Source organism: Streptomyces sp. NPDC003284, from assembly GCF_053589675.1.
Genome location: NZ_JBSFSI010000023.1, coordinates 1 through 54,549, shown reverse-complemented (window position 1 = coordinate 54,549; position 54,549 = coordinate 1). Strand labels below are relative to the sequence as shown.

Below are 54,549 nucleotides of genomic sequence, written 5' to 3'. Positions count from 1 at the left end.
GGCCGCCGAGGGACTGTGGCGGCACCCGGCCGGGGCCCGGCAGGGCGGGCCGGTGGAGGCGGCGGCCGCGAGCTGACCCCGCCGCGGCCGCGCGGCACGCTCCGGCCCGAAGGCACTTCCATGGGCACCTCCGTACGCGCCTCCGTACGCGCCTCCGTACGCGCCTCCGTACGCGCCTCCGTACGCGCCTCCGGGCGCGGCCCGCGGGCGCGGCCGCCACTCGCTTGACTACTCTTGTGTAGACGGTTCACTGGAGTGCAGGCGAGAACGGGGTGAGGGACCTTCCCATGACGGACGCGAAGGACGAGCGCAGACCGGCCGGTGAGCTGGAGGCCGGTGTGCTGGCCGTCCTGTGGGCCGCCGACTCGCCCCGGACACCGGGCGAGGTCCAGCAGAGCCTGGCCGCCGACCTGGCCCGCACCACGGTGACGACGATCCTGACCCGGCTGCACGAGAAGGGCGTGGTCGGGCGGCGCCGCCAGGGACGCGGCTACGCCTACTACCCGGTGCAGGACGCGCACGGGCTGACCGCCCGCCGTATGCACACCGAACTCGACCGGGACACCGACCGCGAGACCGTGCTCGCTCGCTTCGTCGCCCAGCTCAGCCCCGACGACGAGCGGATCCTGCGCGATCTGCTGGAACCGGACGAGCGATGACCGCGCCGCTGCTCCTGCTCCTGCCGCTGCTGCTGCCGTGCGCGGCACCGGCCCTGGCCCGGCGCGCGGGCGACCGGCTCGCGCCCGGGGCGGCGCTGTGGGTGCTCACCACCGCCGCCGTGGTCCTCGCGGGCTGCTCGTCGGCCGCGCTCGGCGGCTTCGTCCTGACGGGACTGCTCAAGCTGCCCCTCTTCGCCGCCCTGGGCGAACTGGTGCACCCGCTGCGCATCGCTCCCGACGCCGTGGTCGCGCCCGCCGCCGTCGCCGCCGCCGGGGCGCTCGCCGTGTGCGCGGGCGCGCTGGTCCGTACGGTCCGCGCCGAGGTGCGGGCGCTGCGCGCGGCCCGCGCGGCGGCCGGAGGCGTCCCGGCCGCCGGTGACCTGTGCGTCCTCGACTCGCCGTACCCGGACGCGTACGCCCTGCCCGGCCGCCCGCACCGCATCGTCGTCACCACCGCGATGCTGCGCAGCCTCGACGCCGCCGAGCGCGAGGTGCTGTTCGCGCACGAGCGGGCGCACAACCGCGGCGGTCACCACTGGTTCCTGGCCGCCGCCGAACTCGCCGCGCACTGCCATCCGGCGCTGCGCCCGGTGCGCGAGGCCGTGCGGCTCGCCGCCGAGCGGGCCGCCGACGAGGCCGCCGCCGCGGCCGTGGGGGACCGGCGGCTCGCCGCGCGTGCCGTCGCCCGCGCCGCGCTCGCCGGGCAGCGGTCCCGCTCGGCCCGCCCGCGCTCCGCGCCCGCCGCCGGCTCCGGACCGGTGCCGCGCCGGGTCACCGCGCTCCTGGCGGCCCCCCACGTCCCCGGCCGGGCCGCGACCCGGACCGCCGCGCTGCTGCTGGCCTGCGCCGCCCTGTCCTTCGGCGCCTCGGCCACCGGGGCGCTCGACGTCCACCACCGGGTGGAGGTCGCCCAGGGCGAAGCGTCCCGCTGACCTTCCGCCGCCTTCCGCCGCCTTCCGCCCCACCGTGCCGGGGCGACTGGCGCGGCGGTGGGTTTTACGTATAACCTCACCCGTCATCCGCCACCGTGGTCCGCCACCGGCCACCGCCACCGTGGTCCGCCCGCTCCGAAAGGCACCGATGAGACGCCTCGCCCTGGTCACCCTCGTCGTCGACGACTACGACGAGGCGATCCGCTTCTACACCGAGGCCCTGGGCTTCCGCCTCATCGAGGACGCCCCGCGCCCGGACGGTTCCCGGTGGGTCGTCGTCGCCCCGGGCGAGGACGACCACGCGGGCGCCCTGCTGCTGGCCCGCGCCAAGGGGGACACCCAGCGGGCCCGCGTCGGCGACCAGACCGGCGGACGCGTCGGGTTCTTCCTGCACACCGACGACTTCGCCCGCGACCACGCCCGGATGCGGGCGGCGGGCGTGACCTTCCTGGAGGAGCCGCGCCACGAGCCGTACGGCAGCGTCGCCGTCTTCCAGGACCTCTACGGCAACCGCTGGGACCTGCTCCAGCCCGCCGCCCCGTGACCCTGCCCCGCACCCCCGCACACCCCCTCACCCGCCCTGCACCCGCCGAGGAAAGACCGCCCATGACCGCCGCGCGCATCGACACCGAGACCCTCCGCAGCCTGCCCAAGGCCGTGCTGCACGACCACCTCGACGGCGGCCTGCGCCCCGCCACCGTCGTCGAACTCGCCGAGGCGGCCGGTCACACCCTGCCCACCACCGACCCCGACGAACTGGCCGCCTGGTACGTCGAGGCGGCCAACTCCGGTGACCTCGTCCGCTACATAGCCACCTTCGAGCACACCCTCGCCGTGATGCAGACCCGCGAGGGGCTGCTGCGCACCGCCGAGGAGTACGTGCTCGACCTGGCCGCCGACGGCGTCGTCTACGGCGAGGTGCGCTACGCCCCCGAGCTGAACACCAGCGGCGGGCTGAGCCTGCGCGAGGTCGTGGAGACCGTGCAGGAGGGCCTGGCCGCGGGTATGGCCAAGGCGGCCGCCGCCGGTACGCCCGTCCGGGTCGGCACCCTGCTGTGCGGCATGCGGATGTTCGACCGTGTCGCCGAGGCCGCCGACCTCGCCGTCGCCTACCGCGACGCGGGCGTCGTCGGCTTCGACATCGCCGGGGCCGAGGACGGCTTCCCGCCCGCCGACCACCTGGCCGCCTTCGAGCACCTGCGCCGCGAGAGCGTGCCGTTCACCATCCACGCCGGTGAGGCCCACGGGCTGCCCAGCATCCACCAGGCCCTCCAGGTGTGCGGCGCCCAGCGGATCGGGCACGGCGTGCGCATCACCGAGGACATCGTGGACGGCAAGCTCGGCCGGCTGGCCGGCTGGGTGCGCGACCGCCGCATCGCCCTGGAGATGTGCCCGACCTCCAACCTCCAGACGGGCGCCGCCGACTCGATCGCCGGGCACCCGATCACCGCGCTGAAGGACCTCGGCTTCCGGGTCACCGTCAACACCGACAACCGGCTGGTCTCCGGCACGACGATGACCCGGGAGATGTCCCTGCTGGTCGAGGAGGCGGGCTGGGGCGTCGAGGACCTGCGCACGGTCACGGTGAACGCCGTCAAGAGCGCGTTCCTCCCGTACGACGAGCGCAAGGCCCTCATCGAGGACGTGATCCTGCCCGGCTACGCGTCCGCGCTCTGAAGCAGCCCCTTGACGTAGGCGGCCTGTCCGACGTGCTGGAGATCGTCGGACAGGACGCTCACCAGGCGCACGCCCAGCGTGACCGGCGGGTCCCAGCGCTCGTCCACGACCCGTTCGAGGTCCTTGGCGGCCAGGCCGCGCAGCGCGCCCAGGCTCTGCTCGTGCACGGCGTCGTAGTACCCGGCCAGCAGGTCCGGTGACGCCACCTCGACCTCGGCCACCTGCTCCGGGCTGTGCCCGTAGCCGGTGTCCAGGCGCGGCAGGCCGAGGCCGAAGCGCCGCTCCCAGCCCTGGGCGAGCCACACCTGCTCCAGGCCGAAGGCGTCCGCGACATGGTCGTCCTGGACCCGGGTGAGGTGCCACAGCAGCCAGGCCACGGAGTTGGCGCCGGGCGCGGGCTGCGCGTTGAGCTGCTGCTCCGTCAGACCGTCGAGGACCGCGTGGACCTCTTCCCGGATGCGGCTGTGGCCGTCGATGAGGATGTCCTTGGCATGCATACGTCCACCATGGCGCATCCGGCGCTCTCACGCGTCCGCGACCCAGCTTCCGTGGAAGCCGAGCGGCACCCGGCCGGGCAGGTGCACCCGGGCCACCGGCTTGCCGGTGAAGTCCTGCGCGGCGAGGATCAGCAGATCGGCGGCGCCCCGGTCCGGGTTGTGCACATAGGCGAGGGTGTACCCGTCGTCCTCGGCGGCCCGCCGGTCCGCCGCGTCGCGCGGCACGAACACCGCCTCGCCCGCCGCCGCGCCGGTCGGCAGCCGGTGCACCTGGGTGCACCCGCGCAGCAGGTCGTGCTTGATCAGCTCGTTGGAGAAGGCGCGGTCGGGCGGGTTGCCGTCCGGCGTCTCGTAGGCCAGCGTCATGTCGGCGGCCGCCGCCGAGTAGCCGTAGCGGTGCCGCCGGGACACCAGCGCCTCGTTCACCCGGGGGAACTCCTGGGGCCTGCCGTCCACGGTCACCCGGCGCACCTCGCCGCGGTGCGGGTCGACCGTCCAGCGCTCCAGGACCGGGTGGCCCGCCCCGTACGGACCGCCCGAGCCGAGCCCGGCGGGATGGAAGGGCGCCGGATAGACCGTCAGGTCGACGATCACACGGCCGCCCTCGTCGTAGGCGTTCAGCGTGTGCGAGTAGTAGGTGGGGTCCGTCCCGATCCAGGTCACCTTTCCGCCCGCCCGGGGCATCAGGCCCACCCGCATGGGGTGCTTCCGGTTCCAGATGTAGGGCACCAGGTCGCCGCGCTCGGCGCCCGCCGGGTCGAAGGTGACCGGCGCGTCGATGATCACGACGTACTTCTCGGTGAGCGCGAAGTCGTGCAGCATCGGCGCGTCCGCCACCGGGATCCGCGTGGTGCGCGAGACCCGCCCCGCCGGGTCGACGACCAGGTGCCGCACATGGTCCCAGGTCGGGTAGTACGCGATGGCGTGCAGCTCCCCGGTGTGCGCGTCGAACTTGGTGTGCGCGGCGAACGCGCCCTCCAGGCTGCCGCGGAAGTCGTAGGTCCCCACCGTGTTCAGCTCGCCGTCCAGCTCGTACGGCAGCGGGCCGCCCTCCTGGAGCGCGAGGATCCGCCCCCGGTGCCCGATCACATGGGTGTTGCACGGGAAGTCGTCCGGCGGCACCGGCCCGGGATAGGGCTCACCGAGCTTCCGCGCCACCTGCGAGGAGCGCACCCACCGGTTGCGGTACCACTCGGCGCGTCCGTCGCGCAGCCGCACCCCGTGCACCATCCCCTCGCCCTGCATCCAGTGGTGCGCCCGCGGGTCCTCCAGGCCCAGCACATTGGGGCCGTTGCGCAGGAAGCGCCCGTTCAGCTCGCGCGGGATGCGGCCGGTGACCGGCAGGTCGAAGGCCGTCAGCTCCTCGGTGACCGGAGTGAACGCCCCTTCCAGGAAGGGGAAGTGACGCTCCGTCGGCTGCCGGTCGGCGGCGGCCGCCGCAGCCGCCGGGAGGCCCGGTGTGCCCAGCAGGCCCGCCGTCGCCGCGACCGCCGCGCCGCCGCGCAGTACGTTCCGCCGTGTGTGCTCCGCCATCGTCCTTGCTCCTGAACGCCGTTGCGGTGAAGGGACGTTCCCGAGTCTGTCGTGCGGCGGCGGTGCGATCAGGAGGGCTGGAACCCCGTCGGGGGTGTAGCCAGCCCCCCTGTTCCCGGGGAACCGAGCAGCGCGATCAGCGCGCGGGCGGCCGGACTCGTGGCCTGCTCGGCGGGGAGCAGTGCGACCGTCTCGTACCGGGTGCCCTCGGCGCCCTCGAACGGCAGCGCGGTGAGCGAGGGCCGCTTGTGCCGGAAGTGCCGGGGCACCACCGCGATGCCCAGGTCCTCGTCGACCAGGTCGAGCAGGCTGTGCACGTCGTTGACCTCCAGGGCCACCGTGCGCCGCACACCGGCGAGGGCGAAGGCCGCGTCCGTGGTGCGGCGCGGACCCCAGTCCGGGTGGAAGTCCACGAACACCTCGCCGCACACCTCCTCGGGGGTGAGCGGGGCGCCCGCCGCCGCGAACCGGTGGCCGGGGTGGCACAGCACGGTCATCGGCTCACCGGCCAGCGGCACCGCGCGCGGCCGGTCGTCCTCCGGCTGGGTCCGGTAGGCGAACGCCAGGTCCAGCCGGCCCGCCGCGACCCCCTCGGCCAGCGCCCCGGAGCCCGCCTGCCGCAGCCGGACCTCCACATCCGGATGGCGCCGCCGGAACGCGGCGAGCAGCCCCGCCACATGCACCCCGGCGATGCACTGCTCGGTGCCCAGCGACAGCGTGCCGCGCAGCACGCCCTGCACCGCGGCCACCGCCTCGTGCGCGGACCGGACCTGTGCGAGGATCCGCTCCGCCTCGCCGAGCAGCGCGCGCCCGGCCTCGGTGAGGGTCACCCGGCGCGTGGTGCGCACGAACAGCGGCGCCCGCAGCTCCCGCTCCAGCGCCCGGATCGACGCCGACAGGCCCGACTGCGAGACCATCAGCCGCTCCGCCGCCCGGGTGAAGTGCTGGTCCTCGGCGACGGCGACGAAGTGCTGGAGATGGCGCAGTTCCATGACTGAGAAGCGTAATCGCTGAATCCGATCGGATTCTCCTGTTGGACCGCTGCCCGCCGCTCGCGCGAGAGTGGGATTCCGGTTCCGCGCCCGAAGGAAGCTCCGCACCCGGAGGAACCGGTCGCCCCGTGCCCCACCCCTCAGGGAGTCGTGTTGTACACCGCCCACCCCGACCGCTACGCCGACCTGCCCTACCGGCGCACCGGACGCAGCGGACTGAAGCTGCCCGCGCTGTCGCTCGGCCTGTGGCACAACTTCGGACCGGACCGCCCGGCCGCCACCCAGCGGGCCATCCTGCGCCGCGCCTTCGACCTCGGGGTCACCCACTTCGACCTGGCCAACAACTACGGTCCGCCGCCCGGCGCCGCCGAGAGCGCGCTCGGCGAGGCGCTGCGCGCCGACTTCGCCCCGTACCGCGACGAACTGGTGATCTCCACCAAGGCCGGCTATCTGATGTGGCCCGGCCCGTACGGCGAATGGGGCTCGCGCAAGTACCTGCTGTCCTCGCTGGACCAGAGCCTGCACCGCATGGGCCTGGACCACGTCGACATCTTCTACTCGCACCGCTTCGACCCGGAGACTCCCCTGGAGGAGACGATGGGCGCCCTGCACTCGGCGGTGCAGCAGGGCAAGGCGCTCTACGTCGGCGTCTCCAACTACTCCGCGGAGCAGACCCGCGAGGCCGCCCGCATCCTCGGGGAGCTGGGCACCCCGCTGCTGATCCACCAGCCCCGCTACTCGATGCTCGACCGCCGCCCCGAGGACGAGGGCCTGCTCGACGCGCTCGACGAGCTCCAGGTCGGCTCCATCGCCTACTCCCCGCTGGAGCAGGGCCTGCTCACCGGCCGCTACCTCGACGGCATCCCCGAGGACTCCCGGGCGGCGAGCGACAGCCCCTTCCTGAACTCGGACGCGGTCACCGGGGAACTGGTGGGCAGGCTCCGCGCGCTGAACGAGATCGCCGCCTCCCGCGGCCAGACGCTGGCCCAGCTCGCGCTGGCCTGGGTGCTGCGCGGCGGCCGGGTCACCTCGGCGCTGGTCGGCGCCAGCAGCCCGGAGCAGCTGGCGGACAGCGTGGCGGCGGCCCGCAACCTCGGCTTCGACGCGGACGAACTGGCCCGGATCGACGCCATCGTGCGCCCGTAACGCGCAGCGCGCCGGTGCAGTACGGCGGCCGTCCGCTCCCCGGAGGCGGACGGCCGCCGCGCCGTGTGCCGGGGCTCCCGGCACGCCGTTCACGCTCCGGCGGGCACCCGGTCGAGGAAGCCCAGCACGGACCTGATGCGGCCCTCGCCGTCCAGGGTGACCACGTCGAACCCGGCGACCGGGGCGGAGCCGTCCGCCTCGCTCACCAGCTCCCAGGAGAAGCGGGCCGTGTCGTGGTGCCCGTCCACGGCGCCGCTGAGCCGGAAGACGAACCCGGGGAACTGCTCGTGCGCCCCCGTGATCAGGGCCGCGATCTGCTCGTGGCCGCGCACCTCGGCCAGCGGGTCGGTGTAGCTGCCGTCCGGCGTCCAGGCGGCGGCCACCGCCTTGCCCAGGGCCTCGGGCCCGCTCGCGTTCCATGCCTCCAGGTAACGGGCGGCGGCGCTCTCGTAACGGTCGGTCTGCGCGGACATGGGAAATCAGCCTCCATCGAGGGCGTCGGTTCTGGTCGGGACCCGGACCCCGGTGACCGGTGGTCCGATGGCTCCACCCTGCCCGGTCTGCGGCGCAGCGGTCGATTACCCGGGAGGTCATGCCGGAGCGGCGGCGAGGGCGCGCGATTCTGGCCATGCGACACGCGGAATATGCCAGGAGACTGGCCAAAAAGTCGTGGTGACACTGTTTCAGGAGTCAACATACTCGACCTCAGGGGCGCACCACCGCACAGGAGCCGTACGGGGAGCCAGGCAAGAACAGCACGCGGACCACCCGACGGGGGAGGAGCAGTGCACGACGAATTCCTGTGCCATGTCACCGGGTACGGCGTGTGCGGCGGCCGCCGCATCGGCGTACCGCTCGGCACCTACCGGGCCCCCACCCTGGCCCTGGCCCTGTGGTGGCTGCGCGACCGCGCCTCCTGGATCGCCGAACGCCTCGACCCCCTCCCCGGCGCCACCCCGTACGTCCCGCCGGGCGCCCTCGTCCCGGTGCCGGACACCGTCCCCGACGTCCCCGGGATCCTGCGCGCCTGGTGCGCCGATCCTCTCCGGCAGGAGCAGGTGGCCGACGAGCTGGCCGGCGGACGCCTGGTGCGGATCGCCGCGGGCGACGAGACCACGGAGTACGAACTGCTCGCCGAGTCGGTGGACGCCCTGCGCATGCAGCGCACCATTCCGGCGCTCCTGCTCCCGATGGGCTGACCGGCCGCCGCGCACCCGGCGGCGCCCGCGCGCAGCAGGTGTACCCGGACTACGCCCGCCCGCCGTCCGGCCCCCGGTCCGGCCCGCCCGCCCCGCGGCGCCGCACCCACCGGGCCGCCGGTGCGCCCGCGAACCCGGCGGCCAGGCCCCACAGCGCGGCCAGACCCAGCGCGCCCCACAGCCGGGGCCGCAGCAGCAGCTCCCCGGACAGCCCGCCGCCCACGTCCCCGATGCCCAGCAGGGACAGCCCGTAGTGGGCCGAGACCCGGCCCGCCAGGCAGACCGTCAGCACCGTCAGCACCAGACCGGCCGCCATGCGCAGGGCGTGCTGCCACGCCCCCGGCGGATCCGGGGACAGATACGCCGCCAGGAACGCGGCGGCCGCCAGCAGCACCACGTCCGCGACCAGCAGCCACCACACACGGCCGTCGTGCTCCGCGAGCGTGCCCAGGTTCAGCGTGGACACGTCCGGTGTGCGCAGCACCTCCTCCAGCACCCGCGGCACCGGAAGCCCGAACGGCCCGTCCACCCGCCCGTTCCAGGTGGCGCCCAGCCCCAGGGTGAAGGCGAGCCAGGCCAGGTTGGGCAGACCGAGCAGGATCAGCGCGAAGGTCCGCGCCGGATGCCCCCGGGTGCCCGCCACCACCAGCGCGACGACCAGCGCCACGGCGACGTACACCAGCAGCAGCGCGACCAGGGCGTGCGCCACCGGCCGGACCCGGGCCGCGAACCACGGCGGCCGCGCGGGCACCGGCGCCGTCCGGGCCGCCAGCAGCGCCAGCGCCAGCACACCCGCCAGCCACAGCAGCCCGAAACCGAGGGTGGGCAGCACCCGGGTGGTGAACCCGACCTCCGGTTCGGCGCCGAACAGCCGGCCGACCTCGCCGAGCACCCCGTCCCCGAGGTCCACGGCGAACCGCTGCCGGGCGGCGAACGCCAGACCGGCCAGCGCCGCGAGCCACAGCACGGCGATCCGGACCGCCCAGCCGGCCGCCTCCCGCACCCCGACGGCGGCCCGGCCGCGCAGCGGGCGCAGGAAGCCCGCGCCGAGCACGAGCGCGCCCGCCAGGGTCACCGACAGGGGCATCACCGTGACCCCGGCGTGCGTCTGCGCCAGCGCGCCCGCGTTCCCCGCCAGGCGGATGCTCCCGCCGACCGCCGCCACCACCGTCGCGGCGGTCACCCGGCCGAAGGCGTTGTCGGGCAGCCCGGCGGCGCCCGCCGCCCACAGCCCCAGCGCGGCCACCACCAGCATGGAGACCAGCGCGGCCAGCACCACGGCGAGAGCCGCCGCCCAGCCGTGACGGGGGGCGGCCGGCGAAACGGAGGACGGCGGCGGGCTCACGGTGCCACGCTAAGCAGCGGCCCCGGTGGCGCGCCCCCCGGAAGGTCCGTCCGCGTCGCCGCGCGGTCCGGACCGCGCGGTGAAGACTGGCGGGCGCGGCACTGGGTATCAGCACTGATGCAGTAACGTCCGGTCGTACCGGCTTCCGAGAGAGAAACGCATGATCGATGACCCGGGCGGGGCAGTGATACCCACTGGTGTCGACATCCCCGTGGAACCGCTGCGGCGGGCTGCCCACTACACCGGTGAACCCGGCTGCATCGCGGACGCGCGCTCCTTCGCCGCGCTCTTCCTCGACCAGCTCAGGAACGAGTGGTGCGCCGAGATCGGCCGCCGCTGCGAGGAGGCGCTGCTGCTGGTGGTGAGCGAGCTGGTCACCAACGCCGACCGGCACAGCCAGGGCCCGTACATCCTCGAACTGGAGGGCACGGACGGCGCGGTGGCCGTCTGCGTGTACGACAGCAGCGCCGCGCTGCCGCGGCGCTATCCGCGCGACCCCGAGCGGATCGGGCGGCACGGTCTGGAGATCGTGCACGCCCTCGCGGCCGAGGTCGGCGCCGAGCGGGTCCCGGTGGGCAAGCGGGTGCGGGCCGTGGTGCGCCTCGGAGACGACTGAACCGGGACGGACCTCGGCCGCCCGGTCCGTCCCCCTTCGTTCCGTTCTCCTCCCGTTGTGGGCCGGTGATTCACCCAGGGCGAAATGCCGCCCCCTTCCGCGGACGGCCAGGGCTCCTAGGCTGAAGCGGTGACCGACCAAGCGCCGAACCAAGCCCGTGTCGTCCCGCTGCGTCCGCCGGCCGCGCACCCGGCGGCCGCCCGGCCCGCGACCGCCCGCGCCCTGCCCGGCCGCCCCGCCGCCGCGCATCCGGCGCCGGGCCGCCCCGCGCCCGGCCGTCCGGGAGCGGACCGCCCGGCGGCGGACCGCCAGGTGCCCGGCCGTCCGGCCGGGCCGGCTCCGGCCGGGCGGCCCGAGCCCGCCGCCGCCCGCGAACCGCTCTGGCGCGACCTCGTCGGCGACGTGCTGCGCCGCGAGCGGCTCGCCCAGGAGCGGACCCTCAAGGACGTCGCCGACGCCGCGCGGATCTCCATGCCCTATCTGTCGGAGATCGAGCGCGGACGCAAGGAGGCGTCCTCGGAGGTGCTGGCCGCCGCCGCCCAGGCCCTCGGCCTCGGCCTCGGCGGGCTGCTGGCCCGGACCCAGGGCGAGCTGGTACGGCTCACCTCCCGGGCCGCGGGCCGCGGCCGGGGCACCGCCGCCCGGCCGGTCACCTCGGTCACGTCGGTCACCTCGGCGTCCGCGGGGTCCGCGGCGCCCGCCCCGCGCGTCGACGGGCTGTGCCTGGCGGCCTGACCGTCCGGTCCCACCGCCCGGCCCGGCGCCTCAGACCGTCGCGAGGCGCCGGGTCAGCACCTGGTCGGCCAGGCCGTACGCCACCGCCTCCCGGGCGGTGAACACCTTGTCGCGGTCCATGTCGGCGCGCAGGGACGCGGCGTCGTGGCCGGTGTGCCGGGACAGCACCTCCTCCACCTGGGAGCGGATCCGGACCATCTCCTTGGCCTGGAGCGCCAGATCCGAGACCGTGCCCTGCCTGCCACCGCTGGCCGGCTGCCCGAGCAGCACCCGCGCGTGCTCCAGCACGAACCGGCGCCCCGGGTCGCCGCCCGCCAGCAGCACCGCCGCCGTGGAGGCGGCCTGCCCCACACAGAACGTGGAGATGGGCGACTGCACGAACGTCATCGCGTCGTAGATCGCCATGAGCGAGGTGAAGGAGCCGCCGGGCGAGTTCAGATAGACCGCGATCTCCTGGTCCGGGTTCGCCGACTCCAGATGGAGCAGCTGCGCGATGACGACATTGGCCACACCGTCGTCGATCTCCGTGCCCAGGAAGACGATCCGCTCGTTCAGCAGCCTGCTGAACACGTCGTAGGACCGCTCGCCCTGCGCGGTGCGCTCGACCACGTACGGAACCGTGTACGACCCCATGGTCACCACCCGGCCCGTCGCCGCGCGGCGGGGCGGACGTCGGCCAGCGACTCCACCACCTGGTCCACCATCCCGTACTCCCTGGCCTGCTCCGCGGTGAACCAGCGGTCCCGGTCGCCGTCCCGCGCGATGGTCTCCTCGCTCTGCCCGGAGTGCTCGGCGGTGAGGCGCTCGATGGTCCGCTTGGTGTGCTCCAGGTTCTGCGCCTGGATCTCGATGTCCGCGGTGGTGCCGCCGATCCCCGCCGACGGCTGGTGCATCATGATCCGTGCGTGCGGCAGCGCGAACCGCTTGCCGCGCGTGCCCACGGTGAGCAGGAACTGCCCCATGCTCGCCGCGAACCCCATGGCCAGCGTCGACACGTCGTTGGGGACGAGCCGCATCGTGTCGTAGATGGCGAGGCCCGCGCTGACGGACCCGCCGGGGCTGTTGATGTACAGGCTGATGTCGGCGCGGGGGTCCTCGGCCGACAGCAGCAGCAACTGGGCGCAGACCCGGTTGGCCGACACCTCGTCGACCTGGGTGCCCAGGAACACGATCCGCTGCGCGAGCAGCAGGCTCGCCAGATGGTCGTCGAAGCGGCTGGGCGGCGTCTCGCCGTCCTGGGCGCGCGGGGGCGGGGCGGTGCGCGGAGTCATCGCGTCTCCTCCTCGTGGTGGGGAATGCCGTCGGCTCCACTGTCGGCCGCGGGCGGGGCGCGGCGGCCCTTTCTCTGCCGGTGGCAGATTCGCCACCGGCAGAGCGGACCGGACAGCGCGGACCGGACAGAGCGACCCGGGCCGGGCCGGCCCGGTGCGGCGCGGCGCGGGCCCGGCGGAGGACCCGGCGCAAAGATGTCCCGGCCGAGCGATGAGTTCCGGGATGCCGCACGGTCGATACAGACGACCGCGTTCCCGCACCCCCAGGAGGAGACCCGTGAGCACCGAAGGATTCACCACCTGCCTCTGGTTCGACGGCACGGCCGAGGAGGCCGCCCACTACTACGTCTCGGTCTTCAAGAACTCCGGCATCGGCCGGATCAGCCGCTCCACGGAGGCCGGGCCCGGCCCCGCCGGTTCGGTCGTCGCCGTGGAGTTCATCGCCCACGGCCACCGGTTCCTGGCGCTGAACGGCGGCCCGCAGTTCACGTTCAGCGAGGCGATCTCCTTCCAGATCCACTGCGCCGACCAGAAGGAGGTCGACCACTACTGGTCCAGGCTCACCGACGACGGCGGCGAAGCGGGCCCGTGCGGCTGGCTCAAGGACCGGTACGGGGTCTCCTGGCAGGTCGTGCCGGACGGGCTCGTCGACCTGATCGGCGACCCCGACCCGGAGAAGGCGGCCCGCACCACCCGGGCCATGCTGGCGATGGGCAAGCTCGACATCGCCGCCCTGCGGCGGGCCCACGCGGGGGAGTAGCCGTCGGCCGCGCGGTGCGGGCCGTCTCGGCGCGCGGCCCACCGCCGCTCTGGCTAGCGTGAGAACCCGTACGCACGCGCGCCCACGCGCCCGTGCCCGTGCGCCCGCGCACGCACCCGTCACCGAAACGTACCCGTCACCGAACCGGAGAGGGCGGCAGCCATGCCCGTACGACCTGAGGGAACCCCCTGCTGGGCCGACGCGATGTTCAGCGACGTCGAGGCGGCCAAGACCTTCTACGGCGAGGTCCTGGGCTGGACCTTCGGCGAGTCCTCCGCGCGGTTCGGCCACTACACGCAGGCGTACGCGGACGGCGGGGCCGTGGCGGCCGTCGTCCCGCCGATGCCCGGCCAGGAGGGGCAGGCGCAGTGGTGCCTGTACTTCGCCTCGCCCGACGCGGAGGCCACCGCGCGCCGCATCCGCGAACACGGCGGCGACGTGCTCCTGGAGCCGATGCGGGTCGGTGACTTCGGCACCATGTGCCTGGCCCGCGAGCCCAGCGGCGCCGTGTTCGGTGTGTGGCAGAGCGGCACCCACGAGGGCTTCGGGGCCACCGGCGTCCCCGGCGCCTACTGCTGGGCCGAACTCTTCACCCGCGAGCCGGAGAAGGCGGACGCCTTCCTCACCTCCGTCTTCGGCTACACCGCACGGCGGATCGAGGACGAGGCGATCGACTTCAGCGTCTACGACCTGAACGGTGAGACGGTGCTCGGCCGGATGCGGATGACCGACGACTTCCCGCCCCAGGTGCCCTCCTATCTGAACGTGTACTTCACGGTCGCCGACTGCGACGCCGCGGTGTCCGCCGCGACCCGCCTCGGCGGCGCGGTGCGCTTCGGCCCGACGGACACCCCCTTCGGCCGGTTCGCGGTGCTCGCCGATCCCCAGGGCGCCCACTTCTCCGTGATCGACATCACCCGCACCCAGGGGGAGAAGCCGCAGGTCGAGGACGCTTCTTAGACGGTCCACGGGCGACGGCACGGGGCCGGTCCGGACCGTGGCATCATCGAGCCCATGCGTGAACGAGTGGTGGCCGCGTGCGACGGGGCCTCGAAGGGCAATCCGGGACCGGCGGGCTGGGCGTGGGTCGTCTCCGACGACGCCGGGACCGCGGTCCGCTGGGAGGCCGGTGCGCTCGGCACCGCCACCAACAACGTCGCCGAACTGACCGCGCTGGAGCGGCTGCTCGCGGCCACCGACCCGGCCGTGCCGCTGGAAGTGCGCATGGACTCGCAGTACGCGATGAAGGCCGTCACCACCTGGCTGCCCGGCTGGAAGCGCAACGGGTGGAAGACGGCCGCGGGCAAGCCCGTCGCCAACCAGGAGCTGGTCGTGCGCATCGACACCCTGCTGGAGGGGCGCCCGGTCGAGTTCCGTTACGTGCCCGCCCACCAGGTCGACGGCGACCCGCTCAACGACTTCGCCGACCGCGCCGCCAGCCAGGCCGCCCGCGTGCAGGAACCGGCCGGCAGCGCCCTCGGCTCCCCGGAGCCTCCGGCCTCGCCGGACACCCCCAAGGCCGCGCCCCGCCGGAAGGCACCCGCCCGCCGCACCGCGGGCGGCGGCGCCTCCTCCGGCTCCGCCCGCACCATCAAGGCGAAGTTCCCCGGCCGCTGCCTGTGCGGACGCTCCTACGCCGCCGGTGAGTCCATCGCCAAGAACGACCAGGGCTGGGGCCACCCGGAGTGCCGCACCGTGCAGGTGTGAGCGGCGCGGGCCACGAGAGGACCCATGACGGTGCGTGATCGCACGCACCGTCTCTGTTACCTTTCGTTGCCCATCGACCGCTCTCGGTAGTCCTCAGGGGTGTGCGTGAAGGTCGCCTGCGTCGGCGGCGGGCCCGCCGGCCTGTATCTGTCCGTCCTGCTCAAGCGGCAGGACCCGTCCCACGACATCACCGTCCACGAACGCGGCCCCGAGGGCTCCACCTACGGCTGGGGCGTCACCTACTGGCAGGGCCTGCTCGACCTGATGCGGGCGCACGACCCCGAGTCGGCCCGCGCCGTCGAGGCGCACTCCGTCCGCTGGCGCGACGGCGTCGCCCACATCGGGGACTCCACCACCCGGCACCGCGGCGACCAGGGCTTCGGCATCGGCCGGCACCGGCTCCTGGAGATCCTCACCGACCGGGCCCGCGCCCTCGGCGTACGGGTCGAGTTCGAGAGCCGGGTGACCGCCGCCGACCCGCCCGCCGCCGATCTGGTGGTCGCCGCCGACGGCGTGCACAGCGCGCTGCGCGACCGGCACGCCGACCACTTCGGCACCCGCCTCCACCTCGGCCGCAACCGCTACCTCTGGCTCGGCACCACCAAGGTCTTCGACGCCTTCACCTTCGCCTTCGTCCCGAGCGCGCACGGCTGGATCTGGTGCTACGGCTACGGGTACGGCGCCACGCACAGCACCTGTGTCGTCGAGTGCGCCCCGGAGACCTTCACCGGTCTCGGCCTCGACCGGCTCGCCGAGGCCGACGCGCTCGCCCTGCTGGAGGGGCTGTTCGCCGGGGTGCTCGACGGGCACCGGCTGACCGGCCGCGGCACGGACGGCGCCGACAGCCCCTGGCTCACCTTCCGCACCCTCACCAACCGCACCTGGTACCGGGACAACCTCGTCCTGCTCGGCGACGCCGCCCACACCACCCACTACTCCGTCGGCGCGGGCACCACCCTCGCCCTGGAGGACGCGATCTGCCTGGCCGGGGCGCTGCGCACCCACCCCGGTCTCCCGCAGGCCCTCGCCGCCTACCAGCGCGAACGGCAGTCGGCCCTGCTGCCCGTGCAGAGCGCGGCCCGGCACAGCGCCCAGTGGTACGAGAACCTGCCCCGCTACATCCACCTGCCCCCGCACCGGATGTTCGCGCTGCTCGGCCAGCGCCACTCGCCCCTGCTGCCGTACGTCCCGCCGCAGCTCTACTACGGCCTGGACAAGGCGGCCGGACGGCTGACGGCGCTGCGCCGCCTCAAGCGGTGGCTCGGGCCCCGGCTCGCGCGGACGGTGCAGGCGCGCTCCCTGAGCCGCTGAACCGCCGGTCCACCGGGCCGGGCGGGAGCCGCCGGTCCGCCGGGCCGGGTGACAGACTGACGCCATGAACGAACGTGAATTCGGCAGGTCGCACCAGCATGCCTCGGTCGTCGGGCTGGGCACCTGGCAACTGGGCGCCGACTGGGGCGACGTCGACGACAAGGAAGCCCTCGCCGTACTGGAGGCGGCGGCCGAGTCGGGGGTGACCTTCTTCGACACGGCCGACGTCTACGGCGACGGACGCAGCGAGCAGACCATCGCCACCTTCCTCGGCTCCCGCCCCGATCTGCACGTCCTGGTCGCGACCAAGATGGGCCGACGCGTCGAGCAGATCCCCGAGAACTACGTCCTGGACAACTTCCGCTCCTGGAACGACCGTTCGCGCCGCAACCTCGGCGTGGACCGGATCGACCTGGTGCAGCTGCACTGCCCGCCGACGCCCGTGTACTCCCGCGACGAGGTGTTCGACGCGCTCGACACGCTCGTCGAGGAGGAGCGCGTCGCCGCGTACGGCGTCAGCGTGGAGACCTGCGCCGAGGCGCTGACGGCGATCGCCCGGCCGAACGTGGCCAGTGTGCAGATCATCCTCAACCCGTTCCGCATGAAGCCGCTGAACGAGGTGCTGCCCGCCGCGCGGGAGGCGGGCGTCGGTGTCATCGCGCGCGTCCCGCTCGCCTCCGGCCTGCTGTCGGGCAAGTACACCAAGGACACCGTCTTCCCCGCCAACGACCACCGCACCTTCAACCGGCACGGCGAGTCGTTCGACCAGGGCGAGACCTTCTCCGGCGTGGACTGGGCCACCGGCGTGGAGGCCGCCGCCGAGTTCGCCGCGCTGGCCCCCGAGGGCTGCACCCCCGCCCAGCTCGCCCTGCGCTGGATCGTCCAGCAGCCCGGCGTCACCACCGTCATCCCCGGCGCCCGCTCCCCGGAGCAGGCCCGCGCCAACGCCGCCGCCGGCAAGCTCCCGCCGCTGCCGCAGGAGACCCTGACGGCGATCCGCGACCTGTACGAGCACCGGATCAAGGACCAGGTCGAAGGCCGCTGGTAGCCACCGGTGCCGTACGCGCCGGGTCCGCCCGGCGCGTACGGCGGCTCCGGCACGGCGGCGCCGGGGATCGGTGAACCCGGCCTCCGAGTCCGAGTCCGAGTCCGGGTACGGCGACGGCCGCGTCCCGGTCGGTGTCGTGGCAGACCGGGAGCGGTCCGACACGCGGCCTGCCCTGCCCGCCGTGCCCGGCCGGCTCGCAGGACCGCCCGCCCGAGACGGTGACACCGACGGGCGGCGGCTGGTCCGGCAGGTCCCACAGCCGGGCCGGCTCCACGCCGAAGTGCGCCCCGTGCCGGGTCAGCTGACCGCCCCCGAACAGCGCCCGGATGATCCCGACGGCCCCTTCGAGACGCTCGTGCCGTACGTCCACGGTGGGCCAGCGCCGCCGCCCCCGTGCTCGTTGAGGTTCTCGCCCGCGCCCAGCACGCTCCACGCGTACGGTGCGTGACCCCGGGAGCGCGGCCACGGAAAGCAGTGGCCGGGAAACGGCCCGCTCCGCCCCCGCTCAGCGCAGCCCGAAGCGGTCGGCCCAGGCCATGATGTCGTCGGTCGTGGCGTTGCCGCCGCACACCACGAGGCCGAGCCGGGCGTCGGCGCCGACCCGCTCGCGCACCTGCCGGGCGGCCGGCAGCAGACAGCCGGCCGCGGGCTCCGCCCACACCTTGGCGTGCTCGGCGAGTTCGAGGCAGCCTCGCACGGCCTCCGCGTCCGGCACCACGAGCACCTCCTCGACCAGGGCCGCCGCGTGTTCGTACGTCAGCTCCGACACGGCCGGGGCGCTCAGCGTCGTGACGACCGAGGACAGCGCGACCGGCACCGGACCGCCCGCCGCCAGCGCCCGCGACAGGGCCTCGGCGCCCTCGGTCTCCACGCCCCACACCCGCACCCCGGGCCGCAGCGCCCGCAGCGCGGTCGCCACACCGGCGATCAGCCCGCCGCCGCCCACGCTGACCAGGACGTCCGTGAGCGGACCGGCGTCCTGGGCGAACTCCAGGCCCACGGTGCCCTGCCCGGCGATCACCACCGGATCGTCGAAGGGGTGCACGAGCGTCAGACCCTCGTCCCGCAGCCGCGCGGCCGTCGCGAACGCCTCGTCCATGCCGTCGGTCAGCCGCAGCGCCGCGCCGCTCTCCTCCGCGATGCGCAGCGAGCGGGCCGGGGCCGAGCGGGGCATGACCACCGTGGCCTTCACCTCCAGCGCGGCGGCCATCACCGCGAGCGCGATGCCGTGGTTGCCGCCGCTGACGGCCACCACGCCCGCCGCGTGCTCCGCCTCGCTCAGCGAGAGCAGCTTCGCCGTCGCGCCGCGCGCCTTGAACGAGCCGGTGCGCTGCAACAGCTCCAGCTTCGCGGTCACCGGGGCACCGAGCAGCGCGGACAGACCCGGGCTCGGCACGGTCGGGGTGCGCACCACATGAGCGGCGATCCGCTCGGCCGCGCTGTCGATCTCCGAGATGCCGATCACGGCGGTCCACCTTCCGGCGCGGGGGAGGGCCGGGGTCCGCGCCACCCCGACCCTCACCCGCCGGGGCCCCGCAGGTCAACCGGCGTCCGCCGCCGCCCGCGCCCGGGGCGGCTCAGTGCTGCTGCGCCTTCTGCGGGGTCGCCTCGCTGGGCCGCACGATGACATGGCCCTCGCCCTGGAGCATCAGCTGCACGGCCTCGCCGGAGCCGCCGCGCAGCATCGAGCCGATGGACTGCGAGCGGTGCAGCGACGTCTGGAGGCGGGCGGTCCAGCCGACGACCGCGTCGGTGTCGACGTACACCGGCAGCTCGGGCGTGACCGGTATGACGAGCGGGTTGCCCTCGCAGGCGAGACCGAGCGTGCCCTGCCCGGTGAAGACGGTGTTGAACAGCCCGCCGCCCGCGATGCCCGAGCCCTTGACTGTCTTGATCTGGTACGCCAGCGACGCGTCGAAGCACAGGACGTTGCGCCCGTTGACGGTGAACTCGTCACCGCCGTCGAGGCGGATGAGGAAGCAGTTCTGCGCCTCGTGCGCGAACCAGGCCTCGCCCTGCCCGCGCACCGACATCAGCGGCAGGCCCTCCCCGGTGACCGCGCGCTTGAGCATGCCGCCCACGCCCTGGCCCTTGCGCTCGAACTGGAGGCTGCCGCGCCAGGCCACCATGGCGCCCTGGCGGGCCAGCATCTCCCCGTTCACCACATAGCGGATGCACTTGGCGTTCTCGACGGACATGCCCGGCGCGGTCGCGGGCCGCACCACGTGCTCTTGCGAAAAAAGGTCACCTTGCATGGGGGCATCCTGGCCCGGAACAGGTGCCTCCGCCAAGATCGACGGGCAACGGGTTCACCGCACCCGGGCCCGCTTGCCGCAGAACACCGGCTCCAGCGTGCGCAGCATGGTCGCCTGCACCGCGCCGTTGTTGGAGGTGTTGACGACCGCCGTGTAACTGCGCAGCCCGTGCTCGCCGGTGAAGGCATAGGTGTAGAAACCCTGGACCGCGCCGGTGTGCCCGTACACGGAGATCCCGCAGGACAGGTCGCGGCGGCGCAGCCCGAGCCCGTAGCCCTGACCGGTGCCGGCCGGGAACCAGCGCCGCATCTCGGCCAGTTGCGCGGCGGGCAGCAGCCGGCCGCCGAGCAGCGCCGAGAGGAAGGTGTTCAGATCGCGGGCGGAGGAGATGAGCGCGCCCGCGCTCTGGGCCCACGACACCGTCTGCTCGGTGGCGTCCACCAGGGCGCCGCCCGGCTCGTCCGGGGTGAGGTAGCCGTGCGCGTGGCGGCCGGGGATCGCGGTGCCGGGGTGCACGTAGAACGTGTCGGCCAGCTTCAGCGGTCCGATGATCCGGTCCTCGTACGCGGTGCGCACCGGCTCGCCCGTCAGCTTCTCGATGAGCAGCCCGGCGACGACGTAGTTGGTGTTGGAGTAGGAGTAGGCGGCGCCGGGCGTGCCGGTGAGCGGATGCCGCAGGGACCGCGCGACCAGCTCGCGCAGGGTGAAGACCTTGGTGCGCACCGCCTCGAAGCCGGGCACGGTACGGGCGAACAGGTCCTCGGTGTAGTCGTACAGACCGCTGCGGTGGCCGAGCACGTGCCGCACGGTGATCCGCGCGTCGGGCAGCAGGCCGGGCAGGTAGTGGTCGACGGAGGTGTCGAGCCGCAGCCTGCCCTCGGCGACGAGCTGGAGCAGGACGACGGCCGAGAAGGTCTTGGTGACACTGCCGATGCGGAACCGGTCCGCGGTGTCCATGGCCTCGGCGTCCGCGCGGTCGGCGACGCCCTCGGCGAGCCGGTGCGCGGTGGCCGGGCCGTCGTAGGACGTGCGGTGGTCGTCGATCCGTGCCGCGGCGCCGGGCGCGCCCTGGCCGAGCGCGGTGCGCAGGAGCGCGTCCAGTCCGGCGGTGTCGGGTGCGGGCGCGGGGGTGGGCGCGGTGCCGCGGGCGTGGGCCGGGGCCGGGGCGGGCGGCGGCGCGGGCCGGGCCTCCGGCGGGCCGCCCGCCGCCCGCGCCGGTCCCGCGAGCAGGCTCAGCGCCAGTGACCCGAGCACCGCGCCCGTGCACATCGTCCTCCGTGCGGCCATACGATCCGGCTCCCGTCGTCGTCGGGGCGCGGGCCGCGGGACGCGAGCGTCGGTGCGCGGCCCGTGCGAGGTTGATCACATTCAGGCAGCGCAACCATCTCGCACCGTGTCACATCTCTACCGACGACACACAGTTGGTCACTCGTCGATCACCGTGTGGGACGGAATTGGCAAAGGATTGCCATGAACGGCGTGGAATGGATCATTCGCGCTTTACATGTGCATGGCTTGCCCACAAGGGTTTCTTTCCGGGGCCCGACCAGCCCTCATGGCGCAACCGCGCCATGCGTCGGGGCGGTTGGCGATCCCGGCCGCCTTCACCCACGAAGGATCCCTCAAGAGTGCACAGACCCCACATACGCAGCGTGGCGGTCGCCGTCGCCGCGACGACGGCCGTCACGTGCCTGGCCGGCCCGGCACTGGCCGCCCCCGTCAAGGGGCCGGACCGTACGGCGTCGGCCGCCCGCACCTCCACCGCGGCGGTGGTGGCCGCGGCCCGCGCCGCCGCCTTCGCCCACGCGTCGGCGACCGGTGTCGTCCCGGGGGACGAACTGCGCGCCCAGGACGTACTGGCCGACCCCGAGGGTGCCCGCCACGTCCGCTTCGTCCGCACCCACCAGGGCCTGCCGGTGCTCGGCGGCGACCTCGTCGTCCACCTGGCCCGCACCCTGGCGTACACCGGGGTCACCCGGGCCGCCGACCGGGCCGTCAGGCCCGCCACCACCAAGGCCGCGGTGACGCCCGGCCAGGCCGCGGCGAAGGCGGCCGCCGTCGCCGAGGGCGACGCGGGCACCGCACAGCTCGTGGTGGACGCCCGCGGCGGCGCCACGGCACTCGCCTACCAGGTGCGGGTCACCCACAGCGCCACCACCCAGGGCGCCCGCTCGCGCACCGTCGTCATCGACGCCGCCACCGGCGCCGTGCGCAGCAACACGCCCGACAGCGACGAGTTCGTGTCGCCCGCGCTGCGCGCCACCCTGAGCCGCCAGGGTCAGCTCCCGGCGACGGGCAGCCTCCCGCCGTCCGGCTCGCTCGGCAGCCTCAGCCGCACCTCGGCCTCCTCCGGGCGCTTTCCGCGCACCTCGACGGGCAGCGGCGCCTCCCTGTTCGTCGGGCCGGTCGCGCTGACCACCACCCAGACCTCCCGGACCGGCTTCGTCCTGGCCGACCCCAGCCGCTACGGCACGGAGACCCGGGACGCCAAGAACCAGCTCCAGGAGAACTTCGCGCGCGGCACGAAGATCACCAGCACCACCAACCGGTGGGGCAACGGGGCGGTGTCCAACCGCACCACCGCCGCCGTCGACGCCCAGTACGGCATCACCAAGACGCTGGACTTCTACCAGAAGACGTTCGGGCGCAAGGGCATCGAGAACAACTCCAAGGGCGCCAAGGCCATGGTGCACTTCGGCAGCCGCATCGGCAACGCCTTCTGGGACCCGACGTGCGACTGCATGCTCTACGGTGACGGCGACGGCCAGACGTTCAAGCAGCCGCTCGTCGCCCTCGACGTCACCGGTCACGAGCTGACGCACGGCGTGGTGGACTCCACCGCCCGGCTGGAGCCCACCCGCGTGGACGCGGCGGGCAACCAGTACGGCGAACCGGGTTCGCTCAACGAGTCGCTCGCCGACATCTTCGGCTCCAACGTCGAGTTCTTCGCCAACAACGCCAAGAACCCGCCGAACTATCTGCTGGGCGAGAAGCTGGGCCTGGCGCAGAAGTTCCTGCGCCGCCTCGACCACCCGTCCCTGGACAAGCTGGAGGGCGCCATCGACTACTGGTCGCCCGAGGTGTACTACACCGAGGTGCACGCCGGTTCCGGTGTCTCCTCGCACGCGTACTACCTGCTCGCCGAGGGCAGCGGCCGCAAGACGATCGGTGGCGTCGCCTACGACTCGCCGACCTACGGCGGTCTGTCGGTCACCGGCATCGGCCGGGCCAAGGCCACCGCCGTCTACTACCGGGCGCTGACCCGCTACATGGTCTCCACGACCGACTTCCACGACGCGCGGCTCGCCACGCTCCAGGCGGCCAAGGACCTGTACGGCGCGAACAGCACCGAGTACCGGACGGTCGACCAGTCGTGGGCGGCGGTCAACGTCACCGCCGCCAACACCCCGGCGGCCCGTCCCTGACACGGACCCGCACGCAGCACCGGATGCCCCGCCCCCGGCGGGGCATCCGCGTCCCCGGCCCCAGAGGCTCGGCGCAGGGTCCGCCAGGCTGAGCGCAGGATCCGCCGGGCTCAGCGCAGGATCCGCGCCCAGTCGGGCGGTACCCGCCCGGCCGGTCCCGGCACGGGCTGGTCCGCCGGATGCGCCAGCGGCGGCGCCAGGTCGGTGCCCGGCTCGTACAGTTCGTCCGCCGCGTAGTCCCAGAACCAGTCCTCGCCCGGCTCGTAACTGCGGATCACCGGATGGCCGGTGGCCCGGTAGTGGGCGGTGGCGTGGCGTGCGGGGGAGTCGTCGCAGCAGCCGACGTGCCCGCAGCGCGCACAGCGCCGCAGATGAAACCACCAGCCGTCCGCGGCCTCGCACTCCGCGCAGCCCGGACCGCTCGGCGGGACCTCCGGGTCGACCCGGAGATCCGGACCGGCGCCTCTGCTCATCCCGTCCCCTCTGTTGCCCCTCGTGTCCCTTGTGCCTCCTGCGCAGGGCGCAGCGCCCTGCCGTCGCCGTCCGTCGCGTTCAGCGGCAGCAGCACCGCGAACCGGGTGTCGCCCGGCGCCGACTCCACCGCGAGGCTCCCGTGGTGCTTGTTGACCACGATCCGCCAGGAGATGTCGAGACCGAGCCCGGTGCCCTGACCGACCGGCTTGGTGGTGAAGAACGGGTCGAAGATGCGGTCCCGGATCTCCGCGGGCACTCCGGGACCGGTGTCCCGGAACTCCACGAGCAACTGCTCGCCCTGGCGTGCCGTCCGCACGGTCAGCGTGCCCTCGCCGCCCGCGCCGCCCATGGCCGAGACGGCGTTGTCGATCAGATTGGTCCACACCTGGTTCAACTCGGCCGGATAGGCGGGGATCCGCGGCAGCGTCCGGTCGTACTCCTTGACCACCCTGATCCGCGGACCCGTCTTGCCCGACAGCATCAGCAGCGTGCTGTCCAGCAGTTCGTGCACGTCGGCGACCTGGTAGGGGGCCCGGTCGAGCTGGGAGTACTGCTTGGCGGCGTCCACGAGCCGGGAGACCCGCGTGGTGGAGTCCGCTATCTCGTCCATCAGCAGCTCGGTCTCCACCGTGTACGACAGCCACCCCACCGCGCCGGGCAGGATGTCCTCGCCGACCGCCGCCACGACCTGCTCCAGCCAGTCCACGTCGAGCCCGGCCTGCACGAACACCGGCGCGAGCTGCCAGCCGTAGTCGATGCCGTGCTCCTCCAGCCAGTCGGTGAGCAGGTCCTCCCGGTCGGTGGTCTCCAGCGGACTGAGCACCGGCGCCTTGGCGACCCGCTCCGCCGTGCGCTCCTGGATCTCGATCAGATGCGTCAACTGCTCGGGGGTGAAAGGGCCTTCGGCGATCACCGCGAGCTTGTGCCGCATCTTCGCGACCCGCTCGCGCAGCGCCGCCGTGGCCCGCACCGCCGCGGCCGCTGGATTGTTCAGCTCGTGCGTGAGCCCCGCGGACAGCGAGCCCAGCGCCAGCAGCCGCTCGCGCTGCCCCACCGCCGCCTGGGTGTTCTTCGAACCGAAGAACAGCCCCTCCAGCAGATGCACCGACATCGGGAACCACTCGCGCATGATGCTCGCGAACGTGTCGGCGGGCAGCACGAAGAACCGCGTCGGCTCGGTCACCCGCATCGAGTTCTGGTACACCTGCCGCACCCGGTCCCCGATGTACGCCTGCACCGCGCCCGAGTACACCCCGCGCTGCGAGGTCCGGGCGATCTCCACGTCGTCGTCGCCGACCCGCCGGGAGTGCACCACCGTCCCCTCGATCATCACGAAGAAACAGGTGGCCGGATCACCCTCGCGGTACACCGGGCCCGGCTGGAACAGCTCCACCCGCCCGTCGCTGCACAGCCGCCCCAACTGCTCGGCCGACAGCTCCTCGAACAGGAACAGCGAACCGATCTCCTTGGGGCTGCACGGCACCACGCGCCCGCTCATGACTGCTCCAGATAACGGTGCACCAGCATCACGGCCATCGCTCCCTCTCCGACCGCGGACGCGACCCGCTTGGCCGACTCGGCGCGGGCGTCGCCCGCCACGAACACCCCGGGCACATTGGTCTCCAGGTGGTACGGCGCCCGGTCCGGCTCCCAGCCCGCCGGCGGCCGCCCGTCCCCGGTCAGGTCGGGACCGGCCAGGATGAACCCGTGCTCGTCCCGCAGCACCGTCCCCTCCAGCCAGTCGGTGAGCGGCGCGGCGCCGATGAACACGAACACCCACTGCGCGTCGACCCGTTCGCGTTCCCCGCCGACCACGTCGCGCAGCGTCAGCTGCTCCAGATGGTCCGCGCCGTGCACGGCCTCCACGACCGTGCCGGTGCGCACCGAGATGTTCGGCGCCTCCTCCAACTGCTGGATCAGGTAGTACGACATCGACGCCGACAGCGAGGCGCCGCGCACCAGCAGCGTCACCGACTTCGCGCCCCGGGACAGGTACATCGCCGCCTGTCCCGCCGAGTTGGCGCCGCCCACGATGTACACGTCCTGACCGTGGCAGGACGGCGCCTCGGTCAGCGCCGAACCGTAGAACACCCCGCAGCCGGTGAGGCCGTCGGCGCCGGCCGCCGGGAGCTGCCGGTAGGACACCCCGGTCGCCAGGATCACGCTGTGCGCGGCGACGGCCGACCCGTCGGAGAATCGCACGGTGCGCGCCGCGCCGTTGACCTCCAGGGCGGTCACCTCGCGCGCGGTGAGGATCTCCGCGCCGAACCGCGCCGCCTGGCGCCGCGCCCGGTCGGTCAGCTGGGCGCCGGACACCCCGTCCGGGAAGCCGAGGTAGTTCTCGATCCGTGAACTCTGCCCGGCCTGCCCGCCGGTGGCCGAGCGCTCCACCAGGACGGTGCGCAGCCCCTCGGACGCCCCGTACACGGCCGCGCCGAGACCGGCCGGGCCGCCGCCGATGACGACCAGGTCGTAGAAGTCGGCGGCCGGGGTCGTCGCCAGACCGACCCGGGCGGCCAGCTCCGGGACCTCCGGCTCGACCAGCGGCGTGCCGTCCGGGGTGACCACCAGCGGCAGCCGCTGCCCGTCCTGGCCGGCCGCGCCCAGCAGCTGCCGCCCCTCCGGCTCGTCGGAGGAGTACCAGCGGTAGGGGACCTGGTTGCGGGCCAGGAACTCGCGCACCTCGGAGGAGCGCGCCGACCAGCGGTGCCCCACCACCTTGGTGCTCGGCACCGGCCGGTGGTCGCTGCGCCGCCACGCCTGGAGCAGGTCGTCCAGGACCGGGTACAGCTTCTCCTCGGGCGGGTCCCAGGGCTTGAGCAGGTAGTGGTCCAGATCGACCACGTTGATGGCGTCGATCGCCGCGTTGGTGTCCGCGTACGCGGTCAGCAGCACCCGGCGGGCGCCCGGGTATACGTCCAGGGCCTGTTCGAGGAACTCGATGCCGTTCATGTGCGGCATCCGGTAGTCGGCCAGGATCACCGCGACCAGGTCGCCGCGCAGCTTCAGTTCGCGCAGCGCGCCCAGCGCGGACTCGCCCGACTCCGCCCGCACGATCCGGTACGACTCGCCGTAGCGCCGCCGCAGATCACGGGCGACGGCCCGGGACACCCCCGGATCGTCGTCCACGGTCAGGATGACGGTCCGCACGGCCTCGGCGGCCTGAGTCATAGGTCTCCCACCCCGAGCGGTCGCGACGGGCGGCCCGGTGCCTCCCGTCTTCGAGCCCACGTGCGCCATCGTAGGTGGGCTGCCCCGGGTTCGCCCGAGCGAGCCGGGGACACCGGCACACTCTGGTGTGTCCGGGCCCGCGTCCGTGCCCGGACCCCTTGACCGCGGACCGGCGGGCGCGGCATGGCAGGATCGTCCGGGGGAGTCCGGGTGGATCCCGGGCAAGCGCAGACGCGTGAGGGCGGGCCCGCCCCCGGGCCCACGGCGCAGGGAGGCGGACGGCATGACACGGCCGATCACGGCAGGCGTGGACGGATCGGAGGAGAGCCGCGCCGCACTGGCGTGGGCCGGACGGGAGGCCGAGCGGCGCGGACTGCCGCTGCGTGTCGTGCACGCCTGGCACTTCGAGGTGCACGACGCCTTCGACCTGGGTGACCGCGACGCGCAGCGGCAGCGGGTGCGCGAGATGGCCGACGAGACGGTCCGCGACCTCACCGCCCGCCACCCCGGCCTGGCCGTGACCACCGACCTGGTGGAGGACGAGGCCGCCCCGGCGCTGACCGCCGCGGCGGCCGACGCCGAGGCCCTGGTGCTCGGCTCGCGCGGGCAGGGCGCCCTCGTCGGGTTCCTGGTCGGCTCCGTGGGACAGCAGGTGATCGCCGGGGCCCGCCGGCCGGTCGTCCTGGTCCGGGCCGGTGACGAGCCCGCCGCCGAGGCCGCCGGACGCGAGGTCGTCGTCGGCCAGCACGGCACCGCCGAGGACAGCGCCGAGACGCTGCGCTTCGCCTTCGAGACGGCCGCCGCCCGCGGCGCCACCATCCGCGCGGTGCGCGCCTGGACGCTGCCGCCGGTCTTCGCCTACAGCCCCGGCTCGCTCAAGCTCCTGGACGAGGCCGGCGGCCTGGAGCCGTACGAGCGCAAGGCGCTCACCGAGGCGCTGCGGCCCTGGCGGGAGCGGTTCCCGGACGTCCCCGTCGTCGAGCACGTGGAGATGGGCAGCGCCGGGCAGGTGCTGCTGGCGACGGCCGGACACGCCCAGCTCGTGGTCGTGGGCCGCCGCGCCCGCCGTACCGCGGTGGGCGCGCGGATCGGCTCCGTCGCCCACGGCGTGCTGCACCACGCCGGATGCCCGGTGGCGGTCGTCCCGCACGAGTGAGCCGGAGCCCGGCGCCCCCTCAGGGAGCGGGCGCCGGGTCCTCCTCCGGCTCCGTCGGCTCCAGCGTGGCGCGCGCCTTGGGCAGCACATGGCGCACATAGTCCTCGACCACGGTGTCCAGGGCGATGTCGTGCTGCGCGCGCTCGGACAGGTACCAGCGGTGCTCCAGCAGCTCGTGGTAGATCTCGGCCGGGTCCATGGAGCCGCGCAGCTCGGGCGGCACCTCGCGCACGGTGGGCCGGAACACCTCGCGCACCCAGCGGTGGGCCAGCACCTCGGGGCGGGCGGAGAGGGGGTCGCCCGGGGCGTAGTCGTCCTGGGTGGCCATCCAGCTCTCCAGGTCGGTCAGCAGCCGCCGCGCCTGGTTCTCCTCGGTGTCCAGGCCGGTCAGCCGCAGCAACTGGCGCTGGTGGTGACCGGCGTCGACGACCTTGGGCACGAAGGTGACCGTGTCGCCGCCCGAGGAGTGCTCGATCTGCATCTCGGCGACGTCGAAGCCCATGTCGTTGAGCCGGCGTATCCGGCGCTCGATGTAGTGGTACTTGCCCGCCGGATAGACGGAGGTACGGGTCAGCTCCGCCCACAGCTTCTCGTAGCGCGCGCAGATCTCGGTGCCGAAGTCCACCGGGTCCACCGAGGGGTGCAGGGCGCCGGATGCCTCCAGGTCGAGCAGTTCGCCGCTGATGTTCACCCGGGCCAGGTCGAGGTCGTAGTCCCGCTGCCCGTCGCTCAGCCGCGGATGCAGCTCGCCGGTCTCCGCGTCGACGAGATAGGCGGCGTACGCGCCCGCGTCGCGCCGGAAGAGCGTGTTGGACAGCGAGCAGTCGCCCCAGGCGAACCCGGCCAGGTGCAGCCGCACCAGCAGCACCGCGAGGGCGTCCATCAGCCGGTGCATGGTGGCGGGCCGCAGGGTCGTCTCGAACATCGACCGGTACGGCATCGAGCCGCCCAGGTGCCGGGTGATCAGCACCGGTTCCAGCGGTGCGCCGGTGCGGTCGGTGCGCCCGGTGACCACGGCGAGCGGGTCGACGGCGGGGATGGCGAGCCGGTCCAGGTCGCGCAGCAGCTCGTACTCGCGCAGCGCCGGCCGCTCGGCCAGCTCCTTGACGGCGATCACCTCCTCGCCCGCGCGGGCGTAGCGCACGACGTGCCGGGAGATGCCGCGCGGCAGCGGCACGAGGTACTCCTCGGGCCACTCCTCCAGCGGCGTCTCCCAGGGCAGTGCGAGCAGGAGCGCGGGATGCTCCGGGTTGGTGGCGCTGATCTGCAAAGCCATGACGGAGACTCTAGGGCCTCTCGTCCGGCCTGCGCCGGGCGAGAGGCCCAGGTACGGCAGACACCGTCGCGGTACTAGAGCGCGTGGTCCCGTGCCCGGCGGGCGGCCGCCTTGACCGGGCCGCGGTGGACCGGGCCGTGGCCGGGGAGCAGGACGTCGGCGTCGAGGCTTTCGAGTATCTCCAGCGAGGCCAGTGCCTGGGCGCGCTCGTGGTGGAACATGTCGGGCAGCAGTTGCGGTCCGCTGATCCGTGAGGTGGGGTGGCCGCTGACCAGGGCGTCGCCGGAGACCAGCACGCCCGCCGCGGGCAGGTGGAACACCGTGTGGCCGCGGGTGTGCCCGGGGGTGTGCACGGGCACCGGGCGGCCCGGCAGGTCCAGCGCGCCCGCCGCCGGGAACGGCTCGGGTGCGGCCACGGGCAGGTGCGCGGTGCCGCCGGCCCGCAGCGAGTGCACCGCCCAGGGCAGCACCCCGGGCCGCCAGCCGTTGCGCAGCACCGTGCCGACGCTCACCTGGTGCAGGAACTCCCGCCGCGCGTGCGGCACTTCGGCCTCGTGTAGCTGGACGGGGGTGCCGTACGTCGTGCGCAGGTACTCGGCGGAACCGAGGTGGTCGTTGTGTGCGTGGGTGATCAGCACCGCCGCCACCGCCTGCGGCGAACTGCCCACCGCTGCCAGCGAGTCGAGCACCAGTTGCCGGTCGCCCGGGTAGCCGGTGTCGATGAGGGTGGCCGCGTCGCCCTCGGTGAGGATCACCCAGTTGGTGTTGGTGCCGTGCACCAGATAGGTGCCGTCGGCCACTTCCCGCACGTCCGCCCGCATCGGTCTCCCCAAGTCGTGGATGGCTGGTGCCGGGGGACAGCAAAGCAGACGCGGTCGCCGCCCCGGCGACCGGAGCCCCGGCCGGGCGGCGGGCGGGGTGCCGGAGCGCCCGTGTCCGGCGGCCTGTGGGCCGGGGACACGGGCGCTCCGCTCCGGGCGGCGGAGGGGTCAGGAGGCGGTGGAGCGGGAGTGTGTGCCGCCGGGGGCCGCCGGGGCCCAGCCGGGTGCCCGTGCCGCCTCGGCCGGGTCGCTCTCGTCGAGGGTGACGCCCCAGGTGTCGTCCTCGCCGACGCGCACCTCGACCTCCTTCTTCCGGCCGCCGGTGAAGTACAGCACCACGACCTGGCGGGTGGACCCCTCGTCGTAGAAGTCCGCCGTCACCTCGCCGCCCGCGGCCTCGCCGAACGCGTCGACCCAGTTGCGGGCCGTGGTGTCGGCGGCCGTGCCGCCGGTGACGGCCAGGCCGGCGAGCCCTTCCGGGTCACGGTCGGCCAGCCGCCACACCGTCCGCTGCACCGTCTCCAGGCTGCCCCGGGAGGGATAGCCCACGACGTGCAGCGGCTTGTGGCGGGAGTAGTCGCCCTGGTAGTCGTCCGTCCCGTCGGCGCCGCACGCGGTCACGGACAGGCCGGTGCCCATCAGCAGGGCCAGGGCCAGGCATTTCTTCGCACTGTGCATGATCAGCCGCGGGACCTCGGTCGAAGGATGATGACGCGCTCGATGTAGTTGCTGCTCTTGCGGTAGCGGGCGATGGCCGCCGCCAGGCTGGTGCGGCCCACTCCGCCGTGCTGGAGGAGCTGGACACCGTGCCGGTTGGCCGAGACCACGGCGACATGGTTGTACGCCCGCTCCTTCTTCCACTTGAAGAGCACGATGTCACCGGCGCGCGCGGTGTGCGCGTGCACGAACTGCGCCTTGCGGTAGTTGATCATGTGGCGGCGGAAGTTCTCCGCGCCGGACCAGGTGTAGCTCTTGTTCTTCACGGTGCCGAAGAAGTAGTACTGCTGCCACCAGGCGCGGTCGTGCTTGCGGCCGCCGGCCCGGGTCTTCATCTTCCCGCCGTGGTAAAGGGCCTTGGAGACGAAGTTCGTGCAGTCCTGGCCGTACTCCCACTTGGCGCCCAGGTTGCGCGAGGCCCAGTCGGCCGTGCCCGAACCGCTGACCTGGGCCGCGCGCAGCATCGCGCCCGCGGCCTGCGGGGCCTGGACGGGGAAGCCCTCGGCGTCCAGCTCGACGGGCTCCTCGGGGGTCTCCTCGACCGGGCCCTCGGGCTCACCGGCCACGTCGAGACGCCGGGCGGCGGCGAGCGCGGCGGGGACGTCGGCCGCGGGGCCCGGCGCGGCGGCCGGGCGGGACGGCGCGTCCGGGGCCGGCGTCAGGGGAGCGGCCGCGGCGGAGGTGCCGAGCAGAGCGAGGGAGAGGGCGAGGACCGCGGCGCGCGGCAGCGTGCCGGTGGTCCCGCGTGCTCGTCGGGCCGAACGGCCCGGCGGAGCTATGTTCATGAAAACGTCATTCCTTGGTCAAGGGAACGTGAAGGAAGATCAAAGATTAATCGGAAGCCGACGGTCCGTTGACGCGCTTATCGTCACTCGGCGCCCATTTCCGACTTCTCGTCACATGTGAGGCTCGCCACAGCGGATGGGCCCGCCCGCACCCCTGTGGATACATCGCCGTATCGGATACATTCATGTATCCACGAGGGGGTGGCAGAGCCATGACACAGGAGCCGCCGCGGGAGTCCGCGGCACCGCCCGGCCTGAGCAGGCGCCGGGCGCGCACCCGGGCCGATCTGCTCGGCGCCGCGTTCCGGGTCTTCGCGGCCAAGGGCTTCGGCCGGGTCTCGATCGAGGAGGTCTGCGAGGCCGCCGGGTACAGCAGGGGCGCCTTCTACTCCAACTTCACCACCCTGGACGAGCTGTTCTTCGCCCTCTACCGCGAGCGCGCCGAACTCATCGCCGACCAGGTCGCGGGGGCCCTCGCCCTCGACGGACCGGACCTGGACGTGCCCGCCGCCGTCGACCGGGTCACCGACGTCCTCCTGCTGGACGTGGACTGGCTGCTGGTCAAGACGGACTTCCTCGTGCACGCCGCCCGCGACGGCGCCGTGGCCGAAACCCTGCGTCGGCACCGGGCCCGGCTGCGCGGCGCGATCGCCGAACGGCTGGAGCGCGCGCACGGCCGCACCCCGCTGCCCGCGGTCCTCGGCGGCGCGGACGGCGCCGCCCGCGCGGTCGTCGCCGCCTACGACGGCGTCACCGTCCAACTCCTGCTGGACAAGGACGTCGAGGGCGCCCGCGCCTGGCTGCGGCACCTGCTCACCGCACTGCTCACCGACGGCGGCACCGCCGCACCGACGCACTGAGAAGGGACCCCCATGGACGCGGATGTCATCGTCGTCGGAGCTGGCCTCGCCGGCCTGGTCGCGGCGCACGAACTCACCAGCCGGGGCCGCAAGGTCGCCCTCGTCGACCAGGAGAACGCCGCCAACCTCGGCGGCCAGGCGTACTGGTCCTTCGGCGGGCTGTTCCTCGTGGACTCCCCGGAGCAGCGGCGCCTCGGCGTCAAGGACTCCTTCGACCTCGCCTGGAACGACTGGCAGGGCAGCGCCCGCTTCGACCGGCCCGACGACGAGGACAGCTGGGGCATGCGCTGGGCCCGCGCCTACGTCGAGTTCGCGGCCGGGGAGAAGCGCTCCTGGCTGGCCGGACACGGCATCACCCTGCTGCCCACGGTCGGCTGGGCCGAGCGCGGCGACCTGCGGGCCGACGGCCACGGCAACTCCGTACCGCGCTTCCACATCGCCTGGGGCACCGGCACCGGCGTGGTCGCCCCCTTCGCCGCGTACGCGCACCGGGCCGCCCAGGACGGGCTGCTCACCTTCCACCACCGGCACCGGGTGGACGAACTCGTCGTGGAGAACGGCGCGGCGCGCGGCGTGCGCGGCACCCTCCTCGCCCCCGACGACGCACCCCGGGGCGTCGCCTCCAGCCGCGAGGAGCGCGGCGCCTTCGAACTGACCGCCCAGGCCGTGATCGTCACCAGCGGCGGCATCGGCGCCGACCACGACATCGTCCGCCGCCACTGGCCCGAGCGCCTGGGCACCCCGCCCGCCCGCATGGTCACCGGTGTCCCGGCCTACGTCGACGGCCGGATGCTCGACATCAGCGCCGCCGCCGGTGCCCGGCTGGTCAACCGCGACCGGATGTGGCACTACACCGAGGGGATCCGCAACTGGGACCCGATCTGGCCGGGACACGGCATCCGCATCCTGCCCGGCCCCTCCTCGGTCTGGCTCGATGCCCTCGGCCGCCGGCTGCCCGACCCCTGCCTGCCCGGCTACGACACCCTGAGCACCCTGCGGCACCTGCGCACCACCGAGGACCTCGCCGTCCACGACCACTCCTGGTTCGTGCTCACCCGCAGGATCGTCGAGAAGGAGTTCGCCCTCTCGGGCTCCGAGCAGAACCCCGACATCACCGCCAAGGACCGCAAGGCGGTGCTGCGCGACCGGCTGCTCGGCAAGGGCGCGCCGGGACCGGTCCAGGACTTCCTGCGGCACGGCGCCGACTTCGTGGTCGCCGCCACCCTCGAAGAGCTCGTCGAGAAGATGAACAGGCTCACCGACCGGCCCCTGCTCGACGCCGCCGAGGTGCGCCGCCAGATCACCGCCCGCGACCTCCAGCTGGACAACCCGTACAGCAAGGACGCCCAGGTGCAGGGCATCCGCAACGCCCGCCGCTACATCGGCGACCGGCTCGGCCGGGTCGCCGCCCCGCACCGCATCCTCGACCCCGAGGCCGGCCCGCTGATCGGCGTCAAACTGCACGTCCTGACCCGCAAGACCCTCGGCGGCATCCAGACCGACCTCGACTCCCGCGCGCTCGGCACGGACGGCACACCCGTCGACGGCCTGTACGCGGCGGGCGAGGTGGCCGGGTTCGGCGGCGGCGGTGTGCACGGCTACAACGCCCTGGAGGGCACCTTCCTCGGCGGCTGCCTCTTCTCCGGCCGCGCGGCCGGCCGCGCCGCGGCCGCACAGACCGCCTGAACGGCCCGGCGGGCCCGCCCTCTTCGCCCGGTGGGGACGGGCGGGCCCGGCCCGCGGGCGACTTGACCCGCGGCAGGGCGAACCGGCGCCGTACCGGCTCTACCCTGAGGGCGTTTGATCATGCGCCGCCCATCCTCCGAGGAGAACCGTGACGCCCCCCAGGAAGCAGCCCGTCCCCCGCGCCGTGACCGCCACCGTCCCCGTCGCCGTCGCGGCCCTGCTGGCGGCCGCCGGACCCGCGGCCGCCGGACCCGTCACCCACGGCACCGCACCCGCCCGCCCCGCCGCGGCCGGGGCACCCGGCGCCGGCGACCCGTACTTCCCGCTCGCCGGCAACGGCGGCTACGACGTCTCCCACTACGACCTGACGCTGCGGTACGACCCGGCCGCCCGCCACCTCGACGCCACCGCCGTCCTCACCGCCCGCGCCACCGCCCGGCTGACCCGCTTCGACCTCGACCTCAAGGGCCTGAAGGTCACCGGGGTCAGCGTCGACCACGTCAAGGCGTCCTACCGGCGCGACGGCCAGGAACTCGTCGTCACCCCGCGCACCGCCCTGCGCCCCGGCCACCGCTTCCAGGTCGCCGTCACCTACAGCGGCACCCCCGGCCCGGTCACCGACCCCGACGGCTCCCCGGACGGCTGGATCCCCACCGACGACGGCGCCTTCGTCGCCGGTGAACCCCAGGGCGCCATGACCTGGTTCCCCGCGAACAACCACCCGCTGGACAAGGCGTCGTACGACTTCACCCTCACCGTCCCGCAGGGGCACACCGCCGTCGCCAACGGCGTCCTCCTGGGCAGCCGCACCGCCCACGGCCGCACCACCTACCGCTGGCGCCAGAGCGAACCCATGGCCGCCTATCTGGCCACCGCCACCATCGGGAAGTTCCGCGTCGAGCAGTTCACCACCCGCGGCGGGATCAGGGTCTACAACGCCGTCGACCCGCGCGAGGCGAAGGCCGCCGCGCCCGTGGTGAGGCAACTGCCCGCCGTCCTGGACTGGGAGAGCGGACTCTTCGGCCCCTACCCGTTCAGGGCCGCCGGAGCCATCGTCGACCACGCCCCGGACGTCGGCTACGCCCTGGAGACCCAGACCCGCCCCCTGTACGACTCCGCGCCCGACCTCTCCACCCTCGTCCACGAGAGCGCCCACCAGTGGTTCGGGGACTCCGTCTCGCTGACCCGCTGGCAGGACATCTGGCTCAACGAGGGCTTCGCCACCTACGCCGAGTGGCTCTACACCGAGCAGCACGGCGGCGACAGCGCCCAGCAGGAGTTCGACGCGCTGTACGCGCGCCCGGCCACCGACCGGCTGTGGGCCTTCCCGCCCGGCGACCCGGGCAGCGGCGAGAACATCTTCGACACGCCCGTCTACGCCCGCGGCGCCATGACCCTGCACGAACTGCGCCGGGCCGTCGGCGACCGGGCCTTCTTCCGGATCCTGCGCGCCTGGGCGACGGACCACCGCGGCGGGCACGGCACCACGGCCCAGTTCACCGCGCTCGCCGAGCGGATCTCCGGCAAGGACCTGGGCACGCTCATGCGCACCTGGCTGGAGACCGCGGGGAAGCCGGCCGCCCCCTGACGGCGGCGGGTCCGAGGACGCCGGACGGCCGGACCTGACGGGTTCCTCACATGTGTCGGCCATGGTCGACACATGATCACCCGCCACCGCCGTGCCGTCCCCGGCCCGCCGACCGCTTAGGATCCGCCAGGTGTGCGCACATGTGCTGGTCGCCGAGGACGACGAGATGCAGGCCGAACTCATCCGCCGGTCCCTGCTGCTGGAGGGCCACACCGCGACCGTGGTCCACGACGGCCGGGCCGCCCTGGAGGCGGCCCGGCTGCACCGGCCCGACCTGGTCGTCCTGGACCTCATGCTGCCGGTGCTCGACGGCTTCGGGGTCTGCCGGGAACTGCGCCGGGACGACGACGTCCCGGTGCTGATGCTCACCGCCCGCAACACCGAGGACGACGTGCTGCTCGGCCTGGAACTGGGCGCGGACGACTACATGACCAAGCCGTACAGCCCCCGCGAGCTGATGGCGCGGATACGAACCGTGCTGCGCCGCAGCGGGCGGGCCGCCGAGCGGCGCGAGGACCCCGTGCTGCGCGCCGCCGGGCTCGCCGTCGACCCGGTGCGGCACGAGGTGCGGTGCGAGGGGCGGCCGGTGGTGTGCACCCCGGCCGAGTTCGAGATCCTGCTCGCCATGGTCGGCGAACCCGACCGGGTCTTCACCCGGCACCAACTGCTGCGCCACACCCGCGGCCTGGACCGCGCCTCCACCGAACGGGCCATAGACGTGCACATCATGAACCTGCGCAAGAAGCTGGAGGCCGATCCGCGCCGCCCGGTACGGCTGCTGACCGTCTTCGGTGTCGGCTACAAGCTGAACAGCGCGGCGGCGTGAGGAAGAAGGCCGGGCCGGGCGGCGGCATACCGCTGCGCAAACGGCTGCTGGTGCGGCTGCTGGTCGCCTCCGTCCTGATCGCCGGCTGCTCGGTGGCGGCGACCGCCTGGCTGGCGGTGCAGACCACCACCAGCGCCCTGCGGCAGGAGCAGGGCCAGGACCTCGCCGACGACGTCGCCATCCTGGCCCGGCTGAGCGGCTACGCGGCCACCCACCGCGACTGGAGCGGCGTCGCGGCCACCGTCCGCGGGCTCGCCGCGCAGACCGGCCGCCGGGTCGCCCTCACCACCGCCGACCGCACCCTGGTCGCCGACTCCGCGCCGCCCGGCAGCCCGCTGCCGCCCAGCCCCGCCGCCACCGTCGACCCCCTGCACACCGACACCTACACCCAGCGCGGCGCCCAGCTCAGCGGGATCGACCCGCGGGCGGTCGGCCCCTACGCGCTGCCGGCCGGTGAACGCCGGCAGCTCGACCAGGTGGCGGTCAAGCGCCGGAGCTGCTTCGCGGCCAACGGCGTGCCCACCACGGTCCGGTACACCCCGGGCGGACGCCCCTACCTGGTCTCCGACGACGGGACCCGCGGTGTCGCCGAGGTGCCGGAGGAGTGCGCCGACGGCGCCCTCAACACCCCCACGGCCACCGAGCGCAGGGCCCTGGACGACGTGACCCGGCGGGCCCGCGCCTGCGTCGGGCGGGCCGGCCTGGACCCGGACCTCGGCGCCCTGGAGTTCGATCCCGGGCCCGTCGGCCGCTACCTCGTCCCGAGGACCGCCGTCCGCTACTTCTACAAGGGCGCCCTGGGAGCGGGCGGCGATGCCACCGCGAAGGAGCGGCGGGAGGGCTGGCAGAAGGCCCAGCAGAAGGCGCAGCAGTGCGCCGACGACGCCTACCGGGACCAGCTCGACCCCTATGTCGCCCCCGCCGCCCAGCTCTTCCTGGGCGGCGGGGACCGGGCCGCCACCCGCTTCGTCATGTCGCCCGCCAACAAGGCGAAGATCATCGGTGCCGCCGGTCTGGTGCTGGCCGTCACGGTCGCCGTCACCGCCGTGGTCGCCGGCCGGCTCGTGCGCCCGCTGCGCGCCCTGACCGAGGCCGCCCGCCAGCCCCCGGACCAGCATGTACGGGTGCCCGTCACCACCCGGGACGAGACCGGGCTGCTCGCCCAGGCGTTCAACGCGCTGACCGAACGCCGCGAACGCCTGGAGGCCCAGCGCAAGGCGATGGTCAGCGACATCGCGCACGAACTGCGCAGCCCGCTCACCAACATCCGCGGCTGGCTGGAGGTGGCCCGCGACGGCCTCGTCGACCCCGACCCCGCCCTGCTGTCCTCCCTGCACGACGAGGCGCTGGTGCTCCAGCGGGTCATCGACGACCTCCAGGACCTGGCCGCCGCCGACGCCGGTACCCTGCGCCTGCACCGGGAGCCGCTCGTCGCTCGCGACCTGCTCGACCAGGTCGCGGCGGCCCACCGGGTCGCCGTCCGTGCCGCCGGGGTCACGCTGCGCACCGACCGCGCGGACGGCGCCTGCCTGGACGCCGACCCGGTCCGCATGCGGCAGGTGCTCGGCAACCTGGTCTCCAACGCGGTGCGCCACACGCCTGCGGACGGCACCGTCGCACTGGCCGCGCACCGCGAGGGCGGCACGGTGGTCCTCACGGTGGCCGACACCGGCACCGGCATCGCACCGGACGACCTGCCGCACGTCTTCGACCGGTTCTGGCGGGCGGAGAAGTCCCGCAGCCGCCGCACCGGCGGCAGCGGTCTCGGCCTGGCCATCGTCCGTCAGCTGGTCGAGGCCCACGGCGGGACCGCGGCCGCGGCCAGCGAACCGGGCGCGGGCAGCGTCTTCACCCTCCGGCTGCCCGCGGCCCCCGACGAGACGGAGCCCGGGGCGCGGGACGGCGTACGCACCGGGGAGGCCGGGGACCCGTGGTCCGCGGCCTCCCCGGCGGGGGAGTAGTCGTACCGGCCGGGCGGTCAGCCCTGTCGGCGGCGGGCCACGGCACGGCGCCGCCGCAGGGCGCGCCGCTCGTCCTCGCTCGTCCCGCCCCACACACCGATGGTCTGTTCCGTGTCCAGCGCCCAGCGCAGACACTCCTCACGGACGGGACAGCGCCGGCACACCGCCTTGGCCTGCTCGGTCTGCACCAGTGCCGGACCGGTGGTGCCGATCGGGAAGAACAGGTCGGGGTCCTCGTGGCGGCACGCGGAGTGTTCTCGCCAGTTCTCCATGAAGAAAAGTCACCTGCGATCGAAAGTAGTCCGTGTCTCGGGCCGTATGTGCTCGCCGTCGGGTCACCCGCCGCCGCCGCGTCAAACGGCGCCCCGCCCGGCACCCGCCGGACCTTCGCACGATCCGCACATGGCCGGATCGGCCCGCCGGGGCCGTGTCCGCGGCCCCGGCCGTACCGCGGACGGGTGCGAACGGCACGGCCTGTGCTGCGATAGTGAACCCGGACAGAAAGATGTAACGAGCAACCAGGAACCCCGTGGACACCAGCGAGAGCACCGACAGCAGCAGCCCGGCCCACGCCGACGGCACCCCCGGCCCGGCCGGGCAGGCCCGGCGGGGCTGGCGCCGCTGGGCCATGGACACCCGTCCGCTGCGCATCCCCGCCTACCGCAGGCTGTGGTCCTCCACCATCGTCACCGCGGTCGGCAGCCAGCTCACGGCGGTCGCCGTGCCCAAGCAGATCTACGACATCACCGGTTCCTCGGCCTGGGTCGGCTACGCGAGCCTGGCCGGTCTGGTGCCGATGGTGGTCTTCGCGCTGTGGGGCGGCGCCGTCGCCGACACCGTGGACCGCCGCAAACTGCTGCTGGTGACCAACTGCGGGATCGCCGTCACCTCGCTGCTGTTCTGGGCGCAGGCCCTGACCGGGCTCGACTCGGTGGCCGTGCTGATGGTGCTGCTCGCCGCGCAGCAGGCGTTCTTCGGGCTGAACTCCCCGGCGCGCAACGCCTCCATCGCCCGGCTGGTCCCCGAGGAGGAGCTGCCCGCCGCCAACGCGCTGAGCTCCACGGTCATGCAGACCGGCCTGGTCGCCGGACCGCTGCTGGCCGGTGCGCTGATACCCGTGATCGGGCTGCCCGAGCTGTATCTGATCGACGCGGTGGCGCTGTGCGCCACGGTGTGGGCGGTGTGGCGGCTGCCGGCGCTGCCGCCCCTGTCGGCCCCGGCCCAGCGCCGCGCCGGGGTACGGGAGATAGCCGCCGGTTTCCGCTACATCTCCGGGCACAAGGTGCTGCTGCTGTCCTTCCTCGCGGACATCATCGCCATGGTCTTCGGCATGCCCCGCGCCCTGTTCCCGCAGCTCGCCGCCGAGACCTACGCCCCCTACGGCGAGGGCCTCGCGCTGGGCCTGCTGTTCGCGGCCATTCCGCTGGGCGCGGTGGCCGGGGGCCTGTTCTCCGGCACCTTCTCCCGGGCGCGCCGCCACGGCTGGATGGTCATCGGCGCGGTCACCGCCTGGGGCCTGGCCGTCGCCGGGGTGGGGGTGAGCCGCAATCTCTGGGTCGCGGTGGTGTTCCTGGCCGTGGCGGGCGTCGCCGACATGGTGTCCATGGTCTTCCGCGGCGCGATCCTGCTGTCCGCCGCCACCGACGAGATGCGCGGCCGGATGCAGGGCGTCTTCACGGTCGTGGTGGCGGGCGGACCGCGCCTGGCCGACGTGCTGCACGGCACGGCCGGTTCGCTCTTCGGGCCGCGCGCGGCCGTCGCCGGGGGCGGGCTCCTGGTCGTCGTCCTGATGCTGGCCCTGGCGGCGGCCGTACCGGCGCTGCGCCGCTACCGGATCTGAGGCGCGCGGCGCGCCGCGCTACAGGCCCCGCCGGGGGATCGTGTACTGCTCCAGCAGTTTGCCCCGGGTCAGTTCCAGACGGTGGGCGAGGATCTCCGCGACGGTGCGCACCAGGGACAGGCCGAGCAGCGGGTCCTCCACGGACAGGGCCAGCACCGCCGAGGCGTCGAACTCGTAGGCCCGCACCCGGCTGAAGGCCTCGGCGCCGAAGTCCCACTCGTACGGCGGGAAGAGCCAGGACCAGCCCAGCAGGTCGCCCGCGCCGAGGCTGGCCACGGTGACCCGGCGGGTGGGGGTGACCTGCTGGTCGAGGTGGACGGCGCCGGACCTGATCACCCAGAAGCGGTCGGCGGTGCCACCCGGCTCGAAGATCCGGGTGTCCTCCGGGAAGGAGACCTCCCGCGCGACTTCCATGAGGCGTTCGCGCTGCTTGTGGGGGAGCGCGGTGAGGAGTTTTATCGCTTTGGTCATGGCCCCTGGCCCTTCGCCGTGGTGTCCGGATCGGCGCGTGTGCCTGGGTCCTGTCGCCGCCTCCGCGTGCGTGCTCCCGGTGTGCCGTGACCCGGCCCGCGTACCGGAGGTACCCGGGTCCGGGGCCGGTGCGGCGGGCGGGGAGGTGACGACAGGGCCTCAGCCCATTGTCGGCGGCTGCGCGCGCAACGGGCACCTCGGCGGACGAGGACATGAAAAAGCCCTGGCTGGACGGGGGAGACCAGCCAGGGCCGTATGCGGCGATGTACGGGGGACTTCAGCCGGGTCGACCCCGTCACCGCTTATGGATGAACCTTAAACCACCGCGGACCGTGCTCCCGCGCCCGAAGCGGGTCGAGTGACCGGTTTCACTCGGTTTCACCCGGCGTACGCCGTCCCGCACGGATGTTTGACCGGGCACACAGCGGCTAGCCGGATCAGAGAGGCCGTGAGCCTCCGCCGTCAGCCACAGGGAGCGAGGAGATGTGCGAGAAGCACCGGACCACCCCCGTCGCGGAGCCCGCCTCCGCCCCGGACCACCTCGGACCGTGCCGCCCGGCCGACGCCCGGCGGGAAGTGGCGCACGTGATCACCGAATGCTGCCGGGCCGGCCATCCGCCGTGCGACGCGCACGCCGTGTCCGACGCCCAGCTCGTCGCCTCCGAACTGACGACCAACGCCATCCTGCACGGCGGCGGGGTGACCGACTTCCATGTCGATGTCGTCGGACCCGACGTGCGCGTCTGCGTCAGCGACCGCAGTGACCGGCTCCCGGTGTCCCGCACCCCGCTGGACCGGCAGGGCCGCTACCGCAGCGGCGGGCGCGGCTGGCCCATCGTGTGCAGGCTGGCCCGGGACGTCCAGGTGTCCGACCTGCCCTCGGGCGGCAAGTGCATCAGCGCCATGGTCTCCCTGACCTGACCTGACCTGAGCTGACCTGACCCGCCCGGACGGGCCGGTCCGGGCTGCGCCGCGGCGGTGCGGACCGCCCGCCGCGAAGAATCCGGGAGAAGCGGAGTTTGTTCCTCCCGCCCCCGGGCAGACGGAACCCCGTGCTTCGGACCGGAGGCGCGCCAGCGGGAGCGGCATGGCTGCTCCGAGGCCCTCCAGGTCGGCTCGGCAGTTCCCCGCCTCCCGCGGTACATCCCTGAAACCACCGTTCAGGAGCGAATCCGCATGCTCATCGACACATCGGCAAGCCGTTCCCGCACTCTTGAGGAACAGGCCGCTCCCGCCCGGCGGCCGCACGACGACGCACCCGAGACCGAGGCCCTCTTCCGGCGCCTGACCGCGCTGCCGGACGGGCCCGAACGCGACGCGGTGCGCGACGAGCTCGCCACCGCGTGGCTCCCCATGGCACACCGCATCGCGGGCCGCTTCCGCGACCGCGGCGAATCCATCGAGGACCTCCGCCAGGTGGCGGCACTGGGGCTGGTCAAGGCCATCGACCGCTTCGACCCGGACCGCGGGGCCTTCGAGAGCTACGCCGTCCCCACCATCACCGGCGAGGTGAAGCGGCACTTCCGGGACCGCATGTGGGCGCTGCGCGTGCCCCGCCGGGTCCAGGAACTGCGCAACAAGGTGCGCGTGGCGCGCCGTGAACTCACCCAGCACCCCGGCAGCCCCGAGCCCACCCTCGCCGCCGTCGCCGCCCACACCGGGCTCACGGAGGAGGAGGTCAGCACCGGCATGGAGGCGCTGGAGAGCTTCAGCACGCTGTCCCTGGACGCCGAGATGTCCTCCGGCGCCGACGGCTACAGCCTCGCCGACACCCTCGGCGCCGCCGACTCCTCCTACGACGTCGTCGTCGACCGGGAGTCGGCCAAGGAGGGACTGCGCCGCCTTCCCGAGCGCGAACGCGCCATTCTCTATATGCGCTTCTTCGAGGACATGACACAGAGCCGGATCGCCGACCGCCTCGGCATATCGCAGATGCACGTCTCCCGGCTGATCAGCCGCAGCTGCGCCCGCGTCCGCGACGAGGTGCTCACCGAGCGGACCGGCCGCCGCCCCGCCAGGCCCCGGCCCGAGGCGTACTGACCGGCCGGCCCCGCCCGGCGCACCCCCGCCACCGCCCGGCGCACCCCCGCGCCCGGAGGTGGCGCGAGTGCGCCCGGCGCGCCTGCGCGGGCACCGGCCGATCGCAGGTGCCGGGTCTGAGAGACGCCGGGCGGGGAACACGGAGCAAATGAGCGAAGACGAGTTTCCGCCCGACGACCGGGCCGTGGAGGTGTACCTCGACCTCCTGCGGATCCGGATGCCAGAGGACGACTACGAACTCCTGCTCACCGTGGTGGACCCGGTGCTGCGCGCCATCCACGAACAGGGGGAGCAGGGCGTGCCCACCGCGGACTTCCCGCTGGACGGGCCGCAGACGCAGGGCCTGCCCCAGCAGATACGCGACGAGGCGGCCCTGGTCATCGCCACCGCGGTCACCGGTCGGCTGGACAACGAGCTGGTCGTCCTGGAGATCGAGGAGACCGGCCCGGTCCGGGTGGTGACCGACGCGACCACCGCCGCCGACCCGGCCCGCCTCACGGAGATCGCCGACTACATCCGCGACCGGCACCGCGAGACCGAGGAACTGCGCGGCATCGCCGCCGCCAGCGACCTGCCCACGGACTTCTGACCCGCCCGGACCCGCCTCACCGCTTGGGCGTCGGCACCCGGACGCCCAGCGGACGGGCCAGGCCCACCACTCCCTCGTCCAGCCGTTGCAGATGCCGCAGCACCCGGTCGGTGATCCGGCCGTAGCGGGGCGTGCCCGGCGTGCCGCCCGACTCCAGCAGCGACGCGATGCTCGGACCCGTCTCGATCTCGGGGGCGTCCGGCTCGTCGGCCACGTGCGCGGTGAGCGCCGCGATGTTGTGCGTGATCCGGCGGCACGCCTGCCGCAGCCGCGGATCGGCGGCTATCGACGGATGCGTCGGCAGCAGTTCGGCCGTCGCGGCCAGCGACCGCGCGTGGTACGCGCATGTCTCCAGCAGCGCCAGCAGGTACTGCGCGGTGTCGCGCCGGGCCCGCAGGGGCGTGATCGGGTGCGTGAGCGGCTGCACCGCGCCGCGCAGATCGCTCAGCGCCTGGTCGAGATCGCGCGCCTGGTCCAGCAGATCCGCCTGCGGACCGCCGCTGAGCTGGTCCACGGCGGTGCCCGTGACGTCGTAGAGCCGCTCCAGCACCGTGCCCAGCAGTTCGTCGGTCCGGCGGTCGGTGCGCACCGGCAGCACCACGGCCGCCGCGATGATCCCGCAGGCGGCGCCCAGCGCCGTCTCCTCGATGCGCAGCACCAGCACCGACAGGCTGTAGGTGTGCAGCAGCGTGTAGAGCAGCCCCAGCGCGGCCGTGACGAAGAACGACATCAGCGTGTACGACAGCGGCGCCGTGTAGAACATCGCGAACACCAGCAGCAGCACCAGCGCCAGGGCCGGCCAGGTGTGCGGTCCGACCAGCCCGGCCAGCACGATGCCCGCCACCACGCCGAGCACGGTGCCCAGCAGCCTGCGGTAGCCCTTGACCAGGATCTCGCCCGTGGACGAGGTGTTGATGAAGACGATCCAGCAGGTCAGCACCGCCCAGTACCAGCGCTGGCTGGAGAGGAACTCACCGCCCACGATGGCCAGCGCGGACCCCAGCGCCACCTGCACCGCGGCCCGGGTGGTGGGCCGGCGCAGCCCGGTCGCGGGCTCCTCCAGCTCCTGTTCGCCCGCCTCGGCGCCTTCGATGGCGGCGTCCTCGGCGTCCAGCTCCTCCCGGGAGCGGGTGGTGGCCGGGGAGTCGTCGGACTCGTCCTGCGGCCCGCCGAGCGCCACCCGCAGCCCCAGCACCGCGCGGGCGGCCTCCCCGATACCGCGGAAGACGTCCTGCACCGCCGCCGAGGCGGCCGGCAGGTTCTCCTCGTCGCGGTAGCCGAGCAGCCGGTTGCGCACATGCGTCATGGCGGTGCCGCCGCCCTCGCCGACCGGCCGCAGCACCAGCATGCGCAGCGCCCGCAGATCCCGGCGCAGTGTGTCGGTGGCCTCCTCCCGCACCGGCTCGCGGCCGCCCGAGGGGACGGGCGCGCCGGGCAGATGGAGGGTGAGCGTGTCGGTCCGCTCGCTGCTGCGGGCGGTCAGCAGCAGCAGCCCCAGCCGCTCGGCGGAGATCTCGGCGCCCGCGATGCGCCGCTGCACCAGCCGGGCCACGGACTCGTCGGAGGTGCCCTGCTCCAGACGGCCCTGGATCATCAGGGCCGTCTCGTGCAGCCGGGCGGTACCCTCGCGCACCGCCTCCAGGGCCTTGTCGGCGTCCTCGGGCCCGGCGTCCAGCAGCTCCAGCTGGGCCGAGACCAACTGGGCCAGCCGCACCCGGAACGCCTCGCGCAGCCGCAGCAGGACGCCCGCCGGAGTCTCGTAGACGATCACGAAGCGCACCAGCGCGCTGGCCGCGAACGCGATCGTGACGACACCGAACAGCGCGGGCAGCGTGTGCCCGGTGGCGCCGACGAACAGCGACATGAAGTAGATCTGGAAGCCGATCAGGCCCAGCGCGTTGCCCCGGTCGCCGAAGCGGCGGCTGTAGACCGCGCAGAAGATCAGGACGACGAAGAAGAGGTCACCGGCGATCACCCGTGAGTTCAGCAGGGCGCCCAGGGTGACCGAGGCCAGCGCCACGGGCAGCCCCAGCGCCAGGGTCAGCGCCTGCTGGGAGCGCTGCTTCTCCCGGATGGCGAAGGTGGCCGCCATCGAGGCGATCGCCCCGGCCACCAGATGCGGGACCGGCACCCGCAGCGCGGTCAGCACCGCCAGGGTCAGCGCTATCGATCCCGCCGTCCGCGACCCCGCGGCCAGCCTCAGCAGCCCGGGATCGGACGCCGTGACGCGATCCCAGAGCCGTGTCCCGAGCGACCCCTCCGCTGCACTCACGCCGCCGTACTCTCTCCCGATCCCCGTGGACCTTGCCGTGGATCTTCGTGATGATCCGTTTCTCCAGCATCGCACGCCACGGCCGGACCGCCCGGAGCGGCCCGGCCGTGCGCGGCGCCGATGTCCGCCCGCGCGGCGTCACAGCGCCCGCGGACGCGCCTTCTCGACGTACTCCTGCACCTGCTGCGCCGTCATGTACGCGTCGGTGTACTCGAAGTCCTTCAGCTTGGCCGGCTTGCGGGCCTGGAAGCCGGTACGGACGAAGTCGTCGCCCGCGACCGCGTTGAGCAGCCAGTTCGTCGCGACCCTGACCTTGGCGACATTGGTGCGCAGCGCCCCCAGGTGGTAGCCGCGGGCCACCGCCTGGGCGGGCACCCCGTGCAGTTCGACGCCCAGCGGCTTGGCGACCGCGTCCGCCCCGCCCAGGTCCACGACGAGACCCAGGTCCTTGTGCTCGTAGCGGCGCATCGGCCCGCCGCGCAGGGCCGCGACGACGTTCTCCGCGACCCGCCTGCCCTGGCGCATCGCGTGCTGCGCGGTCGGCGGGCAGACCGCGCCGTCGCCCTTGGCGAGGTCGGGCACGGCCGCGGCGTCACCGAGCGCGAACACCCCGTCGTACCCGGGCAGGCACATCTCGTCGGTCACCGCGAGCCGCCCGCGGACCGTGTCCGCGCCCAGGGTGGCGATGAGCGGGCTGGCGACCACGCCCGCCGTCCAGATCAGGGTGTGGGTGGGCACCACCCGCCCGTCGGTGAAGGTGACCTCCTCCGGACCGGCCTTGGCGATGGACACCCCGAGCGAGATCTCGATGCCCCGCCTGCGCAGGTCCTCCTGGGCGGCACGGCCCAGCTTGTCGCCCAGCTCGGGCATCAGCCGGGGCGCGATGTCGATCAGATGCCACTTGATCAGCGCCGGGTCCAGCCGCGGGTAGCGCTTGACGGCGGCGTGCGTCAGCCGCTGGAGGCAGGCCGCGGTCTCGGTCCCGGCGTACCCGCCGCCGACGACCACGAACTGGAGCCGCGCGGCCCGCTCGGCCGCGTCGTCGCTGGCGTCGGCCAGGTCGAGCTGGGTGATGACATGGTCCCGGACGTACGCGGCCTCGGCGAGCGTCTTCATGCCGAACGCGTGATCGGTCAGGCCCGGGATGTCGAAGGTGCGGGTGATGCTGCCGGGGGCCAGCACGATGTAGTCGTAGGACTCGTCGACGATCCGGTCGGTGATGGTGCGGATGACGCAGACCTTGGCCTTCAGATCCACGCCGACGGCGCCGCCCGGGATGATCCGGGTGCGGTACTTCTTGCTGCGGCGCAGGGAGACGGCGATCGACTGCGGCGTCAGCACGCCGGAGGCGACCTGGGGCAGCAGCGGCAGATACAGCTGGTAGGCGAACGGCGTCACCAGGGTGACGTCGGCCTCGCCGGGGGAGAGGGTGCGTTCCAGACGGCGGACGCACTCCACTCCGGCGAAACCTGCGCCGACCACCAGGATCCTGGGTCGTGTCACGGTGTCTCTTCCCTTCTGCGGCTCCGGCGGCGTGCCGCGGCGTCGAGCGCTTGCCCCCGGATCGCTGCTTTCGCACCTCGTCGCTCCCGCCGTGCCGCCGGGCCTCCTCCCGCCGGCCGGGCACGGCGCCCGCACACACGTGTCGATCACCACCATGCCCGCACCGGGCCGTCCGCGCACCAGTAACGACAGCACCGGCCGCACCGGACGCCCCGGCGGGGCCCGCCCCCGCGGGTCTCAGGCCGACCGTTCCACCGGTGCGTCGACCAGCGCCAGCGCCTCCTCGGCGGTCCGCGAGACCGGCACCGTGAGACTCACTCCGGTGAGGTCGAAGATCCGCTGGACGGCCGGTGCGGGCGCGATGACGTGCACGCTGCCCGGCAGCCGCCGGACCTCCTGGTAGACGCGCAGGACGATGTTCATGCCGGAGGAGTCCATGAAGGGCACCCCGCTCAGGTCGAGCAGGAAGTGCCGGCGGCCGTGGTGGAGCTGGTTGGCCAGATGGGCCTGGAGCTCGGTCGCGGTGTCGACGTCCAGGTACCCCTCGACCGTGAGCAGGGCGACGTCCTCCCGGACGAGGGTGACCTCGACGGTCAGCGGGTTCTGGGCATGGGACACGGGTACCTCCATCGAAGGGCGACTGCGCACCCGCGCCTACCCCCGAACCGGGCGGCCATACGTGCCGGTCCCGGACCCGGGTCGTCGAATGCCGCCGTCGGCGCAGGGTAGTTGCTGCTGTGGAAGCACCGAGCGAAAGGGGCAGGGCAGCGTGACCATCGAGGGAATCTGGGCGTACCCGGCGGAGGCCGGCCGCACCGGCGAGACGGACCTGACCGGATTCACCGTCGTCGCCGCCGACGGCACCGTGGGCCATGTGGACCGGGAGGCGGAGCACTTCGGGATGCGGCACCTGGTCGTGGACACCGGGGTGTGGGTGTTCGGCCGCAGCGCGCTGGTCCCCGCGGGCGTGGTGAGCCGCGTCGACCCGGCCGGGCGCAGGGTCGAAGTGGCCTGCTCCCGGGCGGAGATCAAGGACGCGCCGCGGTTCCGCACCGACAGCGAGACCCTCGACCGGGACTATCTGACCCGGGTGGGGGAGTACTACCACGGCCTGCCGCCACGGGAGCCCGACCCCGCCTGAGGATCCCCAACGGGCCCGGGGCGGATCCGGGCCGGGACGACCGTTCACCAGGGCAGGAAGACGTGGACGTCCTTGCCCTGGCCGGTCACCACGACACTGACCTGGTCGCTCAGCGTGTGGATCAGATGCCAGCCGATCCCGCCGCCGCCCCGGCTCGGATGGAACGGGCGCGGCGCCGGCGGCGTGGTGCTGGTGTCGCTCAGCGTCACATGCACCCCGTCGAAGGTCCGCCGCAGACAGAGCACGAACGGCCCCGGCGCGTACTGCACGGCGTTCGCGGCCAGTTCGGTGACCACCAGCAGGATGTCGTCCCAGTGCTCGGGGGCCGCGGGCAGGGCCCGGCGCGCCAGATCGTCCAGGAACTCCTCCGCGGCGAGGCGCGCACCCGTCACATGGTGCAGCTCGCCCGCGAAGCGGGCGGTTCGGCTCGGTATCCCCTCGGTGGCCAGTGTGTCGTCCCCATGCGGCTCGGTTGGCATCTCGCCTTCCCTGCCCGGCGTGCGCAGGGCGTCGTCGTACGGTCCTTCCCTTCGTCCTCCTGTCTAGTTCCCGTGGGTGCCGGGGCTACGCGTGGGCATCCCGTGGCGCCCGTCTCAGCCGCGCGTCCGGGCGGGCGGAAGTGGGGACCCGGAGGTCATGAGCTACGTCAATCCAGATCCCGACCCGGACCGGACGACCGGGCTCGAACCGGGCGGCGGAGTGCCGCCCGGCGAGACACCGCCCGCCGAGAGCAGCATGCCCGAGGCCGGGCCGCGGGAGCCGGGGGCCACCTCCCGGGGCTGGGCGGCGACCCCGCTCACCCTGATCCTGCTGCTCGTCCTGCTGATCGCGGTGGGCCTGCTGGGCTACGCCCTGGTCCTGATCCGCTGAGCGTCCCGCGCGGCCGTCTCACTCCTGGGTGAGGCGCACGCACGCGGCGACGACCTTCCGCAGGCTCCCCGTGCGCTCCAGCAGCTCACGCTGTGTCCGCGCGCCGTTGCCCTGCGCGAACAGCGTGTCCAGCCCCTCCCGCGCCGCGTCCAGGTCACCGGCGTCGGCGAGCGCGTCGGCGACATGGCCGAGCAGATCCCGCAGCACCGCCCCGGCGGGCAGCCGCCGCATGGTCAGCGGATGCAGCAGCTCCTGCCGGGGCCCGGTCCGCGCCGCCTGCCAGGCGGCCAGCCGCAGCAGGCTCACCCCGTGGTCCGGCGGTGCGCCGCCCGCCCGCCACTCCCGGGCGGCGGTCTCCACCAGCGCGCGGGCGAGCGTGGCGACGAGCCGGGCCGTGCCCGCGCGCAGGCACACGTCCGCGACCCGGATCTCCACCGTGGGATACCGCTCGGAGAGCCGCGCGTCGAAGTAGGCCATCTTCTCGTCGAGGATCACCCCGGTGGCCACCATGTCCGCGACCAGCCGGTGGTAGCGCTCCGCCGACCCGAACAGCTCGGTCGGACCCGCCGAGGGCCAGCGGTCCCAGACCCGGCTGCGGTAGCTGTCGTAGCAGGAGTCGTCCCCCTGCCAGAAGGGCGAGTTGCCGCTGATCGCCAGCAGCGCGGGCAGCCACGGGCGGACGCGGTCCAGGACGGCGACGCCCTCCTCGTCCGAATGCACCGCCACATGCACGTGCATGCCGCAGACCAGCTGGTCCCGGGTGGCGATGCCGTACTGGTCGGCCAGCCACCGGTAGCGGCGGTTCATGGTGATGGTCGGGCTGACCGGCAGCGGCGAGGTGGCGAGCGCGGCCACCGCGCAGCCGATCTCCCCGGCGTGCCGGGCCGCCTCCTGGCGGCAGCGCACGATCTCCGCGCCGAGCGCCGCCATGTCCGTCTGCGGATGCGTGGCGAACTCCAGCATCTGCCCGAACAGCTCTTTCTCGAACACGTCCTGGTCCGTGTCCGCGCCGTCCGCCTCGACCCGGGCGAGCACCGCGCCGGACAGCGCCCGCGGCTCGCCGCTGTCCGGGTCGACCAGGAGGAGTTCCTCCTCCACTCCCACCGTCCGCACCTCGCGCCGCCCTTCTCTCGCGGCGACACCGGCGGGGCGCCGGGTCGTACGTTTCCCGGTGCCCTCGGACGGCGGCCGGACACCCCGCGGCACCGCCGGGGTGTCCGGCCGGACGGCTCAGCCGGGGTGCGGCGCCAGCCAGAGCGTGGCCAGCGGCGGCAGGGTGAGACGGACGTGTCCGTCCTCGGTCCCGGCCGGCTCCGGTGCGGTGACGCCGCTGCCGCCGTAGCGCGCCGCGTCCGTGTTCAGCACCTCCGACCAGGCGGTGACGTCACCGCCCACGTGCAGGCGGTACCCCTCGCGGACCACGGGCGAGAAGTTCGACACCGCCAGCAGCGGAGTGCCCGCCGCGTCCAGGCGCAGGAACGCGAAGACGTTGTCGTCGGCGGCGTCCACGGCGACCCAGCGGAACCCCTCGGGGCGGGTGTCGCACTGCCACAGCGCCGGGGTGTCCCGGTACACCGTGTTGAGGTCCCGCACCAGGTCCCGCACCCCGCGGTGGTCGCCCGCCGAGCAGTTGCCCTCCTCCAGCAGCCACCACTCGGGCCCGTGCTCCTCGGAGAACTCCCCGCCCTGCGCGAACTCCTGCCCCATGAAGAGCAGTTGCTTGCCGGGGTGGGCCCACATGAAGCCGAGGTACGCCCGGTGGTCCGCGCGGCGCCGCCACCAGTCGCCCGGCATCTTCGACACCAGGGCCCGCTTGCCGTGCACCACCTCGTCGTGCGAGATGGGCAGCACGTAGTTCTCGCTGTAGGCGTACACCATCGAGAACGTCATCTCGTGGTGGTGGTACTTGCGGTGCACCGGCTCCTTGCTCATGTACTGGAGCGAGTCGTGCATCCAGCCCATGTTCCACTTCAGCCCGAACCCGAGCCCGCCGCGGTCGGTCGGCGCGGTCACCCCGCCCCAGGCGGTGGACTCCTCGGCGATGGTCACCACACCCGGCGCCCGCCGGTACACGGTGGCGTTCATCTCCTGGAGGAACGCCATCGCGTCCAGGTCCTCGCGCCCGCCGTACTGGTTGGGCGTCCACTGCCCGGAGTCGCGCGAGTAGTCGAGGTAGAGCATCGAGGCGACCGCGTCCACCCGCAGCCCGTCGATGTGGAACTCCTCGCACCAGTAGACGGCGTTCGCCACCAGGAAGTTGCGCACCTCGGTACGGGCGAAGTCGAACTCGTAGGTGCCCCAGTCCGGGTGCTCGGCGCGCTGCGCGTTCCCCGGCTCGTACAGCGGGTCCCCGTCGAAGCGGGCCAGCGCCCAGTCGTCCTTCGGGAAGTGCGCCGGCACCCAGTCCATGATCACGCCGATCCCGGCCCGGTGGCAGGCGTCGACCAAGTACCGGAAGTCGTCCGGTGAGCCCAGCCGTGAGGTCGGCGCGTAGTACGACGTCACCTGGTAGCCCCAGGAGCCGCCGAAGGGGTGCTCGGCGACCGGCATCAGCTCCACATGGGTGAAGCCCAGGTCCTTGACGTACGCGGGCAGTACCTCGGCCAGCTCGCGGTAGGTCAGGCCCTTGCGCCAGGACGGCAGGTGCACCTCGTACACCGACAGCGGCGCCTCGTGCACGGGCGTGTCCCCGCGGTGCGCCATCCACCGCGCGTCGCCCCACTCGTGATGCGCGGCCGTCACGACCGAGGCGGTGTCCGGCGGCACCTCGGTGCGCCGCGCCATCGGGTCGGCCTTCAGGAACCGGCCGCCGTACTGCGAGGTGATCTCGAACTTGTACCGCGCGCCCTCGCCGACGCCCGGCAGGAACAGCTCCCACACACCCGCCGCGCCCAGCGAGCGCATCGGGAACGCGGTGCCGTCCCAGTACGTGAAGTCCCCGGCGACCCGCACCCCGCGGGCGTTGGGCGCCCACACCGTGAACCGGGTGCCCTCGACGCCCTGGTGGGTCATCGGCTCGGCGCCGAGCGCCCGCCACAGCTGCTCGTGCCGCCCCTCCCGGATCAGATGCAGGTCCAGCTCGCCGAGCGCGGGCACGAAGCGGTACGGGTCGTGGACCTCGTGCTCCCCCTGCTCGTACTCGACGAGCAGTGTGTACTCGGGGATCCGGGCGCTCGGCAGGACGGCCGAGAACAGCCCGTCCCCCTCGGAGGAGAGCGGGACGCGCTCTCCCGCGGTCAGTACGCTCACCGCGCGGGCGAACGGGCGCAGCGCCCGGACGGCGGTCCCGCCCGGTACCGGATGCGCGCCGAGCAGCGCGTGCGGATCGTGGTGCGCCCCGGACAGCAGGCGCTCACGCTCGCCCGGGTCCAGGGGCGGCGCCGCCGCGGTCCGTTCCGCCGGGGGCGGGACGGGACCGGACGGCTCGGGCAGTGACGTGTCGCGCAGTGCCACCGGTTCAGCCTCCTCTCACGGCGAGACGTTCGATCGCCGCCATCGGTACCGCGAGCCAGTCGGGACGGTGCCGGGCCTCGTACAGCACTTCGTACACGGCACGGTCCGTCTCGTAGGCCCGCAGCAGGGCGTGTTTCTTACGGGGGTCCCAGCCGGCCCGGGAGGCGTAACCGGCGCAGTACGCCTCCCGGCAGCGGCGCGCCCACTCCGGGCGCCAGGGGCGGCGCTGGCGGGCGGCGTAGTCGAAGGAGCGCAGCATGCCCGCCACGTCCCGCACCGGGGACTCGGGGACACGGCGCTCGGCGAGCGGACGGGACGGCTCGCCCTCGAAGTCGATCACGAACCATTCGCGTCCGGCCCGCAGCACCTGGCCCAGATGCAGGTCGCCGTGCACCCGCTGGGCGGGCGGGCCCGCGTCGCAACTGGCCAGCGCGGCGAACGCGGTGCGCAGCCGGGCGGCGTACGGCCGCAGCGCGGGCACGCTGTGCGCCGCCGCGTCCAGCCGCTCGGTCATCGCCACCGCCGTGCGGGCGACCTCCCGGTGGCCGCCGGTCGGGAAGGCGTCGGCCAGCGCCAGGTGCACCTCGGCCGTGGCCTGCCCCAACTGGTGCGCCTGGGGGGTGAAGTCGTCGCCGGCGGCCAGCGCCCGCAGGGCCAGGGTCCAGCCGTCGGACGCGTCGGGCAGGAACGGCTGGAGCACCCCGAGCGTGGCGTCCTCCGGCTGGTTGGTGCGCAGCCAGGCCACGGGCGCGGGCACCCGGCCGCACCCCTGCCGGGCCAGCGCCCACGGCACCTCCAGGTCCGGGTTGACCCCGGCCTGGATCCGGCGGAAGACCTTCAGGATGAACTCGTCGCCGTACACGATGGAGGAGTTGGACTGCTCCGCGTCCAGCAGCCGGGGAGCGAGGCCGCCCGGGATGAGCGCGGACGGATCGGCCTCGAAGCGCAGAGGGCCCGCGCTGCCCGGGTGGCGCAGCCGCTCCAGGAGCAGTTGCGCGGAGCGCGGGTCGCACAGGGCGTCGTAGACCGCGAGTCCGGCCAGCGGCCCCTGCGCGGGCCGGCCGATGAAGGCGCGGTGCAGCCGCGGGGACAGCTCCCGCCGTACGCCGAGCAGCAGTTGGTAGCAGTCGGCGGGCGGCGGCGCGGTGATGCCGGCCGGGGCGGGGACGCCTCCGCTCCCGGCGCCGACGCCCGCGTGTTCGGCGTGGACCAGCAGATGCAGACATCCCGGGAACAGCTCCGTCATCGACAGCAGCCTGAGGTCGGTGACGGGCCGGTCCTTGCCCGCGAACCAGCGCTGGCCGGGCAGCCATTCGCGCAGCAGCGACCCGAGCGAGGCCATGGGGTCGGCGACGCCCGCGCTGCTCGGCTGGAGGGATGCGGTCTTCGTCATGGTCACGCCTCCTTTCGTCTCGGCCACGGTCAGACTCGTCGGCCGATCCGGGATGCGGCTCTGCTGAGCCGGAACCAGTAGAAGCCGTGTCCCGCCAGGGTCAGCAGATAGGGGAGTTCACCGATGGCGGGGAAGCGGACCCCGCCGATCAGTTCCACCGGGTGCCGTCCGTCGTAGGCGCTGAGATCCAGTTCGGTGGGCTGGGCGAAGCGGGAGAAGTTGTGCACGCACAGGACCAGATCGTCCCCTCCCTCCCCGTTCGGGGGGGCTTCGCGGAGGAAGGCGAGGACGGCGGGGTTGGAGGAGGTGAGTTCGGTGTAGGTGCCGAGTCCGAAGGCGGGGTTCTGTTTGCGGATCTCGATCATGCGGCGGGTCCAGTGCAGCAGCGAGGAGGGGGAGGACATGGAGGCCTCGACGTTGGTGACCTGGTAGCCGTAGACGGGGTCCATGATGGTGGGGAGGTAGAGGCGGCCGGGGTCGCTGGAGGAGAAGCCGGCGTTGCGGTCGGGGGTCCACTGCATGGGGGTGCGTACGGCGTCGCGGTCGCC

The 54,549-nt window shown here is 73.8% G+C and carries 54 protein-coding genes and 1 pseudogene (1 of these 55 only partly in view); 27 read left to right on the top strand and 28 right to left on the bottom strand.

Translation table 11 applies throughout. The annotated features are described in order from the left end of the window. The 5 genes from ACWDYF_RS32285 to ACWDYF_RS32265 all read left to right on the top strand — a co-directional run. Window positions 1-76, top strand: partial view of an LLM class flavin-dependent oxidoreductase gene (locus ACWDYF_RS32285; RefSeq protein ID WP_389472525.1) — the end only. Its footprint begins 1,067 nt before the window's first position; only the last 76 of its 1,143 coding nucleotides appear in the window; its start codon lies off the left edge, out of view; the stop codon is at window positions 74-76. A gap of 211 nt (window positions 77-287) precedes the next feature. Continuing rightward, complete coding sequence (locus ACWDYF_RS32280) at window positions 288-659, top strand: BlaI/MecI/CopY family transcriptional regulator (RefSeq protein ID WP_018569417.1); 372 nt, start codon at window positions 288-290, stop codon at window positions 657-659. Beyond that, window positions 656-1,591 carry a M48 family metalloprotease gene (locus ACWDYF_RS32275; protein WP_381738206.1) on the top strand — a complete coding sequence of 312 codons (936 nt, stop codon included), beginning with the start codon at window positions 656-658 and terminating at the stop codon, window positions 1,589-1,591. Before ACWDYF_RS32280 ends, ACWDYF_RS32275 begins: the two co-directional genes overlap by 4 nt. A gap of 148 nt (window positions 1,592-1,739) precedes the next feature. Next, window positions 1,740-2,135 carry a VOC family protein gene (locus tag ACWDYF_RS32270; protein WP_389472521.1) on the top strand — a complete coding sequence of 132 codons (396 nt, stop codon included), beginning with the start codon at window positions 1,740-1,742 and terminating at the stop codon, window positions 2,133-2,135. Between the two features lie 62 nt (window positions 2,136-2,197). Then, a complete protein-coding gene (locus ACWDYF_RS32265; RefSeq protein WP_389472517.1) occupies window positions 2,198-3,268 on the top strand; it encodes an adenosine deaminase in 1,071 nt (356 codons plus the stop codon). On the opposite strand, the gene ACWDYF_RS32260 is transcribed toward ACWDYF_RS32265, so the two are convergent. The 3 genes from ACWDYF_RS32260 to ACWDYF_RS32250 form a co-directional block, all read right to left on the bottom strand. Further along, window positions 3,250-3,765, bottom strand: a complete 516-nt coding sequence (locus ACWDYF_RS32260) for a mycothiol transferase (RefSeq protein WP_381738209.1) — start codon at window positions 3,763-3,765, stop codon at window positions 3,250-3,252. The genes ACWDYF_RS32265 and ACWDYF_RS32260 overlap by 19 nt on opposite strands. Before the next feature lie 27 nt (window positions 3,766-3,792). After that, window positions 3,793-5,298 carry a carotenoid oxygenase family protein gene (locus tag ACWDYF_RS32255; RefSeq protein WP_389472511.1) on the bottom strand — a complete coding sequence of 502 codons (1,506 nt, stop codon included), beginning with the start codon at window positions 5,296-5,298 and terminating at the stop codon, window positions 3,793-3,795. 68 nt (window positions 5,299-5,366) lie between these two features. After that, a complete protein-coding gene (locus ACWDYF_RS32250; protein WP_381738212.1) occupies window positions 5,367-6,290 on the bottom strand; it encodes a LysR family transcriptional regulator in 924 nt (307 codons plus the stop codon). A gap of 153 nt (window positions 6,291-6,443) precedes the next feature. Here ACWDYF_RS32250 and mgrA point away from each other — a divergent pair, with 153 nt between their 5' ends. Continuing rightward, window positions 6,444-7,436 carry an L-glyceraldehyde 3-phosphate reductase gene (gene mgrA / locus ACWDYF_RS32245; protein ID WP_018569410.1) on the top strand — a complete coding sequence of 331 codons (993 nt, stop codon included), beginning with the start codon at window positions 6,444-6,446 and terminating at the stop codon, window positions 7,434-7,436. 89 nt (window positions 7,437-7,525) lie between these two features. Here the strand turns inward: mgrA and ACWDYF_RS32240 are convergent, their stop codons facing one another. Beyond that, window positions 7,526-7,909 (bottom strand): nuclear transport factor 2 family protein, encoded by a 384-nt coding sequence (locus tag ACWDYF_RS32240; protein WP_018569409.1) that lies wholly within the window; start codon window positions 7,907-7,909, stop codon window positions 7,526-7,528. Between the two features lie 312 nt (window positions 7,910-8,221). Here ACWDYF_RS32240 and ACWDYF_RS32235 point away from each other — a divergent pair, with 312 nt between their 5' ends. Next, window positions 8,222-8,635 carry a hypothetical protein gene (locus ACWDYF_RS32235; RefSeq protein ID WP_018569408.1) on the top strand — a complete coding sequence of 138 codons (414 nt, stop codon included), beginning with the start codon at window positions 8,222-8,224 and terminating at the stop codon, window positions 8,633-8,635. 49 nt (window positions 8,636-8,684) lie between these two features. Here the strand turns inward: ACWDYF_RS32235 and ACWDYF_RS32230 are convergent, their stop codons facing one another. Then, on the bottom strand, window positions 8,685-9,980 hold the full coding sequence (locus ACWDYF_RS32230) for a streptophobe family protein (RefSeq protein WP_389472502.1): 1,296 nt from the start codon (window positions 9,978-9,980) through the stop codon (window positions 8,685-8,687). Between the two features lie 160 nt (window positions 9,981-10,140). Here ACWDYF_RS32230 and ACWDYF_RS32225 point away from each other — a divergent pair, with 160 nt between their 5' ends. Both ACWDYF_RS32225 and ACWDYF_RS32220 read left to right on the top strand, forming a co-directional pair. Continuing rightward, window positions 10,141-10,596, top strand: coding sequence for an ATP-binding protein (locus ACWDYF_RS32225; protein WP_381738216.1), 456 nt, complete (start codon window positions 10,141-10,143; stop codon window positions 10,594-10,596). A gap of 129 nt (window positions 10,597-10,725) precedes the next feature. Beyond that, on the top strand, window positions 10,726-11,331 hold the full coding sequence (locus tag ACWDYF_RS32220) for a helix-turn-helix domain-containing protein (RefSeq protein ID WP_389472499.1): 606 nt from the start codon (window positions 10,726-10,728) through the stop codon (window positions 11,329-11,331). A 30-nt stretch (window positions 11,332-11,361) separates the two neighbouring features. Here ACWDYF_RS32220 and ACWDYF_RS32215 read toward each other — a convergent pair whose 3' ends face one another. Both ACWDYF_RS32215 and ACWDYF_RS32210 read right to left on the bottom strand, forming a co-directional pair. Continuing rightward, entirely contained in the window at window positions 11,362-11,964 is a 603-nt protein-coding gene (locus ACWDYF_RS32215; protein ID WP_018569404.1) for a ClpP family protease, read from the bottom strand. Window positions 11,965-11,966: 2 nt separating this feature from the next. Beyond that, window positions 11,967-12,602 (bottom strand): ClpP family protease, encoded by a 636-nt coding sequence (locus tag ACWDYF_RS32210; protein ID WP_381738219.1) that lies wholly within the window; start codon window positions 12,600-12,602, stop codon window positions 11,967-11,969. Between the two features lie 277 nt (window positions 12,603-12,879). On the opposite strand from ACWDYF_RS32210, the gene ACWDYF_RS32205 reads away from it, so the two are divergent. The 5 genes from ACWDYF_RS32205 (at window position 12,880) to ACWDYF_RS32185 (ending at window position 17,428) form a co-directional block, all read left to right on the top strand. Continuing rightward, window positions 12,880-13,362, top strand: coding sequence for a VOC family protein (locus ACWDYF_RS32205; protein ID WP_389472495.1), 483 nt, complete (start codon window positions 12,880-12,882; stop codon window positions 13,360-13,362). Window positions 13,363-13,524: 162 nt separating this feature from the next. Next, window positions 13,525-14,322, top strand: coding sequence for a VOC family protein (locus tag ACWDYF_RS32200; RefSeq protein WP_381738222.1), 798 nt, complete (start codon window positions 13,525-13,527; stop codon window positions 14,320-14,322). A 54-nt stretch (window positions 14,323-14,376) separates the two neighbouring features. After that, complete coding sequence (locus tag ACWDYF_RS32195) at window positions 14,377-15,069, top strand: ribonuclease H family protein (RefSeq protein ID WP_389472492.1); 693 nt, start codon at window positions 14,377-14,379, stop codon at window positions 15,067-15,069. 99 nt (window positions 15,070-15,168) lie between these two features. Next, on the top strand, window positions 15,169-16,380 hold the full coding sequence (locus ACWDYF_RS32190; RefSeq protein WP_389472489.1) for an FAD-dependent monooxygenase: 1,212 nt from the start codon (window positions 15,169-15,171) through the stop codon (window positions 16,378-16,380). A gap of 64 nt (window positions 16,381-16,444) precedes the next feature. After that, the gene (locus ACWDYF_RS32185; RefSeq protein ID WP_389472487.1) at window positions 16,445-17,428 is read left to right on the top strand and encodes an aldo/keto reductase; all 984 of its coding nucleotides are present in this window, start codon (window positions 16,445-16,447) and stop codon (window positions 17,426-17,428) included. A 112-nt stretch (window positions 17,429-17,540) separates the two neighbouring features. Here the strand turns inward: ACWDYF_RS32185 and ACWDYF_RS32180 are convergent. The 4 genes and pseudogenes from ACWDYF_RS32180 to ACWDYF_RS32165 form a co-directional block, all read right to left on the bottom strand. Further along, window positions 17,541-17,905: pseudogene (locus tag ACWDYF_RS32180) on the bottom strand (LLM class F420-dependent oxidoreductase); the annotation flags it as partial. A gap of 28 nt (window positions 17,906-17,933) precedes the next feature. Further along, window positions 17,934-18,893 carry a threonine/serine dehydratase gene (locus ACWDYF_RS32175; RefSeq protein ID WP_389472484.1) on the bottom strand — a complete coding sequence of 320 codons (960 nt, stop codon included), beginning with the start codon at window positions 18,891-18,893 and terminating at the stop codon, window positions 17,934-17,936. Window positions 18,894-19,005: 112 nt separating this feature from the next. After that, window positions 19,006-19,683: an AIM24 family protein gene (locus ACWDYF_RS32170; RefSeq protein ID WP_389472481.1), complete on the bottom strand. Its 678-nt coding sequence runs from the start codon at window positions 19,681-19,683 to the stop codon at window positions 19,006-19,008. Between the two features lie 54 nt (window positions 19,684-19,737). Next, window positions 19,738-20,952, bottom strand: coding sequence for a serine hydrolase domain-containing protein (locus ACWDYF_RS32165; RefSeq protein WP_389472629.1), 1,215 nt, complete (start codon window positions 20,950-20,952; stop codon window positions 19,738-19,740). 359 nt (window positions 20,953-21,311) lie between these two features. Between ACWDYF_RS32165 and ACWDYF_RS32160 the strand changes: the two genes are divergently transcribed. Next, window positions 21,312-23,108: a M4 family metallopeptidase gene (locus ACWDYF_RS32160; protein WP_389472479.1), complete on the top strand. Its 1,797-nt coding sequence runs from the start codon at window positions 21,312-21,314 to the stop codon at window positions 23,106-23,108. Between the two features lie 110 nt (window positions 23,109-23,218). Here the strand turns inward: ACWDYF_RS32160 and ACWDYF_RS32155 are convergent, their stop codons facing one another. Genes ACWDYF_RS32155 through ACWDYF_RS32145 form a run of 3 tightly spaced genes read right to left on the bottom strand, consistent with a single transcriptional unit; the run spans window position 23,219 to window position 26,753 of the window. Then, window positions 23,219-23,581, bottom strand: a complete 363-nt coding sequence (locus tag ACWDYF_RS32155) for a UBP-type zinc finger domain-containing protein (RefSeq protein ID WP_381738231.1) — start codon at window positions 23,579-23,581, stop codon at window positions 23,219-23,221. Next, window positions 23,578-25,080, bottom strand: coding sequence for an ATP-binding protein (locus ACWDYF_RS32150; protein ID WP_389472475.1), 1,503 nt, complete (start codon window positions 25,078-25,080; stop codon window positions 23,578-23,580). The genes ACWDYF_RS32155 and ACWDYF_RS32150 overlap by 4 nt, the downstream gene beginning before the upstream one ends. Continuing rightward, a complete protein-coding gene (locus tag ACWDYF_RS32145) occupies window positions 25,077-26,753 on the bottom strand; it encodes an FAD-dependent oxidoreductase (protein ID WP_389472471.1) in 1,677 nt (558 codons plus the stop codon). The genes ACWDYF_RS32150 and ACWDYF_RS32145 overlap by 4 nt, the downstream gene beginning before the upstream one ends. 283 nt (window positions 26,754-27,036) lie before the next feature. Between ACWDYF_RS32145 and ACWDYF_RS32140 the strand changes: the two genes are divergently transcribed. After that, complete coding sequence (locus ACWDYF_RS32140) at window positions 27,037-27,909, top strand: universal stress protein (protein WP_389472469.1); 873 nt, start codon at window positions 27,037-27,039, stop codon at window positions 27,907-27,909. 19 nt (window positions 27,910-27,928) lie between these two features. On the opposite strand, the gene ACWDYF_RS32135 is transcribed toward ACWDYF_RS32140, so the two are convergent. From ACWDYF_RS32135 to ACWDYF_RS32120, 4 genes are all read right to left on the bottom strand, one after another. Continuing rightward, window positions 27,929-29,185: a DUF4032 domain-containing protein gene (locus ACWDYF_RS32135; protein ID WP_389472466.1), complete on the bottom strand. Its 1,257-nt coding sequence runs from the start codon at window positions 29,183-29,185 to the stop codon at window positions 27,929-27,931. A gap of 74 nt (window positions 29,186-29,259) precedes the next feature. Further along, window positions 29,260-30,006: an MBL fold metallo-hydrolase gene (locus ACWDYF_RS32130; protein WP_389472463.1), complete on the bottom strand. Its 747-nt coding sequence runs from the start codon at window positions 30,004-30,006 to the stop codon at window positions 29,260-29,262. A gap of 168 nt (window positions 30,007-30,174) precedes the next feature. Next, window positions 30,175-30,684 carry a hypothetical protein gene (locus tag ACWDYF_RS32125; RefSeq protein ID WP_389472461.1) on the bottom strand — a complete coding sequence of 170 codons (510 nt, stop codon included), beginning with the start codon at window positions 30,682-30,684 and terminating at the stop codon, window positions 30,175-30,177. A 2-nt stretch (window positions 30,685-30,686) separates the two neighbouring features. Further along, window positions 30,687-31,508, bottom strand: a complete 822-nt coding sequence (locus tag ACWDYF_RS32120) for an amidase domain-containing protein (RefSeq protein ID WP_389472458.1) — start codon at window positions 31,506-31,508, stop codon at window positions 30,687-30,689. 212 nt (window positions 31,509-31,720) lie between these two features. Between ACWDYF_RS32120 and ACWDYF_RS32115 the strand changes: the two genes are divergently transcribed. From ACWDYF_RS32115 to ACWDYF_RS32095, 5 genes are all read left to right on the top strand, one after another. Beyond that, a complete protein-coding gene (locus tag ACWDYF_RS32115; RefSeq protein ID WP_389472456.1) occupies window positions 31,721-32,368 on the top strand; it encodes a TetR/AcrR family transcriptional regulator in 648 nt (215 codons plus the stop codon). 12 nt (window positions 32,369-32,380) lie between these two features. After that, on the top strand, window positions 32,381-34,054 hold the full coding sequence (locus ACWDYF_RS32110; protein WP_389472453.1) for an FAD-binding dehydrogenase: 1,674 nt from the start codon (window positions 32,381-32,383) through the stop codon (window positions 34,052-34,054). Between the two features lie 148 nt (window positions 34,055-34,202). Beyond that, window positions 34,203-35,642: a M1 family metallopeptidase gene (locus ACWDYF_RS32105; RefSeq protein WP_389472450.1), complete on the top strand. Its 1,440-nt coding sequence runs from the start codon at window positions 34,203-34,205 to the stop codon at window positions 35,640-35,642. Window positions 35,643-35,772: 130 nt separating this feature from the next. Further along, window positions 35,773-36,468 (top strand): response regulator transcription factor, encoded by a 696-nt coding sequence (locus ACWDYF_RS32100; RefSeq protein WP_389472448.1) that lies wholly within the window; start codon window positions 35,773-35,775, stop codon window positions 36,466-36,468. After that, the gene (locus tag ACWDYF_RS32095) at window positions 36,465-38,429 is read left to right on the top strand and encodes a sensor histidine kinase (RefSeq protein WP_389472445.1); all 1,965 of its coding nucleotides are present in this window, start codon (window positions 36,465-36,467) and stop codon (window positions 38,427-38,429) included. The genes ACWDYF_RS32100 and ACWDYF_RS32095 overlap by 4 nt, the downstream gene beginning before the upstream one ends. Window positions 38,430-38,446: 17 nt before the next feature. Here ACWDYF_RS32095 and ACWDYF_RS32090 read toward each other — a convergent pair whose 3' ends face one another. Beyond that, window positions 38,447-38,701: a WhiB family transcriptional regulator gene (locus tag ACWDYF_RS32090; protein ID WP_381744642.1), complete on the bottom strand. Its 255-nt coding sequence runs from the start codon at window positions 38,699-38,701 to the stop codon at window positions 38,447-38,449. Between the two features lie 257 nt (window positions 38,702-38,958). On the opposite strand from ACWDYF_RS32090, the gene ACWDYF_RS32085 reads away from it, so the two are divergent. Further along, window positions 38,959-40,269, top strand: coding sequence for an MFS transporter (locus tag ACWDYF_RS32085; protein WP_381744643.1), 1,311 nt, complete (start codon window positions 38,959-38,961; stop codon window positions 40,267-40,269). 18 nt (window positions 40,270-40,287) lie between these two features. Here ACWDYF_RS32085 and ACWDYF_RS32080 read toward each other — a convergent pair whose 3' ends face one another. Further along, window positions 40,288-40,740, bottom strand: coding sequence for a cyclic nucleotide-binding domain-containing protein (locus tag ACWDYF_RS32080; protein ID WP_026252645.1), 453 nt, complete (start codon window positions 40,738-40,740; stop codon window positions 40,288-40,290). 483 nt (window positions 40,741-41,223) lie between these two features. Between ACWDYF_RS32080 and ACWDYF_RS32075 the strand changes: the two genes are divergently transcribed. From ACWDYF_RS32075 to ACWDYF_RS32065, 3 genes are all read left to right on the top strand, one after another. Continuing rightward, on the top strand, window positions 41,224-41,661 hold the full coding sequence (locus ACWDYF_RS32075) for an ATP-binding protein (RefSeq protein WP_018568547.1): 438 nt from the start codon (window positions 41,224-41,226) through the stop codon (window positions 41,659-41,661). A gap of 255 nt (window positions 41,662-41,916) precedes the next feature. Further along, the gene (locus ACWDYF_RS32070) at window positions 41,917-42,780 is read left to right on the top strand and encodes a SigB/SigF/SigG family RNA polymerase sigma factor (RefSeq protein ID WP_389472441.1); all 864 of its coding nucleotides are present in this window, start codon (window positions 41,917-41,919) and stop codon (window positions 42,778-42,780) included. Window positions 42,781-42,928: 148 nt separating this feature from the next. Further along, a complete protein-coding gene (locus ACWDYF_RS32065) occupies window positions 42,929-43,369 on the top strand; it encodes a hypothetical protein (RefSeq protein ID WP_018568549.1) in 441 nt (146 codons plus the stop codon). A 16-nt stretch (window positions 43,370-43,385) separates the two neighbouring features. Here the strand turns inward: ACWDYF_RS32065 and ACWDYF_RS32060 are convergent, their stop codons facing one another. The 3 genes from ACWDYF_RS32060 to ACWDYF_RS32050 all read right to left on the bottom strand — a co-directional run bounded on the left by ACWDYF_RS32060 (window position 43,386) and on the right by ACWDYF_RS32050 (window position 47,762). Beyond that, entirely contained in the window at window positions 43,386-45,641 is a 2,256-nt protein-coding gene (locus ACWDYF_RS32060) for an FUSC family protein (RefSeq protein ID WP_037895265.1), read from the bottom strand. Between the two features lie 138 nt (window positions 45,642-45,779). Continuing rightward, window positions 45,780-47,123, bottom strand: a complete 1,344-nt coding sequence (locus tag ACWDYF_RS32055) for an NAD(P)/FAD-dependent oxidoreductase (RefSeq protein WP_199785687.1) — start codon at window positions 47,121-47,123, stop codon at window positions 45,780-45,782. Window positions 47,124-47,381: 258 nt separating this feature from the next. Beyond that, window positions 47,382-47,762 (bottom strand): STAS domain-containing protein, encoded by a 381-nt coding sequence (locus tag ACWDYF_RS32050; RefSeq protein ID WP_018568552.1) that lies wholly within the window; start codon window positions 47,760-47,762, stop codon window positions 47,382-47,384. A gap of 151 nt (window positions 47,763-47,913) precedes the next feature. Here ACWDYF_RS32050 and ACWDYF_RS32045 point away from each other — a divergent pair, with 151 nt between their 5' ends. Further along, complete coding sequence (locus ACWDYF_RS32045; protein WP_389472437.1) at window positions 47,914-48,285, top strand: PRC-barrel domain containing protein; 372 nt, start codon at window positions 47,914-47,916, stop codon at window positions 48,283-48,285. A gap of 44 nt (window positions 48,286-48,329) precedes the next feature. Here ACWDYF_RS32045 and ACWDYF_RS32040 read toward each other — a convergent pair whose 3' ends face one another. Continuing rightward, on the bottom strand, window positions 48,330-48,764 hold the full coding sequence (locus tag ACWDYF_RS32040) for an ATP-binding protein (protein WP_037895259.1): 435 nt from the start codon (window positions 48,762-48,764) through the stop codon (window positions 48,330-48,332). Between the two features lie 157 nt (window positions 48,765-48,921). On the opposite strand from ACWDYF_RS32040, the gene ACWDYF_RS32035 reads away from it, so the two are divergent. Beyond that, window positions 48,922-49,155 carry a DUF6480 family protein gene (locus tag ACWDYF_RS32035; protein WP_381744648.1) on the top strand — a complete coding sequence of 78 codons (234 nt, stop codon included), beginning with the start codon at window positions 48,922-48,924 and terminating at the stop codon, window positions 49,153-49,155. Between the two features lie 18 nt (window positions 49,156-49,173). On the opposite strand, the gene ACWDYF_RS32030 is transcribed toward ACWDYF_RS32035, so the two are convergent. The 4 genes from ACWDYF_RS32030 to ACWDYF_RS32015 form a co-directional block, all read right to left on the bottom strand. Next, a complete protein-coding gene (locus tag ACWDYF_RS32030) occupies window positions 49,174-50,268 on the bottom strand; it encodes a glutamate--cysteine ligase 2 (protein WP_389472433.1) in 1,095 nt (364 codons plus the stop codon). 117 nt (window positions 50,269-50,385) lie between these two features. Next, window positions 50,386-52,608: a 1,4-alpha-glucan branching enzyme gene (gene glgB, locus ACWDYF_RS32025; protein ID WP_389472430.1), complete on the bottom strand. Its 2,223-nt coding sequence runs from the start codon at window positions 52,606-52,608 to the stop codon at window positions 50,386-50,388. Between the two features lie 4 nt (window positions 52,609-52,612). Then, window positions 52,613-54,001, bottom strand: a complete 1,389-nt coding sequence (locus ACWDYF_RS32020) for a maltokinase N-terminal cap-like domain-containing protein (RefSeq protein ID WP_381744651.1) — start codon at window positions 53,999-54,001, stop codon at window positions 52,613-52,615. A 29-nt stretch (window positions 54,002-54,030) separates the two neighbouring features. Next, window positions 54,031-54,549: alpha-glucosidase C-terminal domain-containing protein (locus tag ACWDYF_RS32015; protein WP_451584317.1), on the bottom strand; the 519-nt coding region annotated here is incomplete at its 5' end.

Bases quoted from the DNA above. Each gene is read 5' to 3' on its own strand.
- ACWDYF_RS32280 (WP_018569417.1), top strand. From the start codon at position 288: ATGACGGACGCGAAGGACGAGCGCAGACCGGCCGGTGAGCTGGAGGCC.
- ACWDYF_RS32110 (WP_389472453.1), top strand. From the start codon at position 32,381: ATGGACGCGGATGTCATCGTCGTCGGAGCTGGCCTCGCCGGCCTGGTC.
- ACWDYF_RS32215 (WP_018569404.1), bottom strand. From the start codon at position 11,964: ATGGGGTCGTACACGGTTCCGTACGTGGTCGAGCGCACCGCGCAGGGC.
- ACWDYF_RS32165 (WP_389472629.1), bottom strand. From the start codon at position 20,952: ATGTGCACGGGCGCGGTGCTCGGGTCACTGGCGCTGAGCCTGCTCGCG.
- ACWDYF_RS32145 (WP_389472471.1), bottom strand. From the start codon at position 26,753: ATGACTCAGGCCGCCGAGGCCGTGCGGACCGTCATCCTGACCGTGGAC.
- ACWDYF_RS32265 (WP_389472517.1), top strand. From the start codon at position 2,198: ATGACCGCCGCGCGCATCGACACCGAGACCCTCCGCAGCCTGCCCAAG.
- ACWDYF_RS32170 (WP_389472481.1), bottom strand. From the start codon at position 19,683: ATGCAAGGTGACCTTTTTTCGCAAGAGCACGTGGTGCGGCCCGCGACC.
- ACWDYF_RS32140 (WP_389472469.1), top strand. From the start codon at position 27,037: ATGACACGGCCGATCACGGCAGGCGTGGACGGATCGGAGGAGAGCCGC.
- ACWDYF_RS32250 (WP_381738212.1), bottom strand. From the start codon at position 6,290: ATGGAACTGCGCCATCTCCAGCACTTCGTCGCCGTCGCCGAGGACCAG.
- ACWDYF_RS32070 (WP_389472441.1), top strand. From the start codon at position 41,917: ATGCTCATCGACACATCGGCAAGCCGTTCCCGCACTCTTGAGGAACAG.
- ACWDYF_RS32195 (WP_389472492.1), top strand. From the start codon at position 14,377: ATGCGTGAACGAGTGGTGGCCGCGTGCGACGGGGCCTCGAAGGGCAAT.
- ACWDYF_RS32210 (WP_381738219.1), bottom strand. From the start codon at position 12,602: ATGACTCCGCGCACCGCCCCGCCCCCGCGCGCCCAGGACGGCGAGACG.
- ACWDYF_RS32155 (WP_381738231.1), bottom strand. From the start codon at position 23,581: ATGAGCAGAGGCGCCGGTCCGGATCTCCGGGTCGACCCGGAGGTCCCG.
- ACWDYF_RS32130 (WP_389472463.1), bottom strand. From the start codon at position 30,006: ATGCGGGCGGACGTGCGGGAAGTGGCCGACGGCACCTATCTGGTGCAC.
- ACWDYF_RS32120 (WP_389472458.1), bottom strand. From the start codon at position 31,508: ATGAACATAGCTCCGCCGGGCCGTTCGGCCCGACGAGCACGCGGGACC.
- ACWDYF_RS32080 (WP_026252645.1), bottom strand. From the start codon at position 40,740: ATGACCAAAGCGATAAAACTCCTCACCGCGCTCCCCCACAAGCAGCGC.
- ACWDYF_RS32200 (WP_381738222.1), top strand. From the start codon at position 13,525: ATGCCCGTACGACCTGAGGGAACCCCCTGCTGGGCCGACGCGATGTTC.
- ACWDYF_RS32115 (WP_389472456.1), top strand. From the start codon at position 31,721: ATGACACAGGAGCCGCCGCGGGAGTCCGCGGCACCGCCCGGCCTGAGC.
- ACWDYF_RS32075 (WP_018568547.1), top strand. From the start codon at position 41,224: ATGTGCGAGAAGCACCGGACCACCCCCGTCGCGGAGCCCGCCTCCGCC.
- ACWDYF_RS32090 (WP_381744642.1), bottom strand. From the start codon at position 38,701: ATGGAGAACTGGCGAGAACACTCCGCGTGCCGCCACGAGGACCCCGAC.
- ACWDYF_RS32035 (WP_381744648.1), top strand. From the start codon at position 48,922: ATGAGCTACGTCAATCCAGATCCCGACCCGGACCGGACGACCGGGCTC.
- ACWDYF_RS32270 (WP_389472521.1), top strand. From the start codon at position 1,740: ATGAGACGCCTCGCCCTGGTCACCCTCGTCGTCGACGACTACGACGAG.
- ACWDYF_RS32135 (WP_389472466.1), bottom strand. From the start codon at position 29,185: ATGGCTTTGCAGATCAGCGCCACCAACCCGGAGCATCCCGCGCTCCTG.
- ACWDYF_RS32020 (WP_381744651.1), bottom strand. From the start codon at position 54,001: ATGACGAAGACCGCATCCCTCCAGCCGAGCAGCGCGGGCGTCGCCGAC.
- ACWDYF_RS32150 (WP_389472475.1), bottom strand. From the start codon at position 25,080: ATGAGCGGGCGCGTGGTGCCGTGCAGCCCCAAGGAGATCGGTTCGCTG.
- ACWDYF_RS32260 (WP_381738209.1), bottom strand. From the start codon at position 3,765: ATGCATGCCAAGGACATCCTCATCGACGGCCACAGCCGCATCCGGGAA.
- ACWDYF_RS32225 (WP_381738216.1), top strand. From the start codon at position 10,141: ATGATCGATGACCCGGGCGGGGCAGTGATACCCACTGGTGTCGACATC.
- ACWDYF_RS32185 (WP_389472487.1), top strand. From the start codon at position 16,445: ATGAACGAACGTGAATTCGGCAGGTCGCACCAGCATGCCTCGGTCGTC.
- ACWDYF_RS32255 (WP_389472511.1), bottom strand. From the start codon at position 5,298: ATGGCGGAGCACACACGGCGGAACGTACTGCGCGGCGGCGCGGCGGTC.
- ACWDYF_RS32125 (WP_389472461.1), bottom strand. From the start codon at position 30,684: ATGCACAGTGCGAAGAAATGCCTGGCCCTGGCCCTGCTGATGGGCACC.
- ACWDYF_RS32040 (WP_037895259.1), bottom strand. From the start codon at position 48,764: ATGCCAACCGAGCCGCATGGGGACGACACACTGGCCACCGAGGGGATA.
- ACWDYF_RS32065 (WP_018568549.1), top strand. From the start codon at position 42,929: ATGAGCGAAGACGAGTTTCCGCCCGACGACCGGGCCGTGGAGGTGTAC.
- ACWDYF_RS32240 (WP_018569409.1), bottom strand. From the start codon at position 7,909: ATGTCCGCGCAGACCGACCGTTACGAGAGCGCCGCCGCCCGTTACCTG.
- ACWDYF_RS32275 (WP_381738206.1), top strand. From the start codon at position 656: ATGACCGCGCCGCTGCTCCTGCTCCTGCCGCTGCTGCTGCCGTGCGCG.